The sequence below is a fragment of the Streptomyces sp. NPDC107498 genome (assembly GCF_055582805.1).
Window position 1 is genome coordinate 115,343 of sequence record NZ_JBVJPE010000012.1, and the last position, 57,671, is coordinate 173,013.

Sequence of the window (57,671 nt, forward strand, 5' to 3'; positions counted from 1 at the left end):
CCACCGGCGGCACCGTGCTCTTCGCGGTCGTCGCCGCCGTCGCCTTCGCGACCATCCTCGCCGTCGTCGCGGGGATCACGCTGGCCTCCTCGGCCTCCGTCGCCCACGACCTCTACAGCTCGCTGCGCCGCAGGCGCGCGAGGCAGTACAGCGAGGTGGCCGTGGCCAGGGTCGCCGCCGCCGGGATCGGCGCGGCCGCCATCGGCCTCGGACTGCTCGCCCGTGACCTCAACGTGGCCTTCCTCGTCGGTCTGGCCTTCGCGGTCGCGGCCTCCGCCAATCTGCCGGTGCTGCTCTACTCGCTGTTCTGGCGGAAGTTCACCACCCGGGGCGCGGTCTGGTCGGTGTACGGCGGCCTGATCCCCGCGGTGCTGCTCGTCCTGGTCTCCCCGGTCGTCTCCGGCAGTCCGGAATCGCTGTTCCCGGGCGTCGACTTCCACCTCTTCCCGCTGCAGAACCCGGGAGCGGTCTCCATCCCGCTGGGCTTCCTGGCCGGATGGGTCGGTACGGTCACCTCGTCCGAGCCGCCCGACGAGGCCCGGTACGCGGAGACCGAGGTGCGGGCTCTGACGGGCGCGGGTGCCGTCTGACCGACCGTCCCGGGCGGGGGTCAGCCGGTGGGCGGCGAGCCCGCCCAGGCGTACCGGTGCTCGGGGCGGCCCGTCTCGCCGTACCGGAGGGAGAGGCGCACCCGGCCGGTGCGTTCCAGGAGCTTGAGGTAGCGCTGTGCGGTCTGGCGGCTGACGCCGGACCGTTCGGCGATCTCCTGCGCGGACAGCGCGCCGTCGGCGGCGAGCAGCACCTGCCGGACCACCTCGGCCGTGGTGGGGGAGTGGCCCTTGGGCAGGTCGGGGGCGACGGTGCCCGCCGACAGGACCCCGAAGATCCGGTCCACCTCGGCCTGCTCCGCCTCGCCGCCGGTCTCCAGGGTGCGGCGGAGCGTCGCGTACGCCTCCAGCTTGGCGCGGAGCCCGGCGAAGCCGAACGGCTTGACCAGGTACTGCAGCGCACCGTGCCGCATCGCCGACTGCACGGTGGCCACGTCACGGGCCGCCGTCACCATGATCACGTCGCACTGGTGGCCGCGCGCGCGGAGTTCCCGTACCGCCGTGAGCCCGTTCTCGTCGGGCAGGTAGTGGTCCAGGAGGATCAGGTCGACCGGCCGGCCGTCCAGGGCGGCGAGCGCCTCGGCGGTCGAGTGGGCGAGGGCGACGACCCGGAAGCCGGGCACTCTGGCGACGTAGGCGGCGTTGATCCGCGCGACCAGCACGTCGTCGTCCACGACGAGTACGTCGATCATCGTGCCGCCTCCGGGGACTCCAGGGCGGTGGACTCCGGGTCGGTGGATCCCGGTCCGGTGGTTTCCGGTCCGGTGGTTTCCGGCTCGGTCAGGGCGTCCGGGAGGACGACCGTGAAGACGGCGCCGCCCCCGGCGCCGTCGGTCACCCCGGCGGTGCCGCCCCGGCGCTCGGCGAGTCGGCGCACCAGGGCGAGGCCGAGGCCGCGCTTGCCGTGGGACGGCAGCGCCTTCGTCGTCCAGCCCTCGGTGAAGATCAGCTCGCGGCGGTCCTCCGGGACGCCCGGGCCGCTGTCCGAGACCCGCAGCACCGCCGTACGGCCCTCGGCGCGGAAGGAGACCTCGACACGGGCGCCGGGGGTGCCGGCGACGGCGTCCAGGGCGTTGTCGACGAGGTTGCCGACGACGGTGACCAGTTCGCGCGGGTCGACGAGCCGGTCCGGCAGCAGGGAGCCGGGCGCGAGCCGCAGCGAGACGCCCCGCTCGGCGGCGACGGTCGCCTTCCCGACCAGGAGCGCGGCGAGGAGCGGGTCGCGGACCTTCTCCGTGACCTGCTCGGCGGTGGCCCGGTGCACGCCGACCACCTCCGTGACGAACTCGACCGCCTCCTCGTGCATCTCCAGTTCCAGGAGGCCGAGGAGGGTGTGCAGCCGGTTGGCGTGCTCGTGGTCCTGGGCGCGGAGGGCGTCGATCAGGCCCCGGGTGGAGTCGAGCTCGCGTCCGAGGTGCTCCAGCTCGGTGCGGTCGCGGAGGGTCGCCACCGCGCCGCCGTCGTCCGTGGGCATCCGGTTGGCGATCAGCACCCGGTGTCCCCGGACGGTGAGCAGGTCCTCGCCGGTGACCCGGCCCGCCAGGACGTCGGCGGTCCGGCCCGGGCCGAGGACCTCGTCGAGCGGCCGGCCCGCCGCCTCGGGGCCGAGGCCGAGGAGGCGCTGGGCCTCGTCGTTCACGAGTCGTACGGAGCCGTTCCGGTCGAGGGCCACGACGCCCTCGCGGATGCCGTGCAGCATGGCCTCGCGTTCGGCGAGCAGGGCGGAGATGTCGGAGAAGGCCAGGTCGTGGGTCTGCCGCTGGAGCCGCCGGGAGATCAGGTAGGCGGCGAGCGCCCCGGCCGCGAGCGCGCCGCCCGCGTGGGCGAGGAGGCCGGGGACGGCGGCGAGGAGCCGGTCGCGGACGCTGTCGTACGCGATGCCGACGGAGACCGCGCCGACGATCCGCCCGTCGGCGTCCCGCAGCGGCACCTTGCCGCGTGCCGAACGGCCCAGGGTGCCGCTGTCGATCTCCATCACCTCGTGACCGGCGAGGGCGCTGCTCGGATCGGTGGAGACGACCCTGCCGATCTCGGCGGGGTCGGGGTGCGACCAGCGCACCCCGCGGGTGTCCATGACCACGACGTACTCGGCGCCCGTGGAGGTCCTGATCCGCTCCGCCTCGGCCTGGACCGGGCCGCGCGCGGACGGCGGGCCGCCGGTGAGGTCCGCGGCGAGCCGGGGCGACGCGGTGCTCCCGGCGACGGCCAGGGCCCGTCGCATGGCCTGGTCGTCGAGCTGGGCGCTCAGCGGGGCGAGGAAGAGGCCGGTGGCGAGGACGGTCACACCGGCCGCGATGGCCAGCTGCATCAGCAGGACCTGCGAGAACACCCGCCGCGGCCACCCGAACCGTCGACGGCGCACGCGGGGGCGCGGGGGGCCGGTCTGTGCGGGGTTCATGCCGGAAACGGTAAGGGGACGCGCCCCGGGACCGGAAACGGTGACGGAACGGACGCCTATTCTGGGGGTTTCCCACGCCCGGTGGGACTCGAAGGAACCGGAGGCACGTCCCTTGACCACGCAGCAGATCCCCGTCGTCGTCCTGGCCGGGTTTCTCGGGGCCGGGAAGACCACGCTCCTCAACCATCTGCTGCGCAGCGCCCGGGGCACCCGCATCGGAGTCATGGTCAACGACTTCGGCGACATCGGCATCGACGCGATGACCGTCGCCGGCCAGGTCGGCTCGACCGTCTCCCTCGGCAACGGCTGCCTGTGCTGCGCCGTCGACGCCGGCGAGCTCGACGAGTACCTGGAGGTCCTGACCCGGCCCGAGTCCCGGCTCGACGTGATCGTGATCGAGGCGAGCGGGCTCGCGGAGCCGGAGGAGCTGGTCCGCATGGTGCTCGCCAGCGAGAACGAGCGGGTCGTGTACGGAGGGCTCGTCCAGGTCGTCGACGCGTCCGAGTTCGAGGCCACCCGGCGGCGGCACCCCGGGACCGACCGGCACCTCGGCCTCGCCGACCTCGTCGTCGTCAACAAGGCGGACCGGGTGGCCGCGGACGAGCTGCGGAACGTACGGGAGACGGTGGCCGGACTCGCGGGGCGCGCCGCCGTGGTCGAGGCCTCCCACGGGCGCGTCGACCCGGAGCTGCTCTTCGACCGGGTCGTACCGGAGGGCGAGATCGAGGGCCAGATGTCGATCGAGGACATCCTGTACGGCTCCGGGGACGAGGGCCACGCCCATCCGCACGCGGCCTACGAGAGCCTCTCGGTGACGGCCACGACGCCGCTGCACCCGCGCCGCCTCATGGCCTTCCTCGACTCGCGCCCCGAGGGCCTCTACCGGATCAAGGGCTTCGTCGACCTCGGCCCCGCCGATCCGGCCAACCGCTACGGCGTGCACGCGGTCGGCCGTTTCCTGCGCTTCTACCCCGAGCCCTGGCCCGTCGGCGAGGAACGCCTCACCCAGCTCGTCCTGATCGGTTCCGGCATCGACACGCCCGCCCTGCGCAAGGAGCTCGCCTCCTGCGAGCTGAACGGCCCGCAGGACGCCCCCGACGAACACGGCATGTGGGGCGTCCTGCGGTACGTGCAGCGGACGGAGGAGGGAGCGGAGGACCCGGTCTGATCCGGCCGGGTCAGTAGGCCTCGGCCAGCTCCGCGGCCTCCAGAGCCTCGACGTCGGCCTCGTCGAGGACGGCGGCCTCTGCCCCGTCGTCCACGATGACCTTGCCCATCTCGGCGGAGACCCGCGCGAGCAGGGCGGCCTTCCGGGCGGCGAAGAACGCCGCGAAGTCGTCGAGCGCCATGAGTTCCGGTGCGATGAGGTGGGACCGGATGTGACCGTGGACCACCTCGGGCGTGGACTCCGCGCTCTTGGCGAGCTTCACCAGGTAGTCGGAGGGTGCGTTGCCGCCGATGATCCGGTTGGTACGGGCGGTCAGCGGGGTCTTGTTGATGATGGAGTTGTAGCGCCCGGGGTCCTCGCCCTCCCCCTGGCACCACACCTTCGGGAAGACGTGGTGGATGTCGATCGACTCGTCGAAGTACCCGGTGATCTCCGCCTTCTCACCGGTGCGCCAGTCCATGGCGCCGGCCTTGAGCAGCAGCGCGTAGATGCCCTTGTACGCGGCGCTGTTGCGGGTCCTCAGCGTGAGCAGTCGGCTCGGCGCGAACTCGGCGGCCTCGACGGTGCGGGGCTCGCCCGAGGTCCCCCTGATCCAGCCGACGACGTCCGGCAGGTCGTGGCTGAAGCGTGTCTCGGTCGAGCCGCCGTACAGCTCGCCGAAGACTCCGCACCAGTACCAGCGGGCGAGCTTGTGCCGGGCCCCGGCGCTCTGCGCGTCGTCGCCCGCGAGGGCCAGGATCGCGGCGAGCGGGATGAGCTGGGTGCCGTACGGCAGGAACCGGGTGTCGAAGACGAACTGCTGGTGCAGGAACTTCGCCGCACGCCTGAAGCCCCGCACGACCAGGGGCGCGAACCGCTCGTACTCGTCGAGCCGGAGCTCCAGCATGTCCTTGCGCTTGCAGCCGATGCGCGGAAGGCGTTCTTCCGCCACTCCGCGTGCCAGTGCGTCCTCGCGCCGGGCGGCGGTGGCGAGCAGGGTCACCGACTGGAGGAAGTCCGTGTTCGAAACGTCCCTGAGGATGCGGTACTCCGGCGCCTGCCAGGACGTCCTGACCTCCTTCTCCCAGTGGCGCCTGAGGTCGAACTCGTCCGCGGCGAAGGTGGCGGTGAGCAGTTCGAAGACGGTGAGGGAGACTCCGCCGGTGTTGACGTTCTCGAAGACCTGGCAGACGGCCTGCCGGGCGGTGTTCCTGCCGAGGGAGATCACGGGGACCTGGTAGTGGGCGAACGGCTTGACGAACGCCTTCTCGAACGCCCTCCAGAGGAGCCGCTTCTCCTTGTCGAGGTCCCAGTGCTCCTCGAAGCCCGACTCCCAGTCGTCGGGGTCGAGGACGCAGCCCAACGGGAAGAAGTGGGCCTCGTACTCCTTCTCCCTGGTCGAGTAGTCCTCGGTCACCTCGCCCCGGAAGTTCCTCACGATCTTGTCCTGCGGCAGGAAGCGAATGGCGTCCTCGCGGTCGGTCCGCCCCTCCAGGACCGCGCGCATGTCGACGTAGAACCAGCCCGTCACCCGGTGCTTGCGCAGGTCCTGGGTCACCACGGGCTCGTTCAGCATGATCGACTGGAAGAGCGAGGTGAGGCGCTGCTGGCCGTCGAGGACGAGGGTCTCCGGCTCGGTGCCCGGCGGCGGGGTCGCCCCTTCGATCGGACGGTGCTTGAACCGGACGTCCCCGCCGGACTGCAGCGTCATCACCGTGCCGACCGGGAAGCCCTGCGAGACGGAAGCGAGCAGTGCCGTGATGTTCGGGTGGGGCCACACCCAGCCCCGCTGGAACTCGGGGAGCTGCGCCCTGCCGTCCTCGACCTGCCGGAGCAGATCGTGGAGCGGGCGCTTGTCGATGCTGAAAGCTTCGTCCGTCAACGCGGCCATCCCTCACTCGGCGTCAGACGTGCCGGAGCAGCCCCCCGGCCGGTCACCGGCCCGACGCTACCCGGCGGTTCCGAGGCCCGTCCGGCGGTTCCGGGAGACGGGACCCCGTCCACCGGGCGATGCGCCTGCCGGACGGGGTCCCGTGGTGGCCCGCTGTCGCCGGTCCGGTCAGGAAGCCGGGCCCGCCACCACCGCGACGGGCTTCGGCAGGGGGGTGCCCGAGCCGTCGCGACGGGGGTCCGTCTCGGGGAGGTCCACCGGGGTGCCGGTCTTCTGGGCGGCGCGGGCCGGGGTGGCGCCCGCCCAGCCGAAGGTCAGGACGTCCTCGCCCTTCAGGAAGCGCTGGCAGCGGACGCCGCCGGTCGCGCGGCCCTTGCGCGGGTACTGGTCGAAGGGGGTCAGCTTCGCCGACGTGCCCGCCGAGGAGTCCAGGGTGCCCGTGGAGCCCGCGACGGTGAAGACCACGGCGTCGGCCGCCGGGTCGACGGCCGTGAACGAGATCACCTCGGCGCCCGCGGTGAGCTTGATGCCCGCCATGCCGCCCGCCGGGCGCCCCTGGGGCCGCACCTGGGAGGCCTGGTAGCGCAGCAGCTGGGCGTCGGAGGTGATGAAGACCAGGTCCTCCTCGCCCGTCCGCAGCTCCGTCGCGCCGACGATCCGGTCACCGTCCCTGAGGGTGATGACCTCCAGCTCGTCCTTGTTCGCCGGGTAGTCCGGCACCACGCGCTTCACCACGCCCTGGAGCGTGCCGAGGGCGAGGCCCGGTGAGGACTCCTCGAGCGTGGTCAGGCAGACCACCGTCTCGTCCGCCTCCAGGGAGAGGAACTCCGACAGCGGTGCGCCGCCCGCCAGGTTCGGGGCGCTCGCGGTGTCCGGGAGCTGCGGCAGGTCGATCACCGGGAGGCGCAGCAGCCGGCCGGCCGAGGTCACCACGCCGACGTCACCGCGCTGGGTGGCCGCGACCGCCGAGACGATCACGTCGTGCCTGGACCGCTTGCCGTCCTCCGCGGGCGGCACGTGCTCGGTCGCCGTCCGGGCCAGCAGGCCCGTCGAGGAGAGGAGCACCCGGCACGGGTCGTCCGCGACCTCCAGGGACACGGCGGCGACGGGCGCGCCCGCCGACTCCAGGAGGACCGTCCGCCGGTCCGTGGCGAACTTCTTGGCGACGGCCGCCAGCTCCGCCGAGACCAGCTTGCGCAGCTCCGCGTCGGAGTCGAGGATCCCGGTCAGCTCGTCGATCTCGCCGTTGAGGCGGTCGCGCTCGGTCTCCAGCTCGATCCGGTCGAACTTGGTGAGGCGGCGCAGCGGCGTGTCCAGGATGTACTGCGTCTGGATCTCGCTCAGCGAGAAGCGCTCCATCAGGCGCTCCTTGGCCCGCGCGGAGTTCTCGCTCTCCCGGATGAGCCGGATGACCTCGTCGATGTCGAGCAGCGCGACGAGGAGGCCCTCGACCAGGTGGAGCCGGTCGCGCTTCTTGGTGCGGCGGAACTCGGAGCGGCGCCGGACCACCTCGAAGCGGTGGTCGAGGTAGACCTCCAGGAGCTCCTTGAGGCCGAGGGTGAGCGGCTGTCCGTCGACCAGCGCCACGTTGTTGATGCCGAAGGACTCCTCCATCGGCGTCAGCTTGTAGAGCTGCTCCAGGACCGCCTCGGGCACGAAGCCGTTCTTGATCTCGATGACCAGCCGCAGGCCGTGGCTGCGGTCGGTGAGGTCCTTGACGTCCGCGATGCCCTGGAGCTTCTTGGAGCCGACCAGGTCCTTGATCTTGGAGACGACCTTCTCGGGGCCCACCGTGAAGGGCAGCTCGGTCACGACGATGCCCTTGCGGCGCGCTGTCACGGTCTCCACGGTCGCGGTGGCGCGGATCTTGAAGGAGCCGCGGCCCGACTCGTACGCGTCCTTGATGCCGGAGAGGCCGACGATCCGGCCGCCGGTCGGCAGGTCGGGGCCGGGCACGAAGCGCATCAGCGTCTCGAGGTCGGCGTTCGGGTGGCGGATCAGGTGGCGGGCGGCCGCGACGACCTCGCCGAGGTTGTGCGGGGGCATGTTCGTCGCCATGCCGACCGCGATCCCGGACGCGCCGTTGACCAGCAGGTTCGGGTAGGCGGCGGGCAGCGCCACCGGCTCCCGCTCCTGGCCGTCGTAGTTGGGCGCGAAGTCGACCGTGTCCTCGTCGATGGACTCGGTCATGAGCAGCGCGGCCGGGGCCATCCGCGACTCGGTGTACCGCATGGCGGCCGGCGGGTCGTCGTTGCCCAGGGAGCCGAAGTTCCCGTGGCCGTCGACGAGGGGGAGGCGCATGGAGAAGGGCTGCGCCATGCGGACCATCGCGTCGTAGATCGACGCGTCGCCGTGCGGGTGGAGCTTGCCCATCACCTCGCCGACGACGCGGGCGCACTTGACGTAGCCGCGGTCGGGGCGGAGCCCCATCTCGCCCATCTGGTGGACGATGCGGCGCTGGACGGGCTTCATGCCGTCGCGGGCGTCGGGGAGGGCACGCGAGTAGATCACCGAGTACGCGTACTCGAGGAAGGAGCCCTGCATCTCGTCGACGACGTCGATGTCGAGGATTCGCTCCTCGAATGCGTCGTCCGGCGGCGGTGTCTTCGTGCTGCGGCGGGCCATCGCGGCTGCGGCTCCTTCACCAACAAGGTTGATCTGACGCGGACCATTGTGGACCGTGCCACCGACAACGCCGACCGCGACCCGGAAGAGGGACATCACGAAGGACCGGGAACTTCGCCAGGTGTCGGCGCGCTTGCATACAGTGGCAGGACTTTTTCACATCGCGATCGAAGGGACGTACATGCCCATGGGTCACACGGCCACGGCCGAGGCCGGCTCCGGCGGCCTGACAGCGACCGAGCACCGGTTGGCGAACGGCCTGCGCGTGGTGCTCTCCGAGGACCACCTGACCCCGGTCGCCGCGGTCTGCCTCTGGTACGACGTCGGCTCGCGCCACGAGGTCAAGGGCCGCACGGGCCTCGCGCACCTCTTCGAGCACCTGATGTTCCAGGGTTCGAAGCAGGTGCACGGGAACGGCCACTTCGAGCTGGTGCAGGGCGCCGGCGGCTCGCTCAACGGCACGACGAGCTTCGAGCGCACCAACTATTTCGAGACCATGCCCACGCACCAGCTGGAGCTCGCGCTCTGGCTGGAGGCCGACCGCATGGGCTCGCTGCTCGCCGCCCTGGACGACGAGTCCATGGAGAACCAGCGGGACGTCGTCAAGAACGAGCGCCGCCAGCGCTACGACAACGTGCCGTACGGCACGGCCTTCGAGAGGCTGACCGCCCTCGCCTATCCGGAGGGCCACCCGTACCACCACACGCCGATCGGCTCCATGGCCGACCTGGACGCGGCCACCCTGGAGGACGCGCGGAACTTCTTCCGCACGTACTACGCCCCGAACAACGCGGTGCTGTCCGTCGTCGGTGACATCGACCCGGCGCAGACGCTCGCGTGGGTCGAGAAGTACTTCGGCTCCATCCCCGCCCACGACGGCAAGCCCGAGCCGCGCTCCGGCGACCTGCCCGAGGTCATCGGCGAGCAGCTGCGCGAGGTCGTCGAGGAGGAGGTCCCGGCGCGCGCGCTGATGGCCGCCTACCGGCTGCCGCACGACGGCACGCGCGAGTGCGACGCCGCCGACCTGGCCCTGACGGTCCTGGGCGGCGGGGAGTCCTCCCGGCTGCACAACCGCCTGGTCCGCCGTGACCGTACGGCCGTCGCCGCGGGCTTCGGCCTGCTGCGGCTCGCCGGGGCGCCCTCGCTGGGCTGGCTGGACGTCAAGACCTCCGGGGGCGTCGAGGTCCCGCGGATCGAGGCGGCCGTCGACGAGGAGCTGGCCCGGTTCGCCGAGGAGGGCCCCACGCCCGAGGAGATGGAGCGCGCGCAGGCCCAGCTGGAGCGCGAGTGGCTGGACCGGCTCGGCACCGTCGCCGGCCGCGCCGACGAACTGTGCCGGTTCGCCGTGCTGTTCGGCGACCCGCAGCTCGCCCTGACCGCCGTCGACCGCGTCCTGGAGATCACCGCCGACGAGGTCAAGGCGGTCGCCGCGGCGAAGCTGCGCCCCGACAACCGCGCGGTGCTCGTCTACGAGCCCCTGGCGACCGAGCAGGGCGACGACGCCGACGGCGACGACGAAGAGGGAGTGGACCAGTGACCGACGCCGCCGTGTCTTTGACCAGCATGGACTTCCACCCGCAGCCGCAGCCGGGCGCCGCCAGGCCGTGGGCCTTCCCGGCCCCGGACCGCGGGAAGCTGGACAACGGCCTGACCGTGCTCACCAGCCACCGTCCCGGCCAGCAGGTCGTCGCCGTGGAGGTCTTCCTGCCGGCCCCGCTGGACGCCGAGCCCGCCGGTCTCGACGGTGTCGCCACCGTCATGGCCCGCGCGCTCTCCGAGGGCACCGACCAGCACAGCGCCGAGGAGTTCGCGGCCGAGCTGGAGCGCTGCGGCGCCACGCTCGACGCGCACGCCGACCACCCGGGCGTACGGGTCTCCCTGGAGGTCCCGGTCTCCCGGCTGCCCAAGGCGCTCGGCCTGCTCTCCGAGGCCCTGATCGCCCCGGCGTTCCTGGACACCGAGATCGAGCGCCTGGTGCGCAACCGTCTCGACGAGATCCCGCACGAGACGGCCAACCCGGCGCGCCGCGCGGCCAAGCAGCTCTCCAAGGAGCTGTTCCCGGCGGAGTCCCGGATCTCCCGGCCGCGCCAGGGCACCGAGGAGACGGTCGCCGCGATCGACGCCGCCGCCGTCCGCGCCTTCTTCGAGGCGCACGTCCGGCCGGGCACGGCCACCGCGGTGGTCGTCGGCGACCTGACCGGCGTCGACCTCGACAAGGTCCTCGCCGAGACGCTGGGCGCCTGGACCGGCGAGCCGGCCGAGCCGCTCCCGATGCCGCCGATCACCGCCGACGACACCGGGCGGGTCGTCGTCGTGGACCGTCCCGGCGCCGTCCAGACGCAGCTGCTGATCGGCCGGATCGGACCCGACCGGCACGATCGCGTCTGGCCGGCCCAGGTCCTCGGCACGTACTGCCTCGGCGGCACCCTGACCTCCCGTCTGGACCGGGTCCTGCGCGAGGAGAAGGGCTACACGTACGGCGTGCGGGCCTTCGGCCAGGTGCTCCGCTCGGACGCCGAGGGGAACGGCGCCTCGATGCTCGCCATCAGCGGATCCGTCGACACCCCCAACACCGGTCCGGCCCTCGAGGACCTGTGGAAGGTGCTGCGCACGCTCGCCGCCGAGGGCCTCACCGACGCGGAGCGCGAGACGGCCGTGCAGAACCTCGTCGGGGTGGCGCCCCTCAAGTACGAGACGGCCGCCTCGGTCGCCGGGACGCTCGCCGACCAGGTCGAGCAGCACCTCCCGGACGACTTCCAGGCCCAGTTGTACGCGCGCCTGGCCGAGACCGGCACCGTCGAGGCGACGGCCGCCGTGGTCAACGCCTTCCCGGTGGACCGGCTCGTCACCGTGCTCGTCGGCGACGCGGCGCAGATCGCGGAGCCGGTGCGCGCGCTCGGCATCGGTGAAGTGACCGTCGTGACGGGCTGATTCCGGCCCCGGGACGACAACGGGTGGGCCCCGACGGCATGGTTCGTCGGGGTCCTCCGCTTTGTCCGGATTGCGGTTGAGGGTGATCGTTTGCCCTGTGGCATGTCTTACAAAACCCGTGTCCGGTTGGTGATTGAAAGACGATCCGCATAGCGTCGGGGCGGCTGTCCGTCAGTTGCACGTGCCGCACCCGCGGCATCGGACAGCCATCGCCGAGTCCCCGTCAGGCGCGAGCCTGGGGAGCCGGGGACCCGCACGCAGTCCCTGGGGTGAATCGGGCGCCTTCGTCTCGTACGGAGGGGCCCGTAGGAGACCTTCCTGCTCCGAACCCGTCAGCTAACCCGGTAGGCGAGAGGGAAGGAAAGGACCAACCCCTACATGGCGTTCACCCGTGCCACCGGGAAGCATCGTGCTCCGAGCCGGATGGCGCGCCGCAGCGTGGGCATCGCCGGCGCCGCGACGCTCGCCACCACCGGCGTCATCGGAACCCTCGCCTCCCCGGCGCTCGCCGCCGACACGGACAACCGCTCCCTCGAGGACACCGGTCTCACCCAGGTGATCACCGAGGAGTCGCTCGTCGACCGGATCAACGCCCAGGCGGCCGCCCAGGAGCAGGAGGCCGTCGAGGCCATCGCCAAGGCGAAGGCCGAGGCCGAGGCGAAGCGCAAGGCCGAGGCCCGCGCCAAGGAGGTCCGCCTGGAGCGCGAGCGCGCCGCCCGCGCGGCCGAGCGCCGCCGTCTGGCCTCCTTCCAGCTCCCCGTCGCCGGCTCGTACGTCTCCACCGGCTACAAGACCGGTGGCTCGCTCTGGTCCTCCGGCAGCCACTCCGGCATCGACTTCCACGCCGCCTACGGCAGCCGGGTCGTCTCCGTCGGCTCCGGCACCGTCGTCGAGGCCGGCTGGGGCGGCGCGTACGGCAACAACATCGTCATCCGGATGAACGACGGCACGTACACCCAGTACGGGCACCTCTCCTCCATCGGGGTCTACGTCGGCCAGACCGTCGAGCCGGGCCAGCAGATAGCCATCTCGGGCTCGACCGGCAACTCCACCGGCCCGCACCTCCACTTCGAGGCGCGCACGAGCCCCGAGTACGGCTCGGACATCGACCCGATCGCCTACCTCCGCGCCCGCGGCGTCAACGTCTGACCCGGCCCCGCCGCGCACCGCGTCGCAAAAGCCCCGGCTCGTACTGAGCCGGGGCTTTTCGTCGGCCGGAAAGCGGTCGTGGATTCCGTCGGGGCATCGGAAATTCCGGCGTGCTGCAATAGAGTCGAAGACCGGTGCAGAACAGGCGCCGCTCGAATTGTCTCGCGCGCACCAAGGCGGAGGTCGGACATGCGCATTCCCGCGCACTCGGTATGCACGGCGATCCGGGACGACATCGTCTCCGGCGTGTTCGAGCGGGGGGCTCGACTGGCCGAGGAGCAGCTCGCCCGCCGGTACGGGGTCTCCCGGGTCCCGATCCGCGAGGCGCTGCGCACCCTGGAGTCCGAGGGCTTCGTCGTCACCCGCCGTCACGCGGGGGCCCAGGTCGCCGAGCCGACCGAGCAGGAGGCCGCCGATCTCCTCGACATGCGGGCGCTGCTGGAACCGCTGGGCGCCGCCCGGGCCGCGCAGCGGCGCACCGAGGCGCACCTCAGGGTGCTGCGCGGCCTGGTCAGGCTGGGTCAGGAGCGGGCCAGGCGAGGCCGGGCCGAGGACCTGCGCTCGCTCGGCGGCTGGTTCCACGAGACCCTCGCGCAGGCCTCCGGGAGCCCGGCCCTCACGGCGCTGCTCACCCAGCTGCGGCACAAGATCGCCTGGACGCACGTCGTGGAGCAGCCCGCCCAGCCGGTCGAGGCCTGGGCCGAGCACGGCGCGATCGTGGACGCCGTGGCGCGAGGCGACGCCGAACGGGCGCGGGCGCTGACCGCGCTGCACGCGGAGCGTTCGCTGGCGCTGCACCGGCCGAAGAATCCGGAGCGGGGCCGTGTGAGGGTTTCGCAACACGCGGTCAACACGACGGGCGCCCGGAATTAACACGCCCGTCGTATACAAAGAACAGGCATTCGGGCCGGATTTTCGTGCTGCCCGGAAAGGGGCGGAGAAAAGCGAATGACCGCGTCCCCGGGAATTCCGGGGCGCGGCCATTCGTCGTGCGGGGACCGGGGTCAGACGGTCTCGGGCAGCTCGTCCAGGCCCTCGGCGACCAGCTTCGCCAGGCGGTCGAGCGCGGCCTCGGCGCCGTCGGCCTCCGAGGCGAGGACGATCTCCTCGCCGCCCTGCGCGCCCAGACCGAGCACCGCGAGCATGGAGGCGGCGTTCACGGGGTTGCCGTCGGACTTGGCGATCGTCACCGGCACGCCGGAAGCCGTGGCGGCACGGACGAAGATGGACGCGGGGCGGGCGTGCAGGCCCTCGGCCCAGCCGACGTTGACGCGGCGCTCAGCCATGGTGTTGCCCTTCAAGTCTCAAGCGGGTTGTCTAGACCAGTCTCTCACGGGTTGCGCGGTGCTCACGCCGACCTCCGGCCCGGACCGGACCGCCCTTCGGCCTCCCTACCTTGCAACACCCTGCATCGCGCACGGCCGCGCCGCGACCGGTGCCGCGGTCGTGTCGCGGCCGTAGGCTGGCCCCATGCAGAGCGCGTCGGAGCAGTCGGAAGCGGCGGAACCAGCGGCATCCCCGGCCCCGCCGGAGCACGCCTACCCCGACCGCTGGGAGGCGGACGTGGTGCTCCGCGACGGCGGCACCGCGCGCATCAGACCCATCACGGCCGACGACGCCGACCGGCTCGTCAGCTTCTACGAGCAGGTCTCGGACGAGTCGAAGTACTACCGCTTCTTCGCCCCCTACCCGCGCCTGTCCGCCAAGGACGTCCACCGCTTCACCCACCACGACTTCGTGGACCGGGTCGGGCTCGCCGCGACCGTCGGCGGCGAGTTCATCGCCACCGTGCGCTACGACCGCATCAACGAGCACGGACGGCCCGCCTCGGCCCCGGCCGACGAGGCCGAGGTCGCCTTCCTCGTCCAGGACGCGCACCAGGGGAGGGGCGTCGCCTCCGCGCTGCTCGAACACATCGCGGCGGTCGCGCGCGAGCGGGGCGTCCGGCGCTTCGCCGCCGAGGTGCTCCCCGCCAACACCAAGATGATCAAGGTCTTCACCGACGCGGGCTACACCCAGAAGCGCAGCTTCGAGGACGGCTCCGTCCGCCTCCACCTCGACCTGGAACCGACCGACCGCTCCCTCGCCGTCCAGCGCGCGCGGGAGCAGCGCGCCGAGGCGCGCTCCGTGCAGCGCCTCCTCACCCCCCGGTCCGTCGCCGTCGTCGGCGCCGGACGCGCGCCGGGCGGCGTCGGCCGGACCGTGCTCCGCAACCTCCTCGGCGCCGGCTTCACGGGACGGGTGTACGCGGTGAACGCCGCGCTCACCGGAGGGACCGGGCTCGACGGCGTCCCCGCCCACCCCTCCGTCGGCGCCATCGGCGAACCGGTGGACCTGGCCGTCGTCGCCGTCCCCGCCGAGCGGGTCCCCGAGGCCGTCGCGGACTGCGGCCGACACGGGGTGCGCGGCCTCGTCGTGCTCTCCGCCGGATACGCCGAGAGCGGGGCCGCCGGCCGCGAGCGCCAGCGCGCGCTCGTGCGGCAGGCCCGCTCGTACGGCATGCGGATCATCGGACCCAACGCCTTCGGGATCATCAACACCGCCGACGGGGTCCGGCTCAATGCCTCCCTCGCCCCGCAGATGCCGGGAGCCGGGCGGATCGGGCTCTTCACCCAGTCCGGCGCCATCGGGATCGCGCTCCTCGCCGGACTGCACCGGCGCGGCGCCGGACTCTCCTCCTTCATCTCGGCCGGCAACCGCGCCGACGTCTCCGGCAACGACTTCCTCCAGCACTGGTACGACGACCCCGGCACCGACGTCGTCCTCCTCTACCTGGAGTCGATCGGCAACCCGCGGAAGTTCACCCGGCTCGCCCGCCGCACCGCCGCCGTCAAGCCCGTCGTCGTCGTCAAGGGCGCCCGCCACAGCGGCAGCGCCCCGCCCGGCCACCGGGTGCCGGTCACCCGCCTCCCGCACGCCACGGTCTCCGCCCTGCTCCGCCAGGCCGGGGTCATCCGCGTCGACACCGTCACCGAACTCGTCGACGCCGGACTGCTCCTGGCCGCCCAGCCGCTGCCCGCCGGGCCCCGGGTCGCGATCCTCGGCAACTCCGAGTCGCTCGGCCTCCTCACGTACGACGCCTGCCTGACCGAGGGGCTGCGCCCGTTGCGGCCGCTCGACCTCACGACGGCGGCGGTCCCGGCGGACTTCCGGGACGCGCTCGCGGCGGCGCTCGCCGACGAGACGTCCGACGCGGTCGTCGTCAACGCGATCCCCTGGGTCGGCGAGGACGGGGCCACCGAGTCCGGCGACGGCGAGGTGCTCGCCGCCGCCCTCCGCGAGGCCGTCGCCTCCGTCCCCGCGCCGACGAAACCGGTCGTCGTCGTCCACGTCGAGATGGGCGGCCTCGCGGAGGCCCTGGCGGTGGCGACGAGCACCCGCCCCACCGCGCCGGGACGCGGTGCCGTCACCCCGGAGAACCGTTCCGGCGGTGCTCCGGCGGGAACCCGCGCCGAGGCGCCGCCCGCGGGACCGGCGGGAGCGGGAGGACCCGGCCCCGCCGGTCCCGGGCCCGGTCCGGCGTCCTCGCCGCGCCCCGAGGCGGCCACCGGCACCGCCCCGACGCGGTCCGACGCCCCCTCGGGGAGCACCATCCCCGCCTACCCCGCCGCCGAGCGGGCCGTGCGGGCCCTGGCGGAGGCCGTGCGGTACGGGCAGTGGCGACGGCAGGCCGCCGATCCCGGGCGGGTGCCCGAGTACGAGGACATCGACGAGGCCGGGGCCGCCGCGCTCATCGAAGGCGCCCTCGGCACCGAGGGCCCGAACGGCACCGACGGCGTGGACGCCCGCGGCGTGGACGCCCGTGCCGTGGACGCCCGTGGTGTGACCCTCGCCACCGAGGAGGCCGGGGCGCTGCTCGCCCGGTACGGCGTCACCGTCCTGCCGACCCTCCCCGCGCCCGGGCCCGACGCCGCCGCCGAGGCCGCCGCCCGGCTCGGTTACCCCGTCGCGCTCAAGACGACCGCCCCCCACCTCCGCCACCGCCCCGACCTCGGGGGCGTCCGGCTCGACCTCGCCACCGAGGAGCAGCTGCGCACGGCGTACGCCGAGCTGACCGAGGTGCTCGGCAAGCCGGAGGAGCTCCAGCCGGTCGTCCAGGCGATGGTGCCCCGGGGCGTCGACACCGTCGTCCGCGCCGCGATCGACCCCGCCGTCGGCGCCGTGCTCTCCTTCGGCCTCTCGGGCGCGGCCTCGGAGCTGCTCGGCGACACGGCCCACCGGTTGGTCCCGGCCACCGACCGGGACGCCGCCGAGCTCGTCCGCTCCCTCCGCACCGCCCCGCTGCTCTTCGGCTGGCGCGGCTCGGCCCCGGTCGACACCCCGGCCCTCGAAGAGCTGCTGCTGAGGGTCTCCCGGCTCGTCGACGACCATCCCGAGGTGGTCGCGGTCTCCCTGGAGCCGGTGGTCGTGGCGCCCCGCGGCCTCTCCGTCCTCGGCGCGACCGTCCGGCTGGCCCCGCCCGCGCCCCGCACCGACCTCGGACCGCGGAGCCTGCCGCGTTACTGAGGTCCGGGGAGCCCGCCGTGCCGCGGACGGGCCTGAGGGGGCCCCTCGGCCCCGTAGGATGGAGTCCATGGCAAAGAGCGGTACGACGACCCAGGGGCTGCGCGCGGCGATCGAGCGCAGCGGCTACTACCCGGCCCTCGTGGCCGAGGCGGTGGAGGCCGCCGTCGGTGGCGAGGCCGTCGCGTCGTACGTGGTCCACCAGGAGACCACCTTCGACGCGAACGAGGTCCGGCGCCACGTCACCGTCCTCGTCCTGACGCCGCACCGCTTCATCGTCAGCCACACCGACGAGCAGTCCGCCGACACCAGCTCCCCGACGCCGTACGCCACCACCTCCACCGAGTCCGTGAAGCTCGACCGGATCTCGTCGGTCGTCGTCAGCCGCGTCGTCGCCAACCCCGAGTCGTACACTCCGGGCACGCTGCCCCGCGAGGTGGTCCTCACCATCGGCTGGGGCGCCGTCTCCCGCATCGACCTGGAGCCCGCCGCCTGCGGCGACCCCAACTGCGACGCCGACCACGGCTACACCGGCAACGCCACCGCCGACGACCTCAGCCTGCGCGTGAGCGACGCCGGCGACGGCCCGGACACCGTCCGGCAGACCCTCGCGTTCGCCCAGGCCCTCTCCGAAGCCATCGCGGCGACCGCCGCGCCCACCCGCTGATGGTGCAGCCCACCGCCGTGACCCACGGCTGGCCCGACGACCCGGTCCCGCTCGCCCCGGAGACCGCGCCGGTGCCCGAGTACGCCTCCGGCTCGCTGGGCGACCTGCTGCCGACGCTCGTGGCCGGCCAGGGCGTGCCCGGTTTCGAGGCGCGGATCGCGGAGCTGTCCCCGGCCGACCGGAACTGCGTCTTCCTGATCGACGGGCTCGGCTGGGAGCAGATCAAGGCGCACCCGGACGAGGCCCCCTACCTGACCTCGCTCCTCGGCTCCTCGCGGGGCGGCACGGGCCGCCCGGTCACCGCCGGCTTCCCCGCCACCACCGCGACCTCCCTCGCCTCCGTCGGCACCGGCCGCCACCCCGGGACGCACGGACTGCCTGGTTACACCGTGCGCAACCCGGAGACCGGCCAGCTGATGAACCAGCTGCGCTGGAAGCCGTGGACCGCGCCGCAGGTCTGGCAGCCGTACCCCACCGTCTTCCAGATCGCCCACGAGGCAGGGATCCACACCGCCCAGGTGTCGTCCCCGATCTTCGAGCAGACCCCGCTGACCAAGGTCGCGCTCAGTGGCGGAACGTTTCACGGGCGGCTCTCCGGCGAGGAGCGCATGGACTTCGCCGCCGAGCAGCTCGCCGCCGGCGACCGCTCGCTGGTCTACACGTACTACAGCGAACTCGACGGCGCCGGGCACCGCTTCGGCATCGACTCCGACGCCTGGCGCGGTCAGCTGATGTGCGTCGACCGGCTCGTGCAGCGGCTCGCCGAGCAGCTGCCGCCCCGTTCGGCCCTGTACGTCACGGCCGACCACGGCATGGTCGACATCCCCTTCGACGAGCAGCACCGCATCGACTTCGACGAGGACTGGGAGCTGAGCGCGGGCGTCGCCCTCCTCGGCGGCGAGGGACGGGCCCGCCACGTCTACGCCGTGCCCGGCGCCGAGGCGGACGTCCTCACCTGCTGGCGCGAGGTCGTCGGCGAGCAGTTCTGGGTGGCGAGCCGGGACGAGGCCGTCTCCCTCGGCTGGTTCGGCGACGAGGTCGACGAGCGGGTGTACGGCCGGATCGGCGACGTCGTCGTCGCGGCCCACGACGACGTGGCGATCACCGCCTCCGTCAACGAGCCCAACGAGTCCGCGATGGCGGGCATGCACGGGTCCATGACCCCCGCGGAGCAGCTCGTCCCGCTGCTCGAAGTCCGCTCCTGACCCCCGCCTCCGCCCCCACGACCCGAAAGGTCCCCGTTCCGTCATGCCCGAGCTGGTCTTCTTCTCCGGAACCATGGACTGCGGGAAGAGCACCCTGGCGCTCCAGATCGCCCACAACCGCGACGCGCGGGGGCTTCAGGGCGTGATCTTCACCCGCGACGACCGGGCGGGCGAGGGCAAGCTGTCCTCCCGCCTCGGCCTGGTGACGGAGGCGGTCGAGGCGCCGCGGGACATGGACCTGTACGCGTACCTGGTCGGCCAGCTCTCCCAGGGCGGCAAGGCCGACTACGTGATCGTGGACGAGGCCCAGTTCCTCGCCCCGGAGCAGATCGACCAGCTCGCCCGCATCGTCGACGACCTCGACCTGGACGTCTTCGCCTTCGGGATCACGACGGACTTCCGCACGAAGCTGTTCCCGGGTTCGCAGCGGCTGATCGAGCTGGCGGACCGGATCGAGCAGCTCCAGGTCGAGGCGCTGTGCTGGTGCGGTGCCCGCGCCACGCACAACGCCCGCACGGTGGGCGGCGAGATGGTCATCGAGGGCGAGCAGGTCGTCGTCGGGGACGTGAACCGTCCGGCCGAGGAGATCGGTTACGAGGTCCTCTGCCGCCGCCACCACCGCCGCCGGGCCACCGCGGCCTCCGCCCGCGCGGGCGCACTCTCCCCCGACGTGCTGCCGGTCACCTCGGACTGACCGCGCGGGCCCGCCGTCCTCCCGGCCGCGTCGCGCGCGGCCCCGGACCGCGAGGTCTCAGCCGCGCCCGCCGAAGCGCAGCCTCCACGGGGTGAGGGCGGATTCGAGCTGCACTCCCAGGTCCATCTTCGACGCGCCCCGCCCGCGCTCCTCGAAGCGGATCGGCACTTCGAGGAGGGTGAACCCCCGTCCGACGGCCCGGTGGTTCATCTCGACCTGGAAGGAGTACCCGTTGCTGCGCACGGAGTCCAGGTCGATCGCGCGCAGTGTCCCGGCCCGCCAGGCCTTGAAGCCGGCGGTGGCGTCCTTCAGACCCATCCGCAGGATCGCCTCGACGTAGGCGTTGGCCCAGGCCGACAGCATCCTGCGGGACCGGGGCCACTCGGAGGCGGTCGAGCCGCCGGCCACGTAGCGCGAGCCGATCACGGCGGCGACGTCCTCCGTCAGGAGCGCGTCGAGCATGACCGGGATCGCCGAGGCCGGGTGCGAGAGGTCGGCGTCCATCTGGACCACGACGTCGGCACCCTCGTCCAGCGCTCGGTTCATCCCGGCGAGGTAGGCGCGGCCGAGGCCGTCCTTGGTGCGGCGGTGCAGCACGCCGATGGTGTCCGGCGCCCCGGCGACGAGCTTGTCCGCGACCTCGCCGGTGCCGTCGGGCGAGCCGTCGTCGACCACGAGCAGGTGCAGGTTCGGCACCGGCAGGTCCGCGAGCAGACCGGCCAGCACGGGCAGGTTGTCCCGCTCGTTGTAGGTCGGCACGACGACCACGGTCTTCGGGGGCACGACGGTCATCGGCGGCTCCTCGGTCGGAAACGGTTCAGGGACTGGTGGCCCGGACGCGGGGCGCGGCGGGGCCCGTCCGGGCGAGGGGGCGGCCCGGAACGTCGCGGAAGAAGTCGAGGACCTGGCGGTTCACCTCCTCCGGCCGCTCCATGTACCCGTAGTGGCCCGCGCGGCTGATCAGGCGGTGGACGGCGCCGGGAATGGCCTCGGCCACCTCGGCGACCAGGTGCGGGGGCGTGACCAGGTCGTCGGCGAAGGCCAGGACCAGGCACGGCGTGGTGATCGCGGCGTAGGCCGCGAGGCGGCCGGGGTCCGGCGTGATGGCGAGCTGGTGCCGCAGCCCCGGGCCGGTGGACAGCGACTGCTCGAACACCGACAGCCAGTCGGACACCTCGACGTCGTCGTTGAGCGTGTGCGGGGACAGGTTCTGGATCGCCTGCAGGGCCGCGTGGTACCGCCGCGGCAGCGCGATGCCGGAGTCGAGGAGTTCGATCTCGGCCCGGGTGGCGGCCGCGCGCAGCCGGTCGTCGCGGCCGCGGGTGGCCATCAGCACGGCGGAGGAGGCCAGTTCGGGCCGGGTCAGCAGCAGTTCCTCCACCACGTGCGCGCCGAGCGACGTCCCCACCAGGCGGCAGGGCCCGGCGTGCAGGTGCTCGATGAGCGCCGCCAGGTCGGCCGCGAGGTCGCCGACCGTCAGACCCGCCTCGCCGGGGTCGCTGGGGGGCACGCCCCGGGAGTCGTACGTGATCACCCGGTAGCCTGCCGCGACGAGCGCCGGCACCTGGTGCAGGTGCCACGCCCGCCCGCGACCGCCCGCGCCCATGACCAGGACGACCGGCTCCCCGCCCGCGGGGCCGCCGACGTCGTCGTAGTGCAGCCGTGTGCCGCCGACGGTCGCGACGCCCATCAGCGTGCGGTCATGCGGTCGGCCAGGCTCTTCGGACGCATGTCGGTCCAGTGCTCCTCGACGTACGCGAGGCAGGACGCGCGGTCCGTGTCGGTCAGCGCGACCCGCCAGCCCCCGGGGACGGCGGCGAAGGCGGGCCAGAGCGAATGCTGCCCCTCGTCGTTGACCAGCACCTTGAAGGCCGCGTCGGGGTCGTCGAACGGATTGGTCATCTTCTGCTCCTTCTGGTCCTTCTGGGGGAGGGGGGTCAGGCGAGCGTCCGGCCGGAGACGAGCGTCTCGGCGTACCCGAAGACGTGGCCGCGCCCGACCGAGACCGGCCGCAGCGAGGCGAAGTCCGCGTCGAGCACGTCGAACATCTCGAGGTGCGCGTCGCCCGACCACACCTCGGAGAACTCGACCCCCGTGACGGTCGAGGTCACCAGCTCGACGGGGGGCTCCTCCCCGTCGACCCAGGACGGCTGGACCCGGCTGTGCACCAACGGCACGGTGTGCAGCGCCGGCGGTTCGGCGGCCGGCGCGGTCACGCTCACCGAGGCCTGGACGAACCGGCGGCCGCCGGTCGACGCGGTGCCGTGGTACGTGCCCGCGGCCGAGCCCAGGGGCCCCGCCCTGCCGACGCGCATCGGCCGGGTCTGGTGCAGTTCGCCGAACTGCTTCGGCATTCCCTGCACCCAGCCGCGCAGCAACGGCACGGGCTGGTCGACCCAGGCGTACGGGCACCGGGCCAGGGGACGGCCGCGGTACTCGCAGCCGAGCAGGATCAGGAACTCGCCGAACTGGCTGGTGCCCGGATCGGCCAGCTCGGTTCCGGGCTCCGAGCACCACTGCCAGTGCGCGAAGACCGCGGCGGCCCGTCCCGGATCGGCGCCGAGGTCGAGTTCGGGCGGGAGGAACGCCGCCGCCGCCACCGGGTCCACGCGGTAGTCGACCATGACGACCTCGCCGGAGAAGTGCCACGGCGGGGGGGTCAGCATGGCCGAGGTGCCGGAGGGGGAGAGCGGAAGACTGTAGCCGCGCAGGCGGCTGAGGACGGAACTGGTCATCGAGGGGTCTCCTCGTTTCTCCAGGCGGCGGCGAGCCGCGCGGCGGCCTCCGCCAGACGGTCGGGGGAGTTGAGGCTGTACGCGAGCCGCAGGTGGGTGCCGGGCGCGCTGCCGTAGCGGGAGCCCGGTGCCACCGCGACGCCCGCCCGCTCGGCCGCGGCGAGCAGCGAGGCCTCGTTGCGCCGCGGGCCGAAGTCCAGCCAGAGGAAGAAGCCGCCGGCCGGGCAGTCGACGGTCACCGATTCGCCCGTGCCGGCCCGCAGGGCCGCCACGAGCGTGTCGCGGCGCAGCCGGAGCCGCTCGCGCAGCCATGCCAGGCGCCGGTCGTAGCGGCCGTCCCCCATGAGCATGGTCACGGCCAGGGAGGTCAGATGGTTGAGCGCCCCGCCGCTGACCAGCTGACCACGACCGGTCAGCGTCCTGATCAGGTCCGGTTCGGCCTCCAGCCAGCCCAGTCGCAGCCCCGGTCCGAGCGTCTTGGCGAACGAACCGAGCCGGATCACGCCCCGCCGCCCGGCCAGCGCGGCGAGCGGGGGCGGCAGGGCGACGTGGTCCAGGCCCAGTTCCGCGTACGCGTCGTCCTCCACGATCGGCACGCCGTGCCGGGCGGCGACGGCGAGCAGTTCCCGGCGGCGCGCCTCGCCCGCGACCGTGCCGGTCGGGTTGTGGAACGTCGGCGTCAGGTAGACGAACGCCACGTCGTCGCCCCGGGACAGGGACCGGTCCAGGGCCTCGGGCCGTACGCCCTCACCGTCCGCGTCCACCTCGCGCAGGCGCAGACCGTGGTCGGTCATGATCTTCCGGCCCAGGTCGTAGCAGGTGCGCTCCACCACGACGGACCGGCCGGGGCGGCCGAGGACGGTGCACAGCAGGGCCAGCGCCTGCGAGGTGCCGGCGGTGACCATGACCTCCTCGGCCGTGCAGCCGTGCCGGGCGGCCAGCAGGGAGCGCAGCGGCTCGGCGCCGGCGTTGGCGCCGTACCCGAGCGCGGCGGGGCCGAACTCGGCGAGGGCCTCCGTGTAGAGCGGACGCACCTCGTCGACCGGCAGCAGGTCCGGTTCGAGGTAGCCGGGCTCCAGGTCGATGACGCCGGGCGGGGAGACGGCCTGCACCACCCCGGCGCGCCACCATCGGGCGTGCGGGAGCGGCAGGACCGCCGTCTGCGGTCGGGACATCAGATCGGACCGGCGAGATCCGTCGGACCGGCGGGTTCCGTCGGACCGGCGAAGGCGAGGGTCTCGAATCGGGTCGGGTTCTCCGCGGAGACTTTCGGCAGAATTCTGTTCACAAGCACCCCTTGTACGAGTGGCGGGCGAAGCGTGCTTGGAGCCGCGGCGGATGCCGGGACTCACCGGCGCTCGGGCGCCGGGATAGGAATCGAGTGACCTCCGTCAGCAGAAGGCGAACCGGGTGAGCAACTGCTCGGCGTCGTCGATGCGGTCACCGGAGGCCAGTCCGGCTTTCTTGACGAACCGTTTGAGATAACCGGCACCCTCGGTGCCGCCGGACCCCGTCATCTCCGGCAGATAACGGCGGCCGAATCCGTAGTGCCGACCGCGCCAGACGTGCAGCGGCGCCTCGCCCGCTTCGAACGCCTCGCGGACGTCGGCGTCGGGGGCGCCGGCCGCGGCGTCCCGCAGGGACGCGAACCCGCGCAGCAGCGGGCCGGCGACCGGGGCCAGGTGCGCGAACCGCCCGTAGATCTCGGTCTTCCGCTCGTCGTAGCCGTACACCACCAGCTCCATCAGGTGGTAGTTGAGGGACTGGACCGCGCTGGCGTTCCCGGTCGCCTCCCGGAAGCCCATGAAGAGCTCCGGGGTCAGCGTCCGCAGCGCGTGGAAGACGACGTTCAGGAGCTCGGCCGCCGAGGCGAACTGGCCCATGCGCAGGGCGTACACGGCGCGGTCGCGGCCGATCGCCTCGGTGGCGCGGCGCGCGGTCCAGCGGACGAGGAAGAAGAGGACCTCGCAGGCCTGCACGGAGCGCATGAACATGTGCTCGTCGTGCTTGTCCGACCGGCGGAACCCCGAACAGCGGTTGACCACGAGCAGATCGCGGACCAGTACGTCGTCGTGGTCGGCGAGCCGGACCAGCTCGGCGCTCGCCATGGTGCGGTCCGGGCCGAGCGGGGACCCGCCCAGGCGGTCCAGGACGGCCTCCAGGCGGCGCACGCGTTCCGCGCCCTCCTCGACGGTCGTCTCGTGCAGCCCGGCCTCGCGTTCCTCCAGCGCGATCAGGTCGGTCACGAGCGCGTGCAGGAGCAGCAGGCCCGCCTCGTACGGGTCCTCCCGCCGGGCGAAGTACCAGCCGGCCACGTGCAGCCCGGTGTACCGGTAGTACTCGGGTATGTCGAGGCGCCGGCTGAACGACCGGGTCAGGAGCCGCAGGATCTCGTTCTCGTCGGTCTCCGGTCCGGCCACGGCCGCGTCGTGGCGGTCGGACAGCCGGAGGAGCTCCTCCTCGGGCAGCTCGACGAGGGCCGTGCCGTGCAGCAGATCGGCCAACTCGGCACAGGACGCGGGCAGTTCCCGCGAGCGGACCGGGGCGAGGGACCGTGCGGCGCTCACCGCCCGGTCCCGCTTCCGGTGTGCCGCCGGGCGGTGATCAGATGCTTGTCGCCGCCGGAGCGCCGTACGGTGCCGTCGGCGAAGCCGGCACGGCGCAGCAGCTCCAGGTACTCGGCCGCCGTGCGGTGCCGGCCCTCGGTCTCGACGTGCATGGAGAGGTTCATGACGGCCGTGGCGAGCGGGCCGCCGCGGTCGTCGTCGAAGAGCCGCTCCATGATCAGGACGCGACCGCCGGGGAGGCACGCCTCGTGGGCCTTGCGCAGCAGCGCCGCGCAGGTCTCGTCGTCCCAGTCGGACAGGATGTAGCCGAAGGCGAAGCAGTCGCCGGCCGGCAGCGGGTCGCGGAAGAAGTCGCCGGCCGTGAAGTCCAGCCGGTCGCCGAGCCCGTGCTCGACGGCCCGCGCGGTGAGGTGGGGACCCACCTGGGGAAGGTCGAACACGGTCGCGCGCAGCTCCGGCCAGGCCTGCAGGGCGGCCACCGAGAAGGGCCCGCTCGCCCCGCCCACGTCGACCAGCCGCCGGGAGTCGCCCAGGTCGGCCAGGGCGGCGAGCTCGTGCGAGACGTGGTGGCTGAGGCCCCACATCGCCTTCAGGAAGCGGCCCACCGACTCGTCGTCGCGGTAGAGGGACTCGAACGGAGCCGGCTCGTCCCGGTCGGTCTCGGCCTTGCCCGCCCGGAGGTAGCCGTCGAGCCGTCCGAACTGCCCGGCGGTGTCGTCGACCAGGTGGTCGACGAACCCCATCAGATAGCGGGGGTCCTCGCGGTCGACGTACGGCCGCACACCCGCCGCGAGGGCGTAGCGCCCGCCTTCGGCGTCGAGGACGCCGAAGGAGGACAGCACCAGCAGGAGCCGCTCCAGGGTGTCCTCGTCGACGGCCAGGGCGGCCGCGATCTTCTCGGCGCTGTCGCCGCCGTGTCGTGCCAGGTGCTCGAAGACGCCGTGCCTGTCCGCGACGCGCAGGGCGTGGGTGGCGTACATTCCGTAGACGGCGCGTTCCAGATTCGCAGGAATCATTGTTTTCGCTGCCCATCGATGCGAGGGAACGGTCAGGCATTTATCGGCGCGACGCATTGTCGACGCGATCGCCGAGATCTCCGGACGCGGTGCGCCCATTACCCGGCGGTAAAGAATCCCCCGGGTCGTCGAGAAGTATTTCGGTGCGCCCGGCGGATCGGCCATCTTGTTGACCGCAGAGTGAAATCCCCAGCTCGGGGCCGCTCCCGGGGCCTCCGGCTCCGGCCCTGGTCCGCGCCCCGGGCGACGGAGGCCGGCCAGGGGAGGGCGGCGGTCGACGCCGGGCGTCGGTCTGGCGGCCGGGCGGGCCGGCCCGCATTCTTCACCGTCCCGACCGGCCCCGTTGGCGTCGCCGTCATCCGGCCCGCACGTCACCCGGTCATGACGGGTGGGGAGTCGCGCCGCGGACGTCGGGATCCGGCCACGCGGCCGGGCGGGGAAAACCGACCCGAAAGAAAAGACCACAGGTGGGGGCGGTATTCGCGAGCGTTCGAGCCGGGGCTCGAAATCGGTTTTCCGCCGGATCCGGTTGATCGGACGGCACGCCGAACGGTACCGTTCCGCAAAATCGGGAAAGGGTGTGCAGTGGCTGGCAGGTATGCTCTCTTATTGGAATCCGTGACGAAAATCTACGGTTCCGGCCGTAACGCGGTCACCGCCTTGGACGGCGTGACGATGGGCGTGCCGCGAGGGACGTTCATCGCCGTCATGGGTCCCTCCGGCTCGGGCAAGAGCACGTTCCTGCACTGCTCGGCGGGGCTCGACAGGCCCACGAACGGGGGCGTGACCCTCGGCGACACCCGGCTGGCCGGCCTGAACGAGGAGCAGCTCACCGAGATCCGCAGGGAACGGGTCGGATTCGTCTTCCAGGCCTACAACCTGCTCGACTCGCTCACCGTCGCCGACAACGTGGGCCTGCCGTTCCGGCTGGCCGGCGTCCCGGTCCCCGCCGACCGGGTGCGCGCCGAGCTGGCGAACGTCGGGCTCGCCGACATGGGAGACCGCTATCCCGGGCAGCTCTCCGGCGGTCAGCGGCAGCGCGTGGCCATCGCCCGCGCCCTCATCACGGGGCCCGACGTGATCTTCGCCGACGAGCCGACCGGCGCGCTCGACACCCGTACCGGCAAGCAGGTGCTGGAACTGCTGCGGGGGGTCGTCGACCGGACCGGTCAGACCGTGGTGATGGTGACCCACGACCCGGTGGCCGCCTCGCACGCGGACTCGGTGACCTTCCTGGCCGACGGGCGGCTGGCCGGCGAGCTCGCCGCGCCGACGCCGGAGAAGGTGGCCGAGCGGATGACCAGGCTGGGTGAGTGGTGAGCCGCGGGAACGTGGCCGGAGCGGCGGATCCGCCGACGACCAAGAAGGCGGAGAAGGCCCGGAGGGCTGAAGAGGCCAGGAGGGCCAAGGCCGCCAGGAAGGCCGAGAAGGCCAGGAAGAAGGTCCGCACGCTCTCGCGCCGGAACCTCTCGCTGGCCTGGAGCACGATCCGCGGCCGCAAGGGCGGCTTCGCGGCCGTGCTGATCGCCGTCGCCGTCGGCTCCGCCGTCATCACCGCCTGCGGTGTGCTGCTGGAGACCGGCATCAGCTCGGGGGCCCCGGCCGAGCGGTACCACGGAGCGGCCGTGGTCGTCGGCGGCTACCAGGCCATGCCCGTCGAGGGCGACACGGACCCGCGGCTCTCCGAGCGGGTCCGGCTGCCCGCCGACACGGTCGCGAAGGTCGCCGCGGTCGAGGGCGTCGAGTCCGCCGTCGGGGACGTCGGCGTCCGTACGACCGTCCTCGACGAGGACTCCGTCCTCGACGGCCCGCCCGTGTACGGACACGGCTGGTCCGCCGCGGTGCTCACGCCGTTCACGCTGCGCTCGGGCACCCCGCCGCGAGCGGCCGACGACGTCGTCCTCGACGACGGCCTCGCCCGGCGGGCCGGACTCGCCCCGGGAGACAGGGTCAGGCTGGTGACCGGGTCGGCACCGGGGACGTACCGGGTCAGCGGCGTCGCCGAGCCCGGCGCCCCGTTCGCCCGCCAGTCGGCGGTCTTCTTCACCGACGAGCAGGCGGGGCGGCTCCACGGCACGCCCGGCACGGTCGACGCGGTCGGGGTGCTGGCCGCGAAGGGGACCGACGCGGGCGACCTCGCCGACCGGATCGGGAAGGCCGTGCCCGGCGCGGTCACGTACACCGGCGACGACCGCAGCGACGTCGAGACGCTCGACGTGGGGCAGATGCGGGCGTTCGTCATCGAGGTGGCCAGTGCGTTCGGCGCCACCATGATCCTCCTCGTGATCATCGTGGTCGCCGGCACGCTGGCGCTGTCGGTGCAGCAGCGGCGCCGCGAGCTGGCCCTGCTGCGGGCCGTCGGCGCCACCCCCCGGCAGGTGCTGCGCATGATCGGCGGCGAGGCCGTGCTCGTCGGCGGGATCGGTGCCGTGCTCGGCGCCGTCCCCGGCGTCCTGCTCGCCATGCTGCTGCACGGCGTGTTCACCGCGGCCGGCGCGCTGCCGCCCGGATTCTCCCTGGTGATCACGCCGTTGCCGCTGCTGTTCGCCCTGCTGGTCTGTGTCCTCGCGGCCCGGATCGGCGGCTGGCTCGCGGCCCGCCGCGCCGCGAAGGTCAGTGCCGTCGAGGCGCTCGGCGACGTGGCGGTCGAGCCCAGGAAGCTGGGTTGGTTCCGCCTCTCGCTCGGCGTGCTGCTCGTGCCCGCGGGCCTGGCCGTGGCGGTCGTGCTGCCGGTCGTGCTGCCCGGCGAGGCGGCGATCGAGGGCGCGGCCAGCTCCGCCCTGGTCCTGGTGATCGCGATCGGGCTGCTCGGACCGAAACTGTTCGGCGGCGTCGCCGGGCTGCTCGGCCGCCGCCGGGCGGGCGAGGTCACCCGGTTCCTCGCCCTCGCCAACTCCCGGGCCAGGGCCCGCCGGGTCAGCGCCGCCACCACCCCGCTGATCATGGGCGTGACCATGGCGTCCGCACAGCTCTTCAGCGGTACCACGCTCGCCGCCACCGCCCACGACCAGGCCGTCGACGGGGTGATCGCCGACCACGTGGTGACCTCCGTCGGCGCGGGCGTCTCACCGGACCTGGCCGAGGAGCTCCGCCGCGTCCCCGGCGTCCGCACGGTCGGCCGGGTCGCCCGGACCTCGACGATCCTCACGTGGCCCGACGGCGACGGCATCCAGTACCGGGTCTCCGCGACGCAGGGCGTCGACCCCGCGGCCGTACCGGACACCATGGACCTGGGCGTGCTGCGCGGCGACCTGAGCGGTCTCACCGGACCCACGGTCGCCCTCAGCCGCCTCGTGGCCGGCACGGTCGGCGCCGACGTGGGCGACCGCGTCGAGGTGCACCTCGGCGACGGCACCGTCGAGAAGGCCCGGGTGGTCGCGGTCTACGAGAACGGGCTCGGCTTCGGCGACGTCACGCTGCCCCACGACGTGGTCGTCGCGCACACCACCGACCGCCTCGACCAGTGGCTGCTGGTGAACTCCGACCGGGAGGAGGAGCTGAACGCGGCGCTGAAGCCGTACCCGACGTTGAGGGCCGGCGACGCCGGGGCGGTCACCGCCGCACCGACCGACGGCGGGGGCGACGGCGGGATCAGCCTCGTGCTCAACGCCGTGCTGCTCGGTTACCTCGCCATCGCCGTCGTCAACACGCTGGTCATGGCGACGATCTCACGGCGCCGCGAGTTCGCCCTGCTGCGCCTCGTCGGCACCCGGACCAGCCAGGTCAGGTCGATGATGCGACAGGAGGCGGGCATCATCGTGCTCTCCGCGGTCGTCGTCGGCACGATCGCCGCGCTGCCGTCGCTGATCGGGATGAGCTATGCGATCCGGCACTCGGTGTTCCCCTCCATCCCGCCCCTGATCTACCTGGGCATCGTGGCCGTGGCCGCGGCGATCGCCTGGCCCGCCGTGATGCTGCCGGCCCGGCTCGCCCTGCGCCCCCCGGCCGTGGAGGCGATCGCCCGGCCCGAGTGACGTACGACCGCCGAAGCGGGTGGGGCACGGCTCCGGCCGTGCCCCACCCGCTTCGCGTACCCCGGCCGTGCCCCACCCGCTTCGCGCACCCCCGGACCCCGTCGGACGGGCAGTTTCCTCACCGCTCAAGAACCTGGAGCCGCCCCGCCTTCGCACGCCAAGCTCGACCGTCGAACAGATCCACGCCCCACGCGCATCTCCAGTGGAGGGTCGAGCATGTCCCACGATTTCGGCAACGCACCCGCCGTCCCGGAGAACCGGGCCGTCCACGACCTCGTCGCCGCGCACGCCCGCCGGCACCCCGACGCGCCCGCGGTCGTCGACGTCGACGGGACCCTCACGTACGGCGAGCTGGACGGGCGCGCCAACCACCTGGCCCACCTCCTCGTCGCCGCCGGGGTCACCGCCGAATCACGGGTCGGCATGCTGACGGGCCGCTCGGGCCACTCCTCGGAGACCGTCGTCGCCCTGCTCGCCGTCCTCAAGGCGGGCGGGGTCTACGTGCCGCTGCACGAGAGCCACCCCGACGAGCGGATCCGCTGGACGCTCACCGAGACCGAGGCGGTCGTGGTGATCGCCGACCGGTCGACCGTCGGGCGGGCGGCGACCGCCGGGGTCCCCGTGGTCGTCGTGGACGGCGCCGACACGGAGCGGCGCCCCGACGCCCCGCACGTGACCGTCGACCAGGAGCAGCTCGCCTACGTCATCCACACCTCGGGCTCGACCGGTCTGCCCAAGGGCGTGGCCATCACCCACCGCAACATCACGGCGCTGGCCCGGGAACCCCACATGCGCGCCGCCTTCGGCCGCGGCACGCTGTTCAACGCGCCGCTCGCCTTCGACGCCTCCACGTACGAGGTCTGGCTGCCGCTGCTCAACGGCGGCCGCGTGGTCATCGGGCCCCCGGAGCCGACCGCGCAGGGCCTGGCCGCGCTCGTCGCCGAACACCCCGTCGACGCGGTCTTCCTGACCGCGACGCTGTTCCGGCTCTTCGCCGAGGAGCAGCCCGACTGCTTCGCGGGGCTGCGCGAGGTGTGGGCGGGCGGCGAAGCCCCGTCGGCGACCGCCGTCGAGCGGGTGCGGCGCGCCTGCCCGGACACCACGCTCGTCAACGGCTACGGCCCCACCGAGTGCACGGTCTTCGCCACCACGCACCGGACGGCCCCGGGCGAGGCGTCCGGCCCGGCCGCGGTGATCGGCACGGCCCTCGACGACACCGAGGCGTACGTGCTCGACGAGCGGCTGCGGCCGGTCGCCGCGGGCGGCACCGGCGAGCTGTACCTGTCCGGCGAGGGCACGGGCCGCGGCTACTTCGGCCGCCCCGCGCTGACCGCCGAGCGCTTCGTGGCCAGCCCGTTCGCGCACGGCGACCGCCTCTACCGCACCGGGGACCGGGTGCGCCTGACCGAGGACGGGCTCATCGAGTTCCTCGGCCGGACCGACCACCAGGTCAAGATCCGGGGGTTCCGGATCGAGCTGGGCGAGATCGAGGCCGCGTTGCGCGACTGCCCCGGCGTCACCGACGTCGTCGTGGTCGTACGGGAGAGCGGCCCGACGCGCAGCATCGTCGCGTACCCGACGGGGCCCGCCCCCCTCGCCGAACGGGAGCTGCTCGACCGGCTGGCCGAACGCCTGCCGGGCTACATGGTGCCCGCGCGCGTCGTCTGGACGGACCGGCTGCCGGTCAACGCCAACGGCAAGGTGGACCGGTCCGCGCTGCCCGAGCCCCCGGCCGACGACGCCGGGACCCACCGTGCGCCGCGCACGGACGCGGAGCGCGAGCTCGCGGCGATCTGGGCCGAGACGCTCGGCGTCGAACGGGTCGGCACGGGCGACGACTTCTTCGCCCTCGGCGGCGACTCCGTACTGGCCATGAAGTGCGTCGCGCGGGCGCGGGCCCGAGGGCTCGTGCTGAGCACGGCCGACGTCTTCGCCCACCCGACGGTCGGGGCGCTGGCCGCCGCGGCGACGCGGCTCGACGAGGACCCGGCGGCACCGCACCGCCCCCCGCGTGCGGGCGGCTACCCCCTGACCCCCCTGCAGAGCGGCATGCTCTTCGACGCCCTCATGCTCGACGACCCCGCGCTGCACCTGATCCAGTTCGTCGTCCGGCTCGACGACGTCACCGACCCCGAACGCCTCGCCCGGGCCTGGCAGGAGGCCACGGAACGCCACGAGGTGCTCCGCACCGCACTCCGCTGGACCGACGTCGAGGAGCCCGTGCAGCTCGTCAGGGACCGGGTCGTGCTGCCGGTGGCCCGGCTCGACTGGAGCGCCGTGCCGGAGGCGGAGCGCCCCGCGCGGCTGCGGGAGCTGCTCGACGCCGACCGCGCCGCCGGCCTCGACCTCACCCGGGCACCGCTGAGCCGGGTCGCGATCGTGCGGCTCGGCCCGGACTCCGTGCAGCTCGTCTGGACGATGCACCACGTGCTCACCGACGGCTGGAGCTCCGCGGAGCTGCTGCAGGACGTGCTCGACGGGTACCGCGGCGAGCCGGCGCGGCCGCGGCCGCCGTTCCAGGACTTCGTGCACTGGCTCGCGGACCAGGACCTGGACGCCGCCGACGCCTACTGGCGCGGCCGGATGGCCGGCTTCACGACCCCCGTGGCCGTGCCCGGCGACCGGCAGCCGCCCGAGGGGCACCGGCCCGCGGCCAGACGGTCGGTGCGGGTGACGGTCCCGGCGGAGACGGCCGCGCGGGTCTCGGCGTACGCGCGGCGCACCGGGCTCACCACCAACACCCTGGTCCAGGGGGCGTGGGCGATCCTGCTCGCGCGGCTGGGCGGCGAGCGCGACGTCTGCTTCGGCACGAGCACGGCGCTGCGGCCGGCGGAGCTGCCCGGCGTCGAGTCGATGGTCGGCATGATGATCAACACGCAGCCCGTCCGGGTCCAGGTGGACGACGACGCGCCGACCCTGTCCTGGCTCGAGGGGCTGCAGCGCGAGCAGGCCACGGCACGGGAGTTCGGGTACGCCCCGCTGAACCGCGTGCAGTCCTTCGCCGACGTGGCGCCCGGCTCCGCGCTGTTCCACACCGCCGTGGTCTTCCAGAACTATCCGTTCGACCGGGCGGCCGTCCGCGCGTTCGACGTCGAGTTCGCCACCAACTACCCGCTGGCGCTGAGCGTGTTCCCCGACGAATCACCGGTCATGCGACTGCTCTACGACGAGGCGGTCTTCGAACCGGCCACCGTGGAACGGGTCGCCGCCCGCCTGATCACGGTCCTGGACGGGCTGGCCGCCGGGACCGCGCCGAGCGTCGGCGACGTGACCGCGCTGACCGCCGCCGAGCGGGAACTCGTCCTCGGCGCATGGGGCACGGCCGCTCCCTCCGCGCACTCCATCGAGCGGCGCATCCACCGGATCATCAGCGAGCGCGCCATCCGATGGCCCGACACCGTCGCGATCGAGCGCGGCGGGCACCGGCTCACCTACGCGGAGGTCGAGGAGCGCTCCAACCGGCTCGCCCACCACCTGGTGGACCTCGGCGTCGGCGCGGACGTGCTCGTCGGGGTGTCCGTCGAGCGGGGCCCCGACCTGGTCGTCGGCGTCCTCGGGGTGCTCAAGGCCGGCGGCGCGTACGTCCCGATCGACCCCGACTACCCCGCCGCGCGCACCGCCGCGATCCTGGAGGAGGCGCGACCGGCGGTGGTCCTCACCCACGCCCGCCACCTCGGCGTCTTCACCGGCACGACGACCCCCCTCGTCCTGCTCGACGACGACTGGCCCGCCGTCGCCACCCGGCCGGCGACCGCCCCGCCCGACTCCGGCAGCCCCCGCGACCTCGTCCTCACCGTCTACACCTCGGGCTCGACCGGAAAGCCCAAGGGCACCATGATCGAGCACCGGTCCATGGTCAACACCGTGGAGACGGTCGTCCCCCTGCACGTGCGGCCCGGCAGCCGGGTCTACCAGCTCGCCCCCATGAGCTTCGACGCCGCCTCGCTCGTCCTGCTGAGCACGCTCGCGGGCGGCGCCACCCTGGTCGCTCCCGTGACCGCCGGGACCTACAACGGAGCCGAACTCGTCGAGCAGCTGAGGGAGGCCGACGCCGACGCGGTCACCGGTCCGCCGACCGTCCTGCCGGTGCTCGACCCGGCCGCGCTGCCGCACCTGGGGTCCGTCCTGTGCGGCGGCGAGGTCCTCACCCCGGAGCTCGCCGCCGCCTGGTCGCCCGGCCGCCGCCTGCTCAACGGGTACGGGCCCAGCGAATGCGCGGTCGCCGCGACGCTCTTCGCCGTGGAGCCCGGCGTCCGGTACGACAACGTCCCGATCGGCAGGCCGATCCCCAACACCAGCGTCCGCGTCCTCGACGACCGGCTGCGCCCCGTGCCCCCCGGCGTCAGGGGGGAGCTCTACCTGGGCGGCGACGGCGTGGGCCGCGGATACGTCGGACGGCCCGGCCTGACCGCGGAGCGCTTCGTGGCCGACCCCTTCGGAAAGCCGGGCGCCCGCCTCTACCGCACCGGCGACCTCGCCCGCTGGAACCCGGACGGCACGCTGGAGTTCGCCGGCCGGGCGGACGACCAGGTCAAGATCCGCGGCTTCCGGGTGGAGCCGCGCGAGGTCGAGAACGTCCTGCTGCGGCACGAGGCGGTGGCCGAGGCCGCGGTCGTCGTCCAGGCCGACGCGGCCGGCAAGCGGCTCGTCGCGTACGTGGTGCCGCGCGCGGGCGTGCCGGCCGCGGACGAACTGCGCGCGCACGTCGCCCGGCACGTGCCCGCGTACATGGTCCCGGCCGCCGTGGTGCCGCTGACGGTGCTGCCGGTCAACCGCAACGGAAAGCTCGACCGGGCGGCGCTGCCCGTGGCGAACGTCCGCCCGGACGAGGAGTCGTACGTGGCGCCGGTCAACCCGACCGAGGAAGCCCTCTGCCGGATCTGGGGCGAGGTGCTGGCCGTGCCCCGGGTGGGCACCCGCGACGGCTTCTTCGACCTCGGCGGCGACTCGATCAACGCGATCCGCCTGGCCGTCCGCATGCGCGCGGCGTTCGGGGTGCCGATCTCCCCGCGGGACCTGTTCGAGCACCGCCACGTGAGCGACCTCGCCGGAGTGGTCCAGGAGCGCGTCCTCGCGAGCCTGACCGCCGTCTCCGGCACCCAGGCGCCCGGCCGGATCTGACCCAGGGAGGAACGCAGATGACCCAGCCAGACGAGAAGTTCGCGTCCGTACCGGCACACCTGCAGGCGGAGCTGCTGCGTCGCCTCGCCGGCGAGTCCGCGTCCGAGGAGCGGCCGATCCCGACCGTCCCCCGCGACGGCCTGCTGCCGATGTCCTCGGCGCAGGAACGGCTCTGGTTCCTTGCCGAACTGGAACCGGACAGCGCGGAGTACAACACGCTGCGCGCGCTGCGGCTGCGCGGCGACCTCGACGCCGCGGCGCTCACCGCCGCGCTCGACCGGGTCGTCCGCCGGCACGAGACGCTGCGCACCACGTTCGACGCGCCGGGCGGCCGGGGCGTCCAGGTGGTGCACGAGCACACCGAGCAGGAGATCCCGACCGTCGACGTGTCGGGGCCCGACGCGCGGGCCGCGGTCCAGCGCTTCCTCGCGACGGAGATGAACAGGCCCTTCGACCTGCGCCGCGGGCCGCTCCTGCGGGCCACGCTGCTGCGCGTGGACGACCGCGAGCACGTCCTCGTCCTGGCCATGCACCACATCGTGTGCGACGGCTGGTCCACCGGACGGCTGCTCGGCGAGCTGGCCGCCGGCTACGAGGCGGCGGTCGACGGCACCCCCGCGTCCCTGCCGCCCGTGCCCGTGCAGTACGCCGACTTCGCCGCCTGGGAGCGCGAGCGGGCCGACACCCTCGACGAGCAGCTCGCCCACTGGCGCGACCGGCTCGCGGGGATGCGCACGGCCGAACTGCCCACCGACCGGCCGCGGCCCCCCGTCCGCACGCCGGCGGGCGCGACCCTGCCGGTGGAGATCCCCGCCGACGTGCTGGGCCGACTGCGCGAGCTGAGCCGCGGGCAGGACGCGACGCTGTTCATGGCCCTGGTCACGGTCACGAAGGTGCTGCTGGCCCGCTACTGCGGCGAGACGGACGTGGCGGTCGGCACCGTCACCCTGGGCCGGCAGCGGCCCGAGCTGGAGAACCTGATCGGCTTCTTCATCAACACCGTGGTGCTGCGCTCCCAGGTGGACGAGTCGTTGTCGTTCACGGAGCTGCTCGGCCGGGTGCGCACCGGCCTGCTGGAGGCGTTCGCCCACGACGAGGTCCCCTTCCAGCGCCTCGTCGAGGCGCTGCGGCCGGACCGGGACGCCTCCCGGCCGCCGCTGGTGCAGGTGATGGTCAACCTGCAGAACATGGCCGACACGCTGCCGGCCTTCCGGGACCTCGACGTCACCGAGATCCAGCCGCCGGTCGACGTCGCGAAGCTGGACCTCACCTTCGACTTCTACGAGGACGCCTCCTCGCTCGTCTGCTACCTGGAGTACAGCACCGACCTGTTCGACCGGGCGACCGTCGAGCGGCTCGGCGGCCACCTGGTCACCCTGCTGCGCGCGGTGACGGAGGAGTCCGCGGCCCCGCTCGCCGGTCTGTCCATGCTGACGGCCGACGAGCTGCGGACGCTCACCGCCGACTGGCAGGGCCCGGTCCTGGAGGTGCCGGCCGCCCGGACCCTCCACGAGATCTTCGACGAGCAGGCCTCCCGGACGCCCGACTCCGTCGCGGTGAGCGACGGCACCCGACGGCTCACCTTCGCCGAACTGGCCGAGCGGGCCAACCGGCTGGCGCACCACCTGGTCGCGGCCGGCGTCCGCCCGGGCGTGCTGACCGGCGTCTGCCTCGACCGGGGCGTGGACGCGGTGGTCGCGCTGCTCGCCGTGCTCAAGGCCGGGGGCGCGTTCGTGCCGCTCGACCCGGAGCACCCCGCCGGGCGGCTGGCCATGATGCTCGACGACGCCGCGACGCCCGTGCTGGTCACCGACTCGGCGACGGTGGGCGAAGGCGCCTGGACCACCGTCCGGCTCGACACCGACCAGGACGCGATCGCCCGCCGGCCCGCCACGCCGCCCGCCACGGCCGCCGGGCCGGACGACCTCGCGTACGTCGTCTACACCTCCGGCTCGACCGGCCGCCCGAAGGGCGTGATGGTCAGCCACCGCAACGCCGTCCACATGATGCGCGCCTGGGACGCCCGCTACGACCTGACCGGGCTGCGGGGCCGTTCCCTGTCGGTGTCCAGCCTCGCCGTGGACCTGTTCCTCGGCGACTTCCTGATGTCCGCCATGTACGGCGGCGAGATGGTGATCTGCCCGACGGAGGTGATCACCGACCCGCCCGCGCTGGCCGCGCTGATCTCCGAGGTCCGCCCCCAGCTCCTCGTGACCACCCCGTCGCTGGCCAAGGCGATCGCCCAGGAGCTGTCCTGGACCGGAGGCCGGGCGGACTCGCTGCGCGTCCTCGCGGTCGGCTCGGAGGCGTGGCTGGCCGACGACGCGGCCGCGGTCCTGGAACTGCTCTCGCCCGACGCCGTCGTCACCAACAACTACGGCGCCACGGAGACCACCGTGGACTCCACGACGTACCGGCTGCGGGCCGGCGAGCCGGTCGGTCCGGCGGTCGTGCCGGTCGGCCGGCCGCTGGGCAACACCCGTACGTACGTGCTCGACAGCCGGATGCGCCCCGTTCCCGTCGGCGTGCCCGGCGAGATCCACATCGGCGGCGACGGCGTGGCACAGGGCTACTGGAACCGGCCCGAGCTGACCGCGCAGCGCTTCCTCGACGACCCGTTCACCGGCGGGCGGCTCTACCGCACCGGCGACATCGGACGCTGGGGGCCCGACGGCGACGTGGAGTACCTCGGCCGCGCCGACGACCAGGTCAAGGTGCGCGGCTTCCGGGTGGAGCTCGGCGAGGTCGAGGCCGCCATGCTGCGCCACCCGGGCATCACCGCCGCGGCCGCCGCGGTACGACCCGACCAGGCCGGCCGCGACCGGCTCGTCGGGTACCTGCTCGCGGACGGCGCCGCGCCCACCCTCACCGAGCTCCGCGCGTTCCTCGCGGGGATCGTCCCCGACCCGGCGATACCCTCCGCCCTCGTCGTCCTCGACGAGCTCCCGATGACCCCGAGCGGCACGCTCGACCGCAAGGCGCTGCCGGCGCCGGCGGTCACCGACCACGCCGCCACGCGCCACGTACCGCCGCGCGACCGCACCGAGTCCGAGCTCGCCGCGATCTGGGCCGAGGTCCTGGGCCTCGAACCCGGCACGGTCGGCGCCGACGACAACTTCTTCGAGCTCGGCGGCGACTCGATCGTCGGGCTGCAGGTCGTGTCGAAGGCGCGACGGGCGGGCCTGCGCCTGACCGCCAAGCAGATCTTCCTGTACCAGACCGTCGCCGACCTGGCCGCCGTCGTCCGGGCCGCGGAGGAGCGGGCCGCGGACGAGCGGGCCCCGCGGACGTCCGCCCCCGCGGTCGGGGACGTGCCGCTCACCCCGGTGCAGCGCTGGTACTTCGAGCAGTACCCGCGGGGCGCCGCCCACTTCAACCAGTCGATGTTCGTCGAGCTCGCGCCCGGCACCGATCCGGCCGCCCTGCGCACGGCGGTGTCGGCGCTGCTCGACCACCACGACGCGCTGCGGCTGCGCGCCGTCCCCGCCGACGGCTCCTGGCGGCAGCACTGCGCGAACACCGTGACGGGCGAGCCGTTCCGCACGGTCGACCTGTCCGGACTCGACCCCGACGCCCGCGGGCGGGCGGTCCACGAGGCGGTCACGGCGGCACAGACCGGCTTCCGGCTCGACACCGGGCCCCTGCTCGCCGCGGTGCTCCTCACCGGCGCGCCCGGGCCCGACCGGCTGTTCGTCACGGCGCACCACCTCGTCGTCGACGGGGTGACCTGGCGGGTGCTGCTCTCCGACCTGGAACTCGCCCACGACCAGGCGGCGCGGGGCCTGCCGATCAGCCTCCCGGAGAAGTCCACCTCCTTCCGGGAGTGGTCCGGGCGGCTGACCGAGGCGGCCGGATCCGGCCGCTTCGACGGTGAACGGCCGTACTGGCGGGCCGTGGAGGCCGCGTCCGCCGCCTGCCCGCCCCTGCCGGCCGACGGCACGGCACCCGACACGCTCGCCCACGCCCGCACGGTCGAGGCGGGCCTCGACGCGGAGCTGACCCGCGCGCTGCTGCGGGACGTCCCGGCGGCGTACCGCACCCAGGTCAACGACGTGCTGCTGACCGCGCTCGCGGCGGTGCTGACCGACTGGACCGGCGGCGACGCCGTCGCGGTCGAACTGGAGGGCCACGGCCGCGAGAACCTCTTCGACGACGTCGACCTGTCCCGCACGGCGGGCTGGTTCACCACCCTCTTCCCGGTGGTGCTGCCCGTGCCGGCCGAGGACTGGGGCACCCGCCTCAAGGCGGTCAAGGAGACCCTGCGCGCGGTCCCCGAGGCCGGCATCGGATACGGCGCCCTGCGCTACCTGACCGAGGACGCCGGTCTGGGCGCGGGACGTTGCCAGGTCGGCTTCAACTACCACGGTCACTTCGACGTGGCGACGGGGGACGGCCTGCTGCGCGCCTGGCGTCCCAGCCCGGCGCCCGACCGAAGCGCCGACCTGACCCGCCCGAACCTCCTGGAGGTCACCGGGATGGTCCGCGACGGCCGGCTCGAGTTCTCCTGGGAGTACTCGGCCGCGCTGCACGACGAGGCGACGATCGCCGGCCTCGCGGAGCGGTTCACCACGGCGCTCGCCGACATCGTGGCGCACTGCGCCGGGGCCGGCGGCTGCACCCCGTCCGACTTCCCGCTCGCCAGGCTCGACCAGGCGGGCGTCGACCGGATCGCCGGGGACGGCCGCACGGTCGAGGACGTCTACCCGCTCACGCCGATGCAGAGCGGCCTGCTGTTCCACTCGCTCGACGCCCACGAGGACGACATCTACCTCACCCACGTCGGGCTCGTCCTCGACGGCGTCCCCGACCCCGCGCTGCTGGCCGAGGCGTGGCAACGGGTCGTCGACCGCACGCCCGTCCTGCGCACGGCGATCGCCGACGCCGCGTCCGGCCGCCCCCTCCAGGTGGTCCACCGGGACGTCCGCGTGCCCGTGGTGATCGAGGACTGGTCGGAGTTGACCGAGGCACAGCAACAGGACCGCATCCGCCTCCTGGCCGAGGCGCCCGGCGAGCCGCTGGACCTGTCGCGGCCGCCGCTGCTGCGGCTGCACCTGGCCCGGCTCTCCGCGTCCACCGTCCACCTGCGCTGCTCCTCGCACCACCTGCTCCTCGACGGCTGGAGCTTCGCCGACGTGCTCGGCGAGGTCTTCGCGGAGCACGCCGCGCTCGGCGGACGCGAGGTCGCGCCGCCGCGCCCGCGCCGTCCGTTCCGCGAGTACGTGCGCTGGCTGGCCGAGCAGGACACCGCCGCGGCGCGGGCGTACTGGGCCGGGCTGCTGGACGGCTTCTCCGCGCCGACCGCGCTGCCGTACGACCGGCCGCCGCTGCGCTCCCACCAGTCCCGCGACACCGGCCACGTCGACCTGGAACTCACGGCCGAGGAGACCGGACGCCTGGAGGGCTTCGCACGGGAGGCCCGGGTCACCGTCAACACCCTGATCCAGGGCGCCTGGGCCCTGCTGCTGTCCCGCTACAGCGGCGACCGGCAGGTCTGCTTCGGCACCACGGTGGGCGGAAGGCCCGCCGAACTGCCCGGCTCCGACGAGATGGTCGGCCTGTTCATCAACACCCTGCCCGCCCGGCTGACCGTCTCTCCCGACCGCGAACTCCGCACCTGGCTGCGCGAGATCCAGGAGCAGCAGGCCGACGCCCGCCAGTACGAGTACGCCTCCCTCGCCCAGGTGCGGAACTGGGCCGCGATCCCGGCGGGCACCGACCTCTTCGACAGCTGCGTGGTCTTCGAGAACTTCCCGTACGACGAGCACGCGGCCGAGCGGCACGGTCTGGAGGTGCGGTCGCTGGCCGGCCTGGAGACCTCCAACTTCCCGCTCACCTGCGTGGCGCACCTGGTCGGCGGGCTCCACCTGCGGCTCGGCTACGACCCGCGCCTGTTCGACGACGCCACCGCGGGCCGCTTCGCCGACCACCTGCTCGGCATGCTCGACGCGATGGCGGCCGCGCCCGACGCCACGCTGCGGGACCTGCCGATGGTCCGCGGCGCCGAACACGACCGACTGGTCGAGGAGTTCAACGGCACCCCGTCCGGCTACCCCGACCGGTGCCTGCACGAGCTCTTCGCGGAGGTCGCGCGCGAGCACCCCGACAGGCCCGCGGTCGTCGCCGGTGACGTCCGGCTCACCTACGCCGAACTGGACGCGCGCTCCGACCGGCTCGCCCACGACCTCGTCGGCCGGGGCGTCGGCCCGGAGGTGCCGGTGGGCATCTGCCTGCCGGGCGGCGCCGAGATGATCACCGCCGTGCTCGGCGTCCTCAAGGCCGGCGGCGCGTACGTGCCGCTCGACCCCGGGTACCCGTCCGAGCGCCTCACCTACCTCTTCCGCGACTCGGGCGTACCGGTGCTGCTGACCAGCGCCGCGCTCGCGCCCGGACTGCCGCCGACCGGCGCCGAGGTCCTGCTCGTCGACGACCTGCGGCCGGGGCCCGCCGTCGGGCCGCCGCCCTCGCGCACGGTCCCGGACAACCTCGCCGTGCTCGTCTACACCTCGGGCTCCACCGGCGTCCCCAAGGCCGGCATGGTCACCCACCGCGGCCTCGTCCGCCTGGTGCGCGCCGCGGGCGAGCACACCTTCGGCGACGCCGCCACGATCGCCCAGCACCACTCGATCTCGTTCGACGCCGCGCAGAACGAGCTGTGGCAGGCGCTGCTGAGCGGCGCGTGCCTGGCCGTGCGGCCCGGGGACTTCCGCTCGGTCGACGAGCTCGACAAGTTCCTGCGCGACCACGAGGTGCAGGCCATGTCGTTCGCGGCGGGCTTCTTCCACGCCGTCGCCGACACCGACCCGGGGATCCTCGCGGGGCTGCGGAAGGTCGTCGTCGGCGGCGAGGCCCTGTCCGCGCCGCACTGCGCACGCGTCCTCGACCGGCTGCCCGACCTGCGGATCGTCAACGCGTACGGGCCCACCGAGTGCTCGGTGACCGCGACGTGCTTCCCGGTCGAGCGCGGCGGACGGCCCGGACGGACCGTCCCGGTCGGCCGGCCGACCGCGGACACCCGGGTCTACCTGCTCGACCGGGACCTGCGGGTGGTGCCGGTGGGGGTGGCCGGAGAGGCGTACCTCGCCGGGGACGGGGTCTCCCGCGGCTACCGGGACCGGCCCGCGATGACCGCCGAACGCTTCCTGCCGGACCCCTTCGGGAAGCCCGGCTCCCGGATGTACCGCACCGGCGACCTGATGCGGTGGCTTCCCGACGGCACGCTGGAGTTCGTCGGCCGCACCGACGACCAGGTGAAGCTGCGCGGCTACCGCATCGAGCTCGGCGAGATCGAGCAGGCGCTCGCCGAACACCCGGACGTGGCGCGGGCGGCCGTCGTCGTCCGCGAGGACCAGCCGGGCCGCCGGCGCCTCGTCGGATACGCGGTCTCCGAGCAGGACCCGGCCGAACTGACCTCGTACCTCGCCTCCCGCCTGCCCGAGCACATGGTCCCGGCAGCGCTCGTCCGGCTCGATCGCATCCCCCTCACCCCGCACGGCAAGGTCGACCGCCGCGCCCTGCCGGAGCCCGCGACGGAGGCGGCCGGCCGGGCCTCGGTGGAGCCCCGCACCCCCGACGAGCACACGATGGCCGCGATCTGGGCGGAGGTGCTCGGCGTGGAGCGCGTCGGGGTCACCGACGACTTCTTCGACCTCGGCGGCGACTCGATCCTCAGCATCCAGGTCGTGTTCAAGAGCCGCCGGGCGGGACTGCAGATCTCCTCCAGCGACCTGTTCCGCCATCCGACCGTCGAGCAGCTCGTCGCCGCGGCCGGCCGGGACCGCCGGGTCGCCGCCACCCAGCGGGCCGAGACCGGCGAGGTGCCGCTCACCCCGATCCAGTACGACTTCTTCGCGCGCAACACGGTCGCCCCGCACCACCTCGCCCAGTCGGTCCACGTCGAGCTGGCGGCGGGCACCGACGAGGCGGCGCTGCGGGCCGCCCTCGCGGCGGTCGTCGCGCACCACGACGCGCTGCGGATGCGGTACGCCCGCGACGAGCGGGGCGACTGGTCGCAGTGGAACGCCGAGGCCGAGACCGGCGAGCTGTTCGAGCGCCACGACCTCTCGGGGCTGCCCGACGAGGAGCTGCTCCCGGTCATGAACCGGCTCGCGGCGGCGGCCGACACCGGCTTCGACCTGGCGGACGGTCCGCTGCTGCGGGCGGTCCTGTTCGACCTCGGCCCGGACCGGCGGGCGCACCTGCACCTGACCGTGCACCACCTCGTGATCGACGCGGTGTCGTGGCGGATCCTCAACCACGACCTGGACCTCGCGTACCGGCAGGCCCTGGAGGGGGAGGCGATCGACCTCGGCGCCAAGACCTCCTCGTTCCGGCAGTGGGCCACGAGACTCGCGGCGCACGCGGCCGACGGCGGTTTCGCGGACCAGACCGCGTACTGGGACGCCGTGCCCGAGGCGGCGCCGCTGCCGGCCGACGGCTCCGGACCGAACGTGGTGTCGTCGCGGCGGATCCTGCCGGTGCGCCTCGAACGGGACGAGACCGAGGCGCTGCTGCGCGTGGCGCCGGGCAGGTTCCGGGCCCGGGCCAGCGACGTGCTGCTCTCCGCGCTGGCCTGGACGGTGTGCCGCTGGTCCGGCGACGACCGGCTCGTGATCGAGATGGAGGGCCACGGCCGCGAGGAGATCTTCGACGACATCGACCTGTCCCGCACCGTCGGATGGTTCACCAGCTCGTACCCCGTCGCGCTGAAGGTGCCCGGACCGACGGACGGCGAGCCCGACTGGTCCGCCGTCGTGCGGTCGGTGCGCCGCTGCCTGCGCGCCGTCCCCGGCAACGGGCTCGGCCACGGCGCGCTGCGCCACCTCGCCGGCTCCGGCACGCCGGCGGCGGAACAGGCGCCTCCCGCCGTGCTGTTCAACTACCACAGCCAGACCGAGGAGATCACCCGCACGGCCGACCGCTCCCTGTTCCACGCCTTCCACGACCCGATCGGCCGGGAACAGGACGACCGCGAGCGGGTCGTGCAGGCCCTGGAGGTGGTCGGCGCGGTCGAGGACGGCCGGCTCGGCTTCGACCTCTACTACTCGGTCAACCTGCACGAGCCCGGGACGATCGAGCGGGTCGGCGCCGAACTCGTGGCGGCGCTGCGGTCGATCGCCCGCCTCTGCGAGCCGGCCCTCGGGGCGGAGGGCGACCGGTGAACGACCTGCTGGCGGAGCTCGCGCTCCGGCACGGCGTGCCCGGCGCCCAGCTGGCGGTCTGGCAGGACGGCGCCCTGCGCACCGCGGAGACCGGTGAGGAGGAGGCCGGATCGGGAAGGCCGGTGACGGCGGAGACGGCGTTCCCGCTCGGTTCGCTCACCAAGCCGTTCACCGCGACCCTCGCGGCCCTGCTGGTCGCCGACGGCGAAGCGGACCTGGACGAGCCCCTGGCGGAGCAGCTGGGCGAGCTGCGCGCGGGCCCGGAGTGCACGCTGCGGCAGGTGCTCGGCCACACCGCGGGCCTGGCGGCCAACACCGCGGAGCAGCCCGTCGGGACCACCCGCGCCCGGTGGCTCGCCCGCCACGCGGCCGACCAGGCCGTGCACGAGCCGGGCACGGTCTTCTCGTACTCCAATCCGGGGTACGTGATCGCCGGCCGGCTGGTCGAGGACATCACCGGCCTGGACTGGGCGGAGGCCGTGCGGACGATGCTGCTGCGCCCGCTGGGGCACGATGCCGCAGCGCCGACCGCCCTGGGGCACCTCGTACGACCGGACGCCCCGCCCCGGGCCGTCCGGGAGCAGTCCGTACCGCCGCTGGAGGACCCGGCCGCGGGCCTGTGCGCCTCCGCCCGCGACCTCGCCGTGTTCGGCGCCGCCCACCTGGGCCTCGGCCCGGGCGGCGCCCTGCTCGACGCCGCGACGGCGCGGGCGATGCGCGAGGACGTCACGGAGGGGCTCGCCGTGGGCGCCCACGGCCTCGCGGACGGCTGGGGCGCCGGATGGGCGCGGTACGGGACCTGGTTCGGCCACGACGGCACCGGCGACGGGGCGTGGAGCCATCTGCGCGTGGACCCGTCGACGCGGACCGTGGTGGCGCTGACCGCCAACGGCAGCAGCGGCGCGCGCCTGTGGGAGTCGCTGCTCGGGCGGCTGCGCGGGACCGGCCTGGAGGTCGGCGACCGTCCCCGGGACGAGGGCGGCGCCGAGTCCGTGCCGGCACCGCCGGAGTGCGCGGGGCACTACGCCAACGGCGACTGGTCGTGCCGGGTGGAGGCCGAGGACGGCGGTCTCCTGCTCTCGGTCGCCGGAGCGGCGCCGGTCCGGCTCCTCGTCGGCGAGGACCTCTCCTTCCGTACGCCCTCGGGGGGCGGGCCGCGCGCGGCGATGCCGTACCTGGGGCGGTTCCTGCGCGACCCGGCGACCGGCGCCCCCGACCGGGTGCAGATCACCGGGAGGCTCTGCGTCCGGCGGAAGTAGCGCGTCCCGGGGGCGGTGGGGCGCGTGCGCGCGTCGAACGGACCCCACCGCCCCCTCGTGTCAGCGTGCTTCCAGATAGGTCAGCACGGCCCGGACCCGCCGGTGGCCGGCGTCGGTCTCGGTGAGGCCGAACTTCGCGAAGATGTTGCCGATGTGCTTGTGCACGGCGTTGTCGGTGACGGACAGCTTCCTGGCCAGCGTGGCGTTGTCGTGCCCCTCCGCCATGAGCGCCAGGACCTCCCGCTCCCGGCGGGTGAGCGTGGCCAGCGGCCGTGCGCGCCCGGCGAGCAGCTGGGCCACCACGTCGGGGTCGAGCGCGGTGCCGCCGCCGGCCACCCGGTCGAGCGCCTCCAGGAACTCGTCGACCCGGCTGATGCGGTCCTTGAGCAGGTAGCCGACGCCGCCCCCGCCGCCGGAGAGCAACTCGGAGGCGTACGTCTGCTCCACGTACTGGGACAGGACCAGGACCGGCAGGCCGGGGTGGAGGCGCCGGGCCTCGATCGCGGCCCGGATCCCCTCGTCGCGGAACGAGGGCGGCAGCCGCACGTCGACGATGGTGACGGCCGGGCGGTGCCGGTCGACCGCGGCCAGGAACCCCTCGGCGTCGTCGGCGACCTCGGCCACCTCGTAGCCGGAATGGGTCAACAGCAGCTCCAGGCCGGTGGCGAGCAGGACGCTGTCCTCGGCGATGACTATCCGCACGGCAGCTCCACGGTGATCGTCGTGGGGCCGCCCGCCGGACTGACGACCGTGACGCGGCCGTCGAGCGCCTGCGCCCGGCCCCGGAGACCGGCCAGCCCGCTGCCGGCGTCCTCCCGCGCGCCGCCCACGCCGTTGTCGGTGACGACGACCGTCAGCACGTCCTCGACGCGCCACACCCTCAGTGCCGCCTCCGTGGCCCGGCTGTGTTTGACCACGTTCGTCAGCGCCTCGGTGACCACGAAGTAGGCGACCGCCTCGATGGCCGCCGGGATCCGGTGCAGTTCGCCGATGTCGATCGAGACCGGGACGCCGCCCCGGGCGGCGACGGTGCGCAGGGCTCCCCGCAGTCCGCGGTCGGCGAGGATGGGCGGATAGATGCCGCGGAGCACCTCGCGGAGCTCGACCATCGCCTCCTCGGTGACGTCGGTCGCCTCGCGCAGCATCCGGGCGACGGTGGACAGGTCGCGGTCGAGGCACCGCCGGGCGACGGCGAGCCGCATGGCCACCGCCACCAGCCGTGCCTGGGTGCCGTCGTGCAGGTCGCGCTCGATCCGCCGCAGTTCGGCGCCGTGCGCCTCGATCGCGTCGATGCGGGTGCGGGTGAGCGCGGCCACGCGGTCGGCGAGCATCCGGGTGCGCGACGGCGCGAGCACGGCGAGGGTCAGGCGGGCGTAGCCCGTGGCGAGCGGGGGCAGCGCCAGGCATCCGAGGGCGAACAGCACGGATCCCACCGACGGGCCGGCGACGGCCTCCTGCCAGCCGGCCACCGGCATGTCAAGGACCGTCTTCGGGCGCCCCTGGGCCGGAAACGCCCACGCCAGCAGGGGAGTCGCCACGATCATCAGCGCGTTGCCGACGCAGATGACCGTGGCGAGTCCGCAGGCGATGCCGAGCGGCACGTGCAGGGCGAGCCAGTACAGGTGACGGGGGAGGTCGACGCTCTGCTCGCGGACCGGGCGGCCCAGCAGACGGCCGGCCCGCTGCCGGTGCCACTCGGCCCACGACCGACGCATGCCCGGATGGAACAACGGCAGGAAGGAAAGAACGCTCATGAGCGCGGTGCCGAATTCCCCGAGGAGATAGGCCGTGGCCCGCAGCGGTGGGGACCAGGCACGGAACACCGGAGCAGCCCGTGCCCTCACGCGCATTACAGCAGGCTGTAGTTCTTTCCCTGTGGCGGAAGGTATGGGCGCTTCCGCACCGAAGGCCCTAACATGCCGGTCAGACCGAGTGTCGGGGACCAGAGGTGGACGGAATCGACTCACCTCCGCCGGAGTGGAACGGGGACGGCGGACCGGTTGCACAACCTACCTCCCGAGCAAGGAAAGAGACCACCATGACGGAACAGAGTCCGGCTCTGCAGCTATGTCATGTCGGCACGAACGGCGCCGGGGACGCCGAATCCGGATACGTGATCGAGAATGTGTCCTTCGCGTGCGACGGCGGCACCTGGACGGCGTTGAGCGGACCGGCCGCCGCGGGCAAGACCGGCGTGCTGCGGTGCGCCGCGGGCCTGGATCCGGTGACGGCGGGCGAGGTCCGTCTCGCCGAGGGCCTCCGGCTCGCGCACGTCGGCCTCCTGCCGGTGCCGGAGCAGGCGGCGACGATCGCCACGCTCGCCTCGGGGCTCGGCCCGATGCCGGCCGGAGCGGCGGAGGTGGTGCGGGACGGACTGCGCCGACTGGACCTCTGGGAGGAGCGGGACGTCCCCGTACGCGACCTGACGGAGGACCGGCAGCGGGTGGCCGCGGTCGTGGCCGCGGTCTCCGGCGCCCCCGACGTGCTGCTCGCCGACGACCTCACCGTCGGACTCCCGCCCGCCACCGCGGCGGCGGTCCTGGACATGGTGCGCGGGCTGGTGGACCGACAGGGGCTCTGTGTCGTGGCCTCGGCCGCGGACCTGGCCTCCCTCGAACGGGCCGACGCGGTGGTGCTGCTCGCCGAGGGGCGTGTGGTCGAGACGCGGGTCATGCCTTAGCCGCGCGAGCCCGCGACGCCCCTCGCCTCGCGTGCCCGCGGGTCGCCCGGAAGGCCGGTGAACTCGGCGGGCAGCTCCCTCTGCAGGAGCGCCAGGCCGAGCGGGGTGAGCGTGTGCGTGGCGGTGGTGCGGTTGCGCAGCGTCGTGATCAGCCCCGCCTCCCGCAGGACGGTGGCCTGCTTGCTGGCACCGGAGAGGGAGATGCCGAGCCGGTCCGACAGGTCGCCGGTGGTGCCGCTCTCGGACAGCGCGCGCAGGGCTGCCGCGCGGGTGGCCCCGACGAGGGCGGCCAGCGCCCGGTCGCCCTCGACCTCCGATTCCTCGGAGGGCGATTCCAGGTCGTTGAGGTCCAGGGGCACGGAGAAGACGAGCGCCGGCACGCTGGACTGCCGCTCGGAGCGCACGAGCACGCAGGTCTTGTCGGGGAGGAAGAGCGAGGGGCTCAGGATCAGGCCGCGCCCGTCGAGTTTGATCTCGAGGTCGACGTTGGACGCGATGCGCAGCTCCGACGACTCCCACGTGACCTTGGGGTGCAGTCCCGCGAGCAGGAATTCGACGCCGTTCGTGATCGCTATCCGTCCGCGCACGTCGCGCTCGATCTCCAGCCGGGCCCTTATCTGCGACCAGTAGGGCAGGATGCCCGCACTGCAGAACAGGAAGACGACCTGGGCGAGGCGGCGGGCCCGGGCGCGCACGGCCGGCGGCACCGCATCCCCCTCGGCCCCGTCCCGTTCCAGCAGCCACAGGAGATCGGGAACCACCCGGTACTTGGACACGACCTCGCCCACGGCGGGCAGGTCGTCGCCGAGGCGCTCGCGCACGCACTTGTGCCAGCCGACGCCGCCGCGCGTCCGGTCGCGTCCGAAGTGGTGGAGGGCGAAGACCGCTTCGGACACGGGCCCTAAAGTATGGACCATTCTTAACCGCTGTATGTCTTCGCTGGAAACTTTGATGCGCAACATTGCCACCCCCGAGACGCAATTCGCATGCAGGAGATCATGCGTGGATCGCCGACGAGGGCAATGATATTGATCCGTCAATGATTTGGTAGGGGGGCGGCTCCCCGTTATTTAGTGCCCCGGCCACGTAATGGCGATCCCCGTGACCGGTTCATCTCTCGACGTCGCCCATGCCCGGCCCGTTCCGCCCCGCCTGACCGGGCCCGACCGTCCCGCGTCCCCGTCGATCATTCCGTCGAACTCCGCACGGGCCTTCCGCGCTTTTTCCGTGTGTCTCGAAAACGACGGGCGGGATTCAGTCGCAGTCGTCCGAAAATTCATTGTCGGAGACCCGGGTCCGGTCGGCGGCCACGGACCGTGCGCCAGTGGGCGATCCGTCAGTAGATAAAACGTCAGTAGATGACCCGCGACTCCGCCGTCAGCCGCGCGTGCCGGGACTTGCGCAGATCACGGGTGATGTTCAGTCGGCGCAACCAGCGGTCGGTGCCGTCGAATCGGGCCTGGAAGGGCTTCCGGCCGTGCACCACGCGGTAGTTGTCGATGAAGGCGATGTCGCCGGGAGCCAGGGCCACCCCGCCCATCGCGCTGTCCAGCGCCTCCCCGATCGCGTCCAGCGCTCGCTGCTCGCGTTCCCCCTGCACCCCCTGCATGTAGTAGGGATCCAGCCGGATGTACGGGTCCTTCGGGGAGCCGAAGAGGACCGCGACCGGCTCGGGGGACCGCAGGGCGCTCTCCACCCGCTCGGCGCTGCGCCGCACGAGTTCGGCCACTTCGGGATCCTCGTGGCCGCCCGCGACCTGGTTCTGCGGACGGTGCGAGTCGTCCGGGAGGATCTTGAAGCGCTCCTCCGCCAGGGCCGTGCGCGTCGCGTCGTCGAGCCGCGCGTCGGCGACGTCGGCGAAGGTCGTCTCCACCCCGTCGGGGTTGCGCAGGCACATGAGCCCCAGGTAGTCGGTGCGCAGGGGGTGGAAGGCGTCCTCGGTGTGCCAGGCGAGCGTCTCCGCGCTTCCCCAGCCGATCTGGCCGTGCTCGTGGGCGCGCATCGGGAAGATGTCGTGCATGATCCGCCCGTCCTGCTGGGTGGCCCAGCCGATCGGTTCCCCGAGCAGGCAGCCGATGAGCAGGAACGGGATGTCGAGGCGCAGCGTCGCGTCGGGCGCGTCCTTGTCGCGCCAGTCCGCCGGCGTGGGGCCGAGGGACGGGTCGTCGACCGGCAGCCCGGACACGACCAGCACCCCCGACGGCTCGGTCAGCCTGAAGTCGACCAGCGCCGTCCGGAGCGCGCGGGGCAACTCGTGCGCGTAGACCTGGGCGGCCCGGTGCAGGGCGGGATCCTCGATGGACGAGAAGCGCCCCGCGACCTCCGCGGTGATCTTCTCGATCGCGACGACGTCCTCGTCGCGCAACTGGAGCTGCAGCATCTTCTTCCTCCGTTGTCGGTGGTCAGGAGTGCGCCGGCTGTGGTGCGTCGGACGGCCGGGGCAGCGCGAGGCGGCGCAGCGCCGGACTCAGGGTGGCGCCGACGGCGACGGCCGCCAGCAGCCCGGCCGCGCCGAGCATGCTCACGGCGCCGTCCCGGGTGCCGGCCGACAGCACGCCGGCCGTGACGGGACCGGCCGTGGCGGCCAGTTCGGAGCCGAGGGCGACCAGGCCGGACAGGCGCCCCCGCAGGCCGTCGGGCACGGCCGACAGCTGACAGGTGATCACGGTCGTGTTCGCGACCGGCATGGCCATCGCGGCCACGCCCAGCAGGATGCCGAGCGGCACGCCGCGCGACGCGTACGCCATGGCGACGGCGACGGCGGCGAAGACCCACGTCGAGCCGATCACCAGCGCCCCCGGCGACAGCGTCGCCGCGTGCAGGCGGTCGGCGACCAGGGCGCCGACCAGACCGCCCGCGCCGAAGCACGTCATCATCAGGCCCATCTGCCCGGGTGCGACGTGCTCCTCGCCCGACACGATGAGCACGAGCACGACCAGGGTGTGGAACGCGAGGTTGACGCCGACGATCCAGGCCATCGTCGCGCGTACGGTCCGCAGGCGCAGCAGCGCCCCGAACCCGCCGGGCCGCGGCACGGCGGGGGTCGCGGTCCCCCCGCCGGCCGGGGCCCCGGCGGCGCGGCGCGGCAGGTGCAGGGCGGCCAGCGCCACGAACGACACCGCGAGCGCGGACGTGTTCAGGGTGAACGGCAGGACCTCGTGCAGCCCGAACGTGAAGCCGGCCAGCGCCGGGCCGATCAGCAGCGCGGCGAACGGCCGGGCCGCGTTGCGCGCCAGCGCCCGCGGCAGCACGTCCTCCGGCACGACCTGGGGGAGGGCCGCGTTCTCGGCCGGTACGAAGACGCCGGCGGCCGCGCCCTCGACGACGGCCACCAGCAGGACCAGCCACAGCGGGCAGTCGCCCAGCAGGACGGCGACGGCGACGCTGAGCATCGCCACCGTACGGACCCCCTGGGTCGCCACCATCACCCGCTTGCGGTCCACGCGGTCGGCCAGCACCCCGGCGGGCAGGCTGACCAGGGTGCGGGCGCCGGCGAGCACCGCGGCGACGCCGGCGACCGCGGTCGCCGAGCCCCCGTGGGCCAGCACGAGCAGCGGGAACGCGATGTACGCGATCTCACCGGCCAGCTCGGACAGGAGCATGCCGGACCAGAGGATGCGGTAGTTCCGGTTGCTCGGCAGGGGTGGGGTCATACCGTGCCTTCCCTGGGTGGCGGCAGCCGACGCCACCGAGTCTTCCGGCGGTGGGGAGGCCCTCGCCATCAAGTTGACCCGTGGACGAAACTCCCAGGCCAACCGCTTCCCGCCGCCGGACGCGGGCCACGGCCTGCGCACTGTCGGCACGGTTCAAGTTCGTTGAGGTCACCGGTGGGCGCGCCGATATTTGAGGGCTGAGTCGTGTCCGGCATTCCGACACGGCAGCGAGCCATGACGGAACGGAGTCCCCGATGACTTTCGTGAAAGCGACCGCGCCCTCGGAACCCGAGGCGTCCACGCCGCCGGAGGAGGCGGGGCTCGCTCCCGTGCCGTGGCGGCCGGTGTCCCTGACCGCCGCCGCGATGACGGTGTGCCTGCTGGTGCTGGCCGCCCGGCACGGTTACCACGTGGACGAGCTCTACACCCGGGCGGCGAGCCGCCACCTCGCGTGGGGCTACGTCGACCAGCCGCCGCTCGTCGCGCTCGTCGCCAAGGTCGAGATGGCGGTGTTCGGGGACAACCTCGTCGGCTTCCGCGTGGTGCCGGCGCTGCTGGCCTCCCTCGCCGTGCTGCTCGCCCCGCTCATCGCCCGCGAACTGGGCGGCGGTTCCCGGGCGCAGACGCTCGCGGGGTTCATGGCGTTCGCGTCCGGCCTGGTCATGTACACCGGCCACATCATGGGCACGAACAACTGGGACGAGCTGTCCTGGATCACGGTGACCTGGCTGCTGATCCGGATGGTGCGCACCCGCGACACCCGCCTGTGGTGGGCGATCGGCGTCGTGGTCGGCGTCGGCCTGACCGCGAAGTACCTGCTGGTCCTCCTGCTGCTCTGCCTCGGGGCCGGCCTGCTGGTGTTCGGACCGCGACGGGTGCTGCGGACCTGGCGCTTCCCGGCCGCGGTCGGCGTGGCCGTGGTGATCGCCGCGCCGGTGCTGCTCTGGCAGATCACGCACGGCATGCCGCAGCTGGAGATGAGCGCCGCGCTGTCCAAGGCGCTGGACGGCCTGTCCCGCAGCACCTTCGTCCCGATGCAGCTCCTCCTCATCGGCTTCTTCCTCAACCCGGTGTGGATCGCCGGACTGGTCGCGCTGCTGCGCCGCCCCGAGTGGCGCGCCTACCGGTTCGTCGGCTGGTCGTACCCGCTGATGGTGGTCGTGCTGCTGGTCGTCGGCGGACAGGGCGCCTACACCACCGCGCTGCAGTACGTGCTCCTCGCCGCGGGAGCCGTGGTCGTCGACCGGTGGGCCCGCGACGCCAAACGGCTCGGGGCGATCGGCGGACTGACCGTTCTCAACGCCGTGAGCAGCGCGATCCTGTTGCTGCCGACGCTCCCGATCAACGTGTACGCGGGGAACCCCGTCCTCAGCAACATGGCCATCGTCCAGTTCGACCAGGTCGGCTGGCCCGAGATGACCCGGCAGGTGGCCGCCGTCTACCGCTCGCTGCCGGCGGCCGAGCAGGCGCACACCGTCGTCTACGGCAACCACTACGGCCAGGCGGGCGCGATCGACAAGTGGGGGCCGGAGTACGGGCTGCCGAAGGCGTACAGCGGCCACAACTCGTACGCCGACTTCGGCGTGCCCGGCGAGGACAAGACGACCGTCATCGCCATAGGCGCCGATCCGAAGCGGTTCGGGGCGCTCTTCGCCTCGTGCGAGACGCGCGGGGCGTACGAGAACGCCCTCCCGGTCTCCGACGACGGCCAGGGCCTCATGGTGTGCCGCGGCCCGCTGAAGCCCTGGCCGCAGCTGTGGGAGCAGGTGCGCTGGATCGGCTTCCAGTGCCCGTACACGGCCGAGGCGATCACGGCCGAGAGCGCCGAGGGCTGCGACTGAACCGGGACGGGCGAGGGGTGGAGGCCGGGGCCGTCACCCCTCGCCCGGCCCGTCGAGGGCGATCACGAGCGTGCAGTCCGCGGCCAGCCGCAGCACGTCACCGTCCCGGAGGGGCGTCCGCACACCGGCGCCGACCGGACCATCGTTCACGAAGGTGCCGTTGGTGGAGTGCTCGTCCCGCACCCACGCGGTGCCGTCCGGTTCCAGGCCGACGGTCGCGTGCCGACGGGAGACGTTGTCGTGGCGGGCCAGCAGGCCGCGCGTCGTGCGGGCGGCCGGAGCCCGCCCGAGGAGCAGGGTGCCGCCCGGGGCCACGGTGCGCTCCACCGCGCCGAACCGGATCCGCAGGACGGTGGTGGGGAGATCGCGGCGGGTCGCCCGCGCGTCCGCGGCGGCGGTACGGGACGGCCGCGCGTCGCCCAGCAACCGCTGGCAGACCACGCACACCTGATTGGTCGGCACGGGGACCGGAGCCCCGCAGTGCGGGCAGACCAGGGGGCCCTCCTCCTGGTCTGCCCGCTCCTCTTGGTCCTCCTCGGCCGGGTCGTCCTCGCCCACCGTCCCCGGGGCCCCGGGCGGCGGGTGACGGACGACGACGGGACGGCTGAGGTTCCCGGAGCACCCCCGGCAGACGAGGTCGTCCTCCTCCGCCACCAGACCGCAGATCGAGCAGATCAGCTGCGCCACGACACTTCTTCCATGGTGATGCCGGCCGACCGGAGCCGGGCGCCCAGGCGGTCCATGTCGTCCCGTCGGGGAACGCCGATGAACCAGATGCGGCCGTCGGCCACCGCGACCTGCATGGGCGGCGGTCCGGCCGGACCCGTTCCCTCGTACCGCTCCCGCCCGAGAGCGGTCAGCGCGGTCAGCCGCTGGTTGCTCGACCCCCTCCACCGCAGGCCGGGGGTGTTGAGGCGCTCGACGTACGGACCGGTGAGCACCGCGTCGCACCGGTCGAGCAGCGCGGAGTGCTCCTTCCTCAGCCGGGCGAGGGAGTACCCGCTGTAGACGAGCACGTCCAGGGGCGCGGACCGCTCGCGGCGCCAGGCGTGCACCCGGTCGAGGAGCGCGGCGAGCGCCTCCGGCTGCTGGAACGGCTCGCCCCCCGAGATCGTGATCCCGTCGAGCGGGTCGGGCAGGCCGGTGAGCCAGGAGTGGACCGCCGCCACGTCCACGAGCGTGCCGGGATCGGTCGCCCAGGTGTCCTGCGAGACGCACCCGGCGCAGCCGATCGTGCAGCCCTGCGTCCAGATGCCCGCCCGGGTCCCGGGACCCAGCGAGGTCACCGGATAGTGCGCCTTGTTCAGCATCAGCCCGACGGGACCGGGGGAGACGGGGGAGCCCGGTGAGACGGAGGGGGGCGGAGGGCTCGGGGAGGCTGAGGGGGCCGGGGGGTTCGGGGAGGCGGGGGAGTTCGGGGAGGCCGTCATGCCAGCTCCACGGAGACGATGTCGCCCTCGCGCCGCAGACCGGTCACCCGGACGTGGGCGCCCGCCGCCGGGTCGCGGTCGAACAGGGCACGGGCGAGGGGGTTGACGAACTGCGATTCCAGGGCGGTGCCGATGCCCCGGCCGCCCATGCGCGGGTTGCCGGTGCAGCGCTCCCGCAGGGCGGCCCGGACCTCGGGGTCCACCTCCAGGACGACGCCCTGCTCCTCGCGGACCCGGGAGACGATGTTGTCGAGCTGGAGGTCGAAGATGCGGGCGGCCGCCTCGGGGCCGATGAAGTCGAAGACCACGATGTTGTCCCCGAAGCGGTTGAGCAGCTCCGGCCGGCCGAGGACCCGGGTGAAGTGGTCGTCGACCGCCGCCTTCACGCGCTCCTCGATCTCCTCGTACGGCATGCCGGGGCGGACGTGGGACACGAGCCGTCCGCCGCCGTCCTCCACGGTCATGCCGAGGTTGGAGGTGAACACGAGGACGGACTCGGAGAAGTGCACCGTCGAGCCGCGCCCGTCCGTCAGCCGGCCGTCCTCCAGGATCTGCAGGAACTTGTCCAGGATCCGCGGATGCGCCTTCTCGATCTCGTCGAAGAGGATCACCCGGAACGGCTGTCGGCGCACCGCGTTGGTCAGTTCGCCGCCCGCCTCGAACCCGACGTATCCCGGCGGCGCCCCGATCAGCCGGTCCCCGGCGTGCTCCGAGGAGAACTCGCTCATGTCGAAGCGCAGGTAGGCGGACTCGTCCGCGAAGATCAACGACGAGACGGCCTTGGCCAGTTCCGTCTTTCCCACGCCCGTGGGACCGGCGAAGAACAGCACGCCGCGCGGCCGGGCCGAGGACCTGGACTGCTGCGCACCGGACAGCCCGAGCGCCGCCCGCTTCAGGATGTCGAGGGTCTTGGTGACGGCCTGCGGCTGTCCGACGACGCGGCGCGGGATCGAGTGCTGGCCGTCCGTGATCCGCTTGCGGAGGTACTCCCGCTTCCAGGGGTTGTCCATGACGCCGAGCTTGTAGACGCGGATCGCGTCCGGAAGCTCCGTCATCGTCAGGCCGCGGTCCCGGGCCAGCCGGGTGACCTCGATCATCGCCTGCAGGGTGAGTCCGTCCGTCTGGGCCGCGAACGCGTCGCACGCCTCGGCCGCCCGCGCGTCCGCGTCGAGGTCCGTGACGCCGAAGGACTTCATCAGCAGGCGCGCGGTGGTCTGGCGGTCGCCCAGGTCCGGGGCCGGCAGCCCGATGGACCGGATCTGGTCGTTGCCCGAGGTGAGCCAGGCCGGCAGGTCGCCCTCCCGGTCCGCCAGCCAGATCACCGGGTTGTACAGCGGGGTCGTACGGCCGTCCGGCGCGCCGACCGGGACGGCGATCCGGGAGAGCCGGGCGCAGAACCTGAAGAAGTCCCGCTCGTTCGGCTCCATCTCCGTCGCGCCGCGCGCGATGCGGGAGGCGTCGTCGATCGCGAGCGCCGCACGGATCCGCAGCGCGGGGCGGGCCAGTTCGGCCATCAGCGTGCGCAGCGCCTCCAACGAGGGGAGCGTCCCCGGTCGCGGAAGGCGGGGGAGCAGCCGGGCCGCGGCCGCCTCGGCCCGCTCGGTCTCCTCCGCCGTGGCGGTGGCCGGCAGGTGCACCCTGAGTCCGTCCACGGGGTCGTGCACGAGCAGGCAGGCGTAGCCGCTCGTGCGGAGCGTCTCCCAGAGCAGGTCCGGCAGCGACAGCAGACGCGGGCGCGCGCCGCCCGGCTCCCGGACGAGGAAGCTGTCGTGGCGGTTCCCCCACAGCACGAACTGCGCGTGGACGGGCAGGGTCGCCTCGAACTCCCTGATGAACGGCGGTCCCGCGGCCGGCGGGACGCTGCCGGGCGCGCGCGTGTCCTCGACGGACAAAGACCCCTCCTCGTGTCGCCGGCCCATGGTCCGGACCCCTGTCGTCCCTACGGACGGATCACCGCTCGCGCTCCCGGTACCCGGGCCGGGCCCGCGGACCCGGCGCGGTCGGGGCGGCCACCACGGGCACGGGAACCCGCCCGGGCGGAACCGCGACCTGGACGTCCGTCTTCAGCCCCGCCTCCGCCAGGCGGCCGCGCAGTGCGTGGAAGTCCCGGCACCACTGCTCCTCGCGTTCGACGTCGACGTGCGCGTCGTCGTCGCCGCGTCCGGCGGCGGTGCGCACCACGGCGGTGCGCAACTGGCCACCCTGCCGGTCGACGGCCAGGTTGACCGCGTGCTCGGGCCACTCGCTCCGCGACAGGCGCAGGACGCCGTCGGCCACGGTGAGCGTCTCGAACCCCTCGCCGACCTGGTAGCCGAGGTCGACGAGGGCGTCGGTCACCGTGTTGACCACGTACCGCCGCTCGGCCTGCGCCTCGGCCGCGGTCCGGCAGTCGGCCGCCCGCCGGCGCAGCGACTCGTCG

Annotated in this window: 38 protein-coding genes and 1 riboswitch (2 of these 39 running past the window's edge); of the genes, 17 read left to right on the top strand and 21 right to left on the bottom strand. The window is 73.6% G+C overall.

All coding sequences use genetic code 11. The features are described from left to right. On the top strand, positions 1-590 hold the final stretch of the coding sequence (locus tag ACZ66Z_RS22040; protein ID WP_469936417.1) for a solute symporter family protein. 1,003 nt of this gene lie to the left of the window's left edge; the window shows 590 of its 1,593 coding nt (coding positions 1,004-1,593); its start codon lies beyond the left edge, outside the window; the stop codon is at positions 588-590. A 20-nt stretch (positions 591-610) separates the two neighbouring features. On the opposite strand, the gene ACZ66Z_RS22045 is transcribed toward ACZ66Z_RS22040, so the two are convergent. Together ACZ66Z_RS22045 and ACZ66Z_RS22050 are read right to left on the bottom strand one after the other, a co-directional pair. Then, positions 611-1,300: a response regulator gene (locus ACZ66Z_RS22045; protein ID WP_469936419.1), complete on the bottom strand. Its 690-nt coding sequence runs from the start codon at positions 1,298-1,300 to the stop codon at positions 611-613. Beyond that, complete coding sequence (locus ACZ66Z_RS22050; RefSeq protein WP_469936421.1) at positions 1,297-3,006, bottom strand: ATP-binding protein; 1,710 nt, start codon at positions 3,004-3,006, stop codon at positions 1,297-1,299. The genes ACZ66Z_RS22045 and ACZ66Z_RS22050 overlap by 4 nt, the downstream gene beginning before the upstream one ends. A gap of 112 nt (positions 3,007-3,118) precedes the next feature. Between ACZ66Z_RS22050 and ACZ66Z_RS22055 the strand changes: the two genes are divergently transcribed. Beyond that, complete coding sequence (locus ACZ66Z_RS22055) at positions 3,119-4,174, top strand: CobW family GTP-binding protein (RefSeq protein WP_469936423.1); 1,056 nt, start codon at positions 3,119-3,121, stop codon at positions 4,172-4,174. A 10-nt stretch (positions 4,175-4,184) separates the two neighbouring features. Here the strand turns inward: ACZ66Z_RS22055 and ACZ66Z_RS22060 are convergent, their stop codons facing one another. Both ACZ66Z_RS22060 and ACZ66Z_RS22065 read right to left on the bottom strand, forming a co-directional pair. Further along, positions 4,185-6,035, bottom strand: coding sequence for a GmrSD restriction endonuclease domain-containing protein (locus ACZ66Z_RS22060; RefSeq protein WP_469936425.1), 1,851 nt, complete (start codon positions 6,033-6,035; stop codon positions 4,185-4,187). Between the two features lie 177 nt (positions 6,036-6,212). Beyond that, positions 6,213-8,669, bottom strand: a complete 2,457-nt coding sequence (locus ACZ66Z_RS22065; protein ID WP_469936427.1) for a DNA gyrase/topoisomerase IV subunit A — start codon at positions 8,667-8,669, stop codon at positions 6,213-6,215. 181 nt (positions 8,670-8,850) lie between these two features. Here ACZ66Z_RS22065 and ACZ66Z_RS22070 point away from each other — a divergent pair, with 181 nt between their 5' ends. The 4 genes from ACZ66Z_RS22070 (at position 8,851) to ACZ66Z_RS22085 (ending at position 13,622) form a co-directional block, all read left to right on the top strand. Further along, on the top strand, positions 8,851-10,206 hold the full coding sequence (locus tag ACZ66Z_RS22070; protein ID WP_469936429.1) for a M16 family metallopeptidase: 1,356 nt from the start codon (positions 8,851-8,853) through the stop codon (positions 10,204-10,206). Then, entirely contained in the window at positions 10,203-11,600 is a 1,398-nt protein-coding gene (locus ACZ66Z_RS22075; protein ID WP_469936431.1) for a M16 family metallopeptidase, read from the top strand. The genes ACZ66Z_RS22070 and ACZ66Z_RS22075 overlap by 4 nt, the downstream gene beginning before the upstream one ends. Before the next feature lie 200 nt (positions 11,601-11,800). After that, positions 11,801-11,966, top strand: a riboswitch (cyclic di-AMP (ydaO/yuaA leader). Positions 11,967-11,978: 12 nt separating this feature from the next. After that, complete coding sequence (locus tag ACZ66Z_RS22080; protein WP_469936432.1) at positions 11,979-12,749, top strand: M23 family metallopeptidase; 771 nt, start codon at positions 11,979-11,981, stop codon at positions 12,747-12,749. A gap of 189 nt (positions 12,750-12,938) precedes the next feature. After that, on the top strand, positions 12,939-13,622 hold the full coding sequence (locus ACZ66Z_RS22085; protein ID WP_469936433.1) for a GntR family transcriptional regulator: 684 nt from the start codon (positions 12,939-12,941) through the stop codon (positions 13,620-13,622). A 131-nt stretch (positions 13,623-13,753) separates the two neighbouring features. On the opposite strand, the gene ACZ66Z_RS22090 is transcribed toward ACZ66Z_RS22085, so the two are convergent. Then, positions 13,754-14,035, bottom strand: coding sequence for an HPr family phosphocarrier protein (locus tag ACZ66Z_RS22090; RefSeq protein ID WP_469936434.1), 282 nt, complete (start codon positions 14,033-14,035; stop codon positions 13,754-13,756). A gap of 184 nt (positions 14,036-14,219) precedes the next feature. Here ACZ66Z_RS22090 and ACZ66Z_RS22095 point away from each other — a divergent pair, with 184 nt between their 5' ends. From ACZ66Z_RS22095 to ACZ66Z_RS22110, 4 genes are all read left to right on the top strand, one after another. Continuing rightward, positions 14,220-17,255 (top strand): bifunctional acetate--CoA ligase family protein/GNAT family N-acetyltransferase, encoded by a 3,036-nt coding sequence (locus ACZ66Z_RS22095; protein WP_469936435.1) that lies wholly within the window; start codon positions 14,220-14,222, stop codon positions 17,253-17,255. Positions 17,256-17,322: 67 nt separating this feature from the next. Beyond that, the gene (locus ACZ66Z_RS22100) at positions 17,323-17,919 is read left to right on the top strand and encodes a DUF5998 family protein (protein WP_317877855.1); all 597 of its coding nucleotides are present in this window, start codon (positions 17,323-17,325) and stop codon (positions 17,917-17,919) included. Further along, positions 17,919-19,124 (top strand): alkaline phosphatase family protein, encoded by a 1,206-nt coding sequence (locus ACZ66Z_RS22105; protein ID WP_469936438.1) that lies wholly within the window; start codon positions 17,919-17,921, stop codon positions 19,122-19,124. Before ACZ66Z_RS22100 ends, ACZ66Z_RS22105 begins: the two co-directional genes overlap by 1 nt. A 43-nt stretch (positions 19,125-19,167) precedes the next feature. Continuing rightward, positions 19,168-19,818, top strand: a complete 651-nt coding sequence (locus ACZ66Z_RS22110; protein WP_469936440.1) for a thymidine kinase — start codon at positions 19,168-19,170, stop codon at positions 19,816-19,818. A 57-nt stretch (positions 19,819-19,875) separates the two neighbouring features. Here ACZ66Z_RS22110 and ACZ66Z_RS22115 read toward each other — a convergent pair whose 3' ends face one another. From ACZ66Z_RS22115 to ACZ66Z_RS22145, 7 genes are all read right to left on the bottom strand, one after another. After that, positions 19,876-20,610 (bottom strand): polyprenol monophosphomannose synthase, encoded by a 735-nt coding sequence (locus ACZ66Z_RS22115; protein ID WP_469936442.1) that lies wholly within the window; start codon positions 20,608-20,610, stop codon positions 19,876-19,878. 25 nt (positions 20,611-20,635) lie between these two features. Further along, the gene (locus ACZ66Z_RS22120; protein WP_469936444.1) at positions 20,636-21,508 is read right to left on the bottom strand and encodes an alpha/beta fold hydrolase; all 873 of its coding nucleotides are present in this window, start codon (positions 21,506-21,508) and stop codon (positions 20,636-20,638) included. Further along, on the bottom strand, positions 21,508-21,720 hold the full coding sequence (locus tag ACZ66Z_RS22125; RefSeq protein ID WP_469936446.1) for an MbtH family protein: 213 nt from the start codon (positions 21,718-21,720) through the stop codon (positions 21,508-21,510). The genes ACZ66Z_RS22120 and ACZ66Z_RS22125 overlap by 1 nt, the downstream gene beginning before the upstream one ends. A gap of 35 nt (positions 21,721-21,755) precedes the next feature. Next, entirely contained in the window at positions 21,756-22,553 is a 798-nt protein-coding gene (mppR, locus tag ACZ66Z_RS22130; RefSeq protein WP_469936448.1) for an enduracididine biosynthesis enzyme MppR, read from the bottom strand. Then, positions 22,550-23,728, bottom strand: coding sequence for an aminotransferase class I/II-fold pyridoxal phosphate-dependent enzyme (locus ACZ66Z_RS22135; RefSeq protein WP_469936450.1), 1,179 nt, complete (start codon positions 23,726-23,728; stop codon positions 22,550-22,552). The genes mppR and ACZ66Z_RS22135 overlap by 4 nt, the downstream gene beginning before the upstream one ends. A 216-nt stretch (positions 23,729-23,944) precedes the next feature. Further along, positions 23,945-25,120: a tryptophan 2,3-dioxygenase family protein gene (locus ACZ66Z_RS22140; RefSeq protein ID WP_469936452.1), complete on the bottom strand. Its 1,176-nt coding sequence runs from the start codon at positions 25,118-25,120 to the stop codon at positions 23,945-23,947. Beyond that, positions 25,117-26,136 (bottom strand): methyltransferase, encoded by a 1,020-nt coding sequence (locus ACZ66Z_RS22145; RefSeq protein WP_469936453.1) that lies wholly within the window; start codon positions 26,134-26,136, stop codon positions 25,117-25,119. The genes ACZ66Z_RS22140 and ACZ66Z_RS22145 overlap by 4 nt, the downstream gene beginning before the upstream one ends. A gap of 609 nt (positions 26,137-26,745) precedes the next feature. Here ACZ66Z_RS22145 and ACZ66Z_RS22150 point away from each other — a divergent pair. The 5 genes from ACZ66Z_RS22150 (at position 26,746) to ACZ66Z_RS22170 (ending at position 45,648) form a co-directional block, all read left to right on the top strand. Continuing rightward, positions 26,746-27,456: an ABC transporter ATP-binding protein gene (locus tag ACZ66Z_RS22150; protein WP_469936455.1), complete on the top strand. Its 711-nt coding sequence runs from the start codon at positions 26,746-26,748 to the stop codon at positions 27,454-27,456. After that, the gene (locus ACZ66Z_RS22155) at positions 27,453-30,110 is read left to right on the top strand and encodes an ABC transporter permease (RefSeq protein WP_469936457.1); all 2,658 of its coding nucleotides are present in this window, start codon (positions 27,453-27,455) and stop codon (positions 30,108-30,110) included. Before ACZ66Z_RS22150 ends, ACZ66Z_RS22155 begins: the two co-directional genes overlap by 4 nt. 216 nt (positions 30,111-30,326) lie before the next feature. Further along, the gene (locus tag ACZ66Z_RS22160) at positions 30,327-35,231 is read left to right on the top strand and encodes an amino acid adenylation domain-containing protein (RefSeq protein WP_469936459.1); all 4,905 of its coding nucleotides are present in this window, start codon (positions 30,327-30,329) and stop codon (positions 35,229-35,231) included. 17 nt (positions 35,232-35,248) lie between these two features. Continuing rightward, positions 35,249-44,389: an amino acid adenylation domain-containing protein gene (locus ACZ66Z_RS22165; protein WP_469936461.1), complete on the top strand. Its 9,141-nt coding sequence runs from the start codon at positions 35,249-35,251 to the stop codon at positions 44,387-44,389. Then, positions 44,386-45,648 (top strand): serine hydrolase domain-containing protein, encoded by a 1,263-nt coding sequence (locus ACZ66Z_RS22170; protein ID WP_469936463.1) that lies wholly within the window; start codon positions 44,386-44,388, stop codon positions 45,646-45,648. The genes ACZ66Z_RS22165 and ACZ66Z_RS22170 overlap by 4 nt, the downstream gene beginning before the upstream one ends. Positions 45,649-45,708: 60 nt before the next feature. Here ACZ66Z_RS22170 and ACZ66Z_RS22175 read toward each other — a convergent pair whose 3' ends face one another. Together ACZ66Z_RS22175 and ACZ66Z_RS22180 are read right to left on the bottom strand one after the other, a co-directional pair. Then, on the bottom strand, positions 45,709-46,350 hold the full coding sequence (locus ACZ66Z_RS22175; protein WP_469936465.1) for a response regulator: 642 nt from the start codon (positions 46,348-46,350) through the stop codon (positions 45,709-45,711). Then, positions 46,341-47,363, bottom strand: coding sequence for a sensor histidine kinase (locus tag ACZ66Z_RS22180; protein WP_469936467.1), 1,023 nt, complete (start codon positions 47,361-47,363; stop codon positions 46,341-46,343). Before ACZ66Z_RS22180 ends, ACZ66Z_RS22175 begins: the two co-directional genes overlap by 10 nt. Positions 47,364-47,686: 323 nt before the next feature. Here ACZ66Z_RS22180 and ACZ66Z_RS22185 point away from each other — a divergent pair, with 323 nt between their 5' ends. Continuing rightward, a complete protein-coding gene (locus tag ACZ66Z_RS22185; RefSeq protein ID WP_469936469.1) occupies positions 47,687-48,328 on the top strand; it encodes an ATP-binding cassette domain-containing protein in 642 nt (213 codons plus the stop codon). Here the strand turns inward: ACZ66Z_RS22185 and ACZ66Z_RS22190 are convergent. From ACZ66Z_RS22190 to ACZ66Z_RS22200, 3 genes are all read right to left on the bottom strand, one after another. Beyond that, positions 48,325-49,224, bottom strand: a complete 900-nt coding sequence (locus tag ACZ66Z_RS22190) for an ArsR/SmtB family transcription factor (protein ID WP_469936471.1) — start codon at positions 49,222-49,224, stop codon at positions 48,325-48,327. The two genes, ACZ66Z_RS22185 and ACZ66Z_RS22190, sit on opposite strands and share 4 nt — an antisense overlap. A gap of 455 nt (positions 49,225-49,679) precedes the next feature. Continuing rightward, positions 49,680-50,708: a guanitoxin biosynthesis L-enduracididine beta-hydroxylase GntD gene (gntD, locus tag ACZ66Z_RS22195; protein WP_469936473.1), complete on the bottom strand. Its 1,029-nt coding sequence runs from the start codon at positions 50,706-50,708 to the stop codon at positions 49,680-49,682. A 22-nt stretch (positions 50,709-50,730) separates the two neighbouring features. Continuing rightward, positions 50,731-51,981: an MFS transporter gene (locus ACZ66Z_RS22200; protein WP_469936475.1), complete on the bottom strand. Its 1,251-nt coding sequence runs from the start codon at positions 51,979-51,981 to the stop codon at positions 50,731-50,733. 254 nt (positions 51,982-52,235) lie between these two features. Between ACZ66Z_RS22200 and ACZ66Z_RS22205 the strand changes: the two genes are divergently transcribed. Then, positions 52,236-53,822, top strand: a complete 1,587-nt coding sequence (locus tag ACZ66Z_RS22205; RefSeq protein WP_469936477.1) for an ArnT family glycosyltransferase — start codon at positions 52,236-52,238, stop codon at positions 53,820-53,822. Between the two features lie 33 nt (positions 53,823-53,855). Here the strand turns inward: ACZ66Z_RS22205 and ACZ66Z_RS22210 are convergent, their stop codons facing one another. The 4 genes from ACZ66Z_RS22210 to ACZ66Z_RS22225 all read right to left on the bottom strand — a co-directional run. After that, positions 53,856-54,509: an FHA domain-containing protein gene (locus tag ACZ66Z_RS22210; protein WP_469936479.1), complete on the bottom strand. Its 654-nt coding sequence runs from the start codon at positions 54,507-54,509 to the stop codon at positions 53,856-53,858. Continuing rightward, the gene (locus ACZ66Z_RS22215; protein WP_469936481.1) at positions 54,497-55,132 is read right to left on the bottom strand and encodes a 4Fe-4S single cluster domain-containing protein; all 636 of its coding nucleotides are present in this window, start codon (positions 55,130-55,132) and stop codon (positions 54,497-54,499) included. Before ACZ66Z_RS22215 ends, ACZ66Z_RS22210 begins: the two co-directional genes overlap by 13 nt. A gap of 116 nt (positions 55,133-55,248) precedes the next feature. Further along, on the bottom strand, positions 55,249-57,144 hold the full coding sequence (locus ACZ66Z_RS22220) for an AAA family ATPase (protein ID WP_469936483.1): 1,896 nt from the start codon (positions 57,142-57,144) through the stop codon (positions 55,249-55,251). A 58-nt stretch (positions 57,145-57,202) separates the two neighbouring features. Continuing rightward, on the bottom strand, positions 57,203-57,671 hold the final stretch of the coding sequence (locus tag ACZ66Z_RS22225) for a hypothetical protein (protein ID WP_469936485.1). The gene runs 860 nt beyond the window's last position; the window shows 469 of its 1,329 coding nt (coding positions 861-1,329); the start codon falls outside the window, past its right edge; its stop codon occupies positions 57,203-57,205.

Bases quoted from the DNA above. Each gene is read 5' to 3' on its own strand.
- ACZ66Z_RS22095 (WP_469936435.1), top strand. From the start codon at position 14,220: ATGCAGAGCGCGTCGGAGCAGTCGGAAGCGGCGGAACCAGCGGCATCC.
- ACZ66Z_RS22080 (WP_469936432.1), top strand. From the start codon at position 11,979: ATGGCGTTCACCCGTGCCACCGGGAAGCATCGTGCTCCGAGCCGGATG.
- ACZ66Z_RS22065 (WP_469936427.1), bottom strand. From the start codon at position 8,669: ATGGCCCGCCGCAGCACGAAGACACCGCCGCCGGACGACGCATTCGAG.
- ACZ66Z_RS22165 (WP_469936461.1), top strand. From the start codon at position 35,249: ATGACCCAGCCAGACGAGAAGTTCGCGTCCGTACCGGCACACCTGCAG.
- ACZ66Z_RS22125 (WP_469936446.1), bottom strand. From the start codon at position 21,720: ATGACCAATCCGTTCGACGACCCCGACGCGGCCTTCAAGGTGCTGGTC.
- ACZ66Z_RS22205 (WP_469936477.1), top strand. From the start codon at position 52,236: ATGACTTTCGTGAAAGCGACCGCGCCCTCGGAACCCGAGGCGTCCACG.
- ACZ66Z_RS22045 (WP_469936419.1), bottom strand. From the start codon at position 1,300: ATGATCGACGTACTCGTCGTGGACGACGACGTGCTGGTCGCGCGGATC.
- ACZ66Z_RS22070 (WP_469936429.1), top strand. From the start codon at position 8,851: ATGCCCATGGGTCACACGGCCACGGCCGAGGCCGGCTCCGGCGGCCTG.
- gntD (WP_469936473.1), bottom strand. From the start codon at position 50,708: ATGCTGCAGCTCCAGTTGCGCGACGAGGACGTCGTCGCGATCGAGAAG.
- ACZ66Z_RS22145 (WP_469936453.1), bottom strand. From the start codon at position 26,136: ATGATTCCTGCGAATCTGGAACGCGCCGTCTACGGAATGTACGCCACC.
- ACZ66Z_RS22105 (WP_469936438.1), top strand. From the start codon at position 17,919: ATGGTGCAGCCCACCGCCGTGACCCACGGCTGGCCCGACGACCCGGTC.
- ACZ66Z_RS22160 (WP_469936459.1), top strand. From the start codon at position 30,327: ATGTCCCACGATTTCGGCAACGCACCCGCCGTCCCGGAGAACCGGGCC.
- ACZ66Z_RS22110 (WP_469936440.1), top strand. From the start codon at position 19,168: ATGCCCGAGCTGGTCTTCTTCTCCGGAACCATGGACTGCGGGAAGAGC.
- ACZ66Z_RS22100 (WP_317877855.1), top strand. From the start codon at position 17,323: ATGGCAAAGAGCGGTACGACGACCCAGGGGCTGCGCGCGGCGATCGAG.
- ACZ66Z_RS22200 (WP_469936475.1), bottom strand. From the start codon at position 51,981: ATGACCCCACCCCTGCCGAGCAACCGGAACTACCGCATCCTCTGGTCC.
- ACZ66Z_RS22120 (WP_469936444.1), bottom strand. From the start codon at position 21,508: ATGGGCGTCGCGACCGTCGGCGGCACACGGCTGCACTACGACGACGTC.
- ACZ66Z_RS22180 (WP_469936467.1), bottom strand. From the start codon at position 47,363: ATGCGTCGGTCGTGGGCCGAGTGGCACCGGCAGCGGGCCGGCCGTCTG.
- mppR (WP_469936448.1), bottom strand. From the start codon at position 22,553: ATGACCAGTTCCGTCCTCAGCCGCCTGCGCGGCTACAGTCTTCCGCTC.
- ACZ66Z_RS22090 (WP_469936434.1), bottom strand. From the start codon at position 14,035: ATGGCTGAGCGCCGCGTCAACGTCGGCTGGGCCGAGGGCCTGCACGCC.
- ACZ66Z_RS22050 (WP_469936421.1), bottom strand. From the start codon at position 3,006: ATGAACCCCGCACAGACCGGCCCCCCGCGCCCCCGCGTGCGCCGTCGA.
- ACZ66Z_RS22085 (WP_469936433.1), top strand. From the start codon at position 12,939: ATGCGCATTCCCGCGCACTCGGTATGCACGGCGATCCGGGACGACATC.
- ACZ66Z_RS22185 (WP_469936469.1), top strand. From the start codon at position 47,687: ATGACGGAACAGAGTCCGGCTCTGCAGCTATGTCATGTCGGCACGAAC.
- ACZ66Z_RS22135 (WP_469936450.1), bottom strand. From the start codon at position 23,728: ATGTCCCGACCGCAGACGGCGGTCCTGCCGCTCCCGCACGCCCGATGG.
- ACZ66Z_RS22215 (WP_469936481.1), bottom strand. From the start codon at position 55,132: ATGCTGAACAAGGCGCACTATCCGGTGACCTCGCTGGGTCCCGGGACC.
- ACZ66Z_RS22115 (WP_469936442.1), bottom strand. From the start codon at position 20,610: ATGACCGTCGTGCCCCCGAAGACCGTGGTCGTCGTGCCGACCTACAAC.